This window comes from Dyella sp. SG609, from assembly GCF_012275375.1.
GTDB classification, from domain to species: Bacteria; Pseudomonadota; Gammaproteobacteria; order Xanthomonadales; family Rhodanobacteraceae; genus Dyella_D; species Dyella_D marensis.
On sequence record NZ_JAAZQJ010000014.1, the window covers coordinates 55187 to 108683 of the forward strand.

The following is a 53497-nucleotide window of genomic DNA, read 5'->3' on the forward strand; positions in this document are numbered from 1 at the left end:
CGGCACGCCGTCAAGGCGCTCGGCGAGCGCCAGCGTTGCAGGAAGTTTCACGTCGTAGCGCGGATCGTCCAGCGACAGGCCATGCCTGCGGCGCACATGGCTGATCCACAGCGCGCCATCGGCGCAGGCCACGCAAACGGCATCGTCGCGCCTGCCCAGCAACTGGCCCGGCGTGCCGCGCAGTTTCGCTTCGGGCTGGGCGCCGAACACGCGCAGCTTGACGCCAGCCATCGTCACCAGCAGCCCCGGCGCACTGTCCGCCGAACGGATATGCCGCAGCAGCCGTTCCGCCGGCGCATCCCAGCCGAGCTGGCGATCGGACTGGCGGCAAGGCGGACGTTCGTGGCCCCGCGTGTCGATGCGCTCGCCGAACGGCGGACGCTGGCCGCGCTGGTAGCGCTCCAGCGCCTCGCGGATCGCGGCCATCGCCGCGTCGGTGGTTTCGCGGCGGTAGATCGCGCTCTTGCTCGCCACGCGCAGAGGAAAGGAGCGATGCGCCCACACCGGGCCGCCATCCAGTTCGTCGCGCGCTTCCAGCACGGTGACGCCCCACTGCGGCGCATCTTCCAGCAAGGCCCAGTCCAGCGCGGAAGGGCCACGGTCGCCGGGAATGCCGGGGTGCACGATCAGGCAGGTATGGCGCTGCCACACGCTGGCGGGGATCGCCGACTTCAGCATCGGCGCCAAAATCAGGTCGGGGCGGAAACGCTGCGCCGCGGCTTCCATCTGCGCGCCGCTGGCGACTTCGGCGATATCCAGGTGATGCCCCAGTTCTTCCAGTTCGACCTGCGCGCGCTGGGACAGTCCATTGTGCTTGGTGGACAGGAACAGGATCCGCATAGCCCCCTCTCCTTGAAGTGCGCTCCTCGCACTTGAGTGGGCGATGCTGCCAGCGCGCGATGGCGGCTTAAGTTGATGCAACGCACAGCTTCAAAAAAATCGAAAACGATGCAAGGCGCGCGAACTTTTTTCACGCGGTATCGACGCAGGCCATGATCGCCGCGCCGCCGCCGGCACTTACCGGCAGGCGTCGATCGCCTGCGCGAGACGCTCCACGCCGATCACTTCCATCTCGCCCACCTTGCCCTTCTTCGGCGCATTCGCCTTCGGCACGATCGCGCGCTGGAAGCCGTGATGCGCGGCTTCCTTCAGGCGCTCCTCGCCATTGGGCACCGGACGGATCTCGCCCGACAGGCCCACTTCGCCGAAGGCGATCGTCTTCTCCGGCAAGGGCCGGTCGCGCAGGCTGGACAGCACCGCCAGCAGCACCGGCAGATCGGCCGCGGTTTCCTGCACGCGGATGCCGCCGACCACGTTGACGAACACGTCCTGGTCGTACGCCGCCACGCCGCCGTGGCGATGCAGCACCGCCAGCAGCATGGCCAGGCGGTTCTGCTCCAGGCCCAGCGCCACGCGGCGCGGATTGCCCAGCGAGGACTGATCCACCAGCGCCTGCACTTCCACCAGCAGCGGCCGCGTGCCTTCGCGCGTGACCATCACCGCGCTGCCCGAGGTGGGACCGGCATGCGCGGAGAGAAAGATCGCCGATGGATTGGGCACTTCGCGCAGGCCCTTCTCCGACATGGCGAACACGCCCAGCTCGTTCACCGCGCCGAAGCGGTTCTTGAACGCGCGCAGCACGCGGAAGCGGCTGCCGGATTCGCCTTCGAAGTACAGCACCGCGTCCACCATGTGCTCGAGCACGCGCGGGCCGGCGATGCCACCTTCCTTGGTGACGTGGCCGACCAGGAAGACCGAGGTGCCGGTTTCCTTGGCGAAGCGGGTGAGCTTGGCCGCGGATTCGCGCACCTGGCTGACCGAGCCCGGCGCAGCGGTGAGCAGTTCCGTCCAGATGGTCTGGATCGAGTCGATCACCAGCACGCGCGGCCGCGTCGCCACGGCCTGTTCCAGGATGCGTTCGATGCAGGTCTCGGCCAGCGCATGCAATGGACCCAGCGGCAGGTCCAGCCGCTGCGCACGCGCCGCGACCTGGCCCAGTGATTCCTCGCCGGTGACGTAGACGCTGGCCAGCTGCTCGCCGAGCTTGCCGAGCATCTGCAGCAGCAAGGTGGACTTGCCGATGCCGGGATCGCCGCCGATCAGCACCACCGAGCCATCCACCAGGCCGCCGCCGAGCACGCGATCGAGTTCGCCGATGCCGGTGAGCGAGCGCGTCTCGGCGGTCAGCGCCACCGAGGTGAGCGGCGTCACCTTCGGTGCGCCCGCCGCGGCGCCGGCATAGCCGGAGCTGCGCGCGGCGCCGGCCGACTTCACCGCCGGCTGCACCACGAATTCGCTCAGCGTGTTCCAGGCACCGCATTCGATGCACTGGCCCTGCCACTTGGAATGCTCCGCCCCGCAATCGGCGCAGACGTAGGCGGTCTTGGCCTTGGCCATGGATTCGAACTCTGCAAAAACGAAAGGCGAGCTTAGCCCGCCTTGATCGCAATCGGCGAGACGGCGGATGCCGGCGTCAGCTGTCGTCCTCGACGAACAGCACGCGTCGGGTCATGCCGCAGGTGAGGTCGTAGGAGATCGTGCCGGCTTGTGCGGCGATCTGCTCCACGGGCAGTTCCTCGCCCCACAGGGTGACGCGGTCGCCGACTTTCGCCTGCGGCGCTTCGCGCAGGTCCAAGGTGATCAGGTCCATCGACACGCGTCCGACCAGGGGCACGCGCCGGTCGCCCACCAGCACCGGCGTGCCGCTGGCGGCGCTGCGCGGATAGCCGTCGCCGTAGCCGACCGCGGCGACGCCGACCGGCATGTCTTCCGGGCAGGTCCAGGTGCCGTTGTAGCCGACGCGTTCGCCGCGGCGGATCCAGTTCACCGCGATCAGCCGCGTGGCCAGGGTCATGGCCGGGCGGAAGCCGAAGTCCGCGCCGCTCTTGCCCGGCACCACCGACAAGCCATACAGCAGGCCGCCGGTGCGCACCCAGTCGCCGCGCGCCTCCGGCCAGCCCAGCACGCCGGCGGAATTGGACAGCGCGCGCGGTCCGCTGAGGTCTTTCACCGCCTCGTTGAAGCGGCGGATCTGCGCACGCGTTTCGTCGCCTTCGAATTCCTCCGATTCGGAGAAATGCGTGAGCAGGCCGACCTCGGGATCGATGCCGGGCATCGCCGACAGCCGCGCGTGGATTTCGGCCACACGCTCCGGCGGAAAACCCAGGCGGTGCATGCCGGTGTCGACCTTCAGCCACACGCGCAGCGGACCGCGCGACGACGAGGCGCCGTCCAGCCAGGCGAGCTGGGATTCGTGATGGATCGCGGCATCCAGCTGCAGGCGCTGCATCTCGGCGATATCGCTGGCGCGGTCCGGGCCGGACAGCACCACGATGCGTTGCCGGTGCCCCGCCGCGCGCAGGCGCAGGCCGTCGCCCTGCGCCGCCACTGCGAAGGCGTCGGCGGCGCCGTCCAGCGCGCGCGCCACGCGTTCCAGGCCATGCCCATAGGCGTCGGCCTTGACCACCGCCATGACCTTGGCCGGCGCGGCCATCGCCTTGATGCGGGCGAGATTGTGACGCAGAGCGCCGAGGTGGATGGTGGCGACGGTGGTACGGCTCATGATTCCTTGGCGCCGCGCGCGGAAGGCGGCGGCTGTATGGCGGCGGGCGTGATCGCGGAAAAGCTTAGCAGGCCGGGTCTGCGGGAGCCGGGGCTGGCCCGGGGAAATTCCGGGACAAGCGCGCGTAGGTTGGGGTGAGCCAAAGGCGAACCCCAACAGGCCTGGCCAGGTGGCCGCAACGTTGGGGTTCGCTGCGCTCACCCCAACCTACGCCGCGCGCAGCACCAGCACGCCGCCCACGATCAGCACGATCCCCGCGATCCGCCCCAACGTCAGCGCCTCGCCGAAGCACGCCGCGCCGAGCAGGGCCGTGCCAGCCGCGCCCAGCCCGGTCCAGACCGCATAGGCGCTGCCCACCGGCAGCACCGACAGCGCCCGCCCCAGCAGCCAGACGAAGGCCGCCAGCGCGGCCAGCGACAAGGCCGTCCAGCCCGGGCGCGTATAGCCCTGGGCGAACTTCATCGACAGCGCCCACAGCACGTCGAGCCCGCCGGCGGCCAGCAGCATCAGCCATGCGGTCGAGGTCTTCATCGCAGCCGCTCGGCCTGCAGCGCGGCCTGCACGGTGGGCCGGGCGGCCACGCGTTCCAGCCATGCCTGCAGATGCGCGAAAGCATCCAGCGGCACCTTGCACAGCTTCGCCCAGCTCACGATGGCGAACAGGTACGCATCGGCCACGGTGAAGGCCTGGCCGAGCAGGTAGTCGCGTCCGTCGAGTTGCCGCTCGACCAGCTCCAGCCGCTTGGCGATCTTGCCGCGCGCCACCTCGGCGGCCTGTTCGCCGTATTCCGGATGGAACAGCCAGGGGCTGAACATCTTGTGCAGCTCGGAGCTGATGTAGACCAGCCAGCGCATGGATTCGTAGCGCTGCAGCGGCGTCGCCGCCGGCAGCAGGCCGGCTTCGGGGTGCAGGTCGGCCAGGTATTGCAGGATCGCCACGCCTTCGGTCAGCAGGCTGCCGTCGTCCAGTTCCAGCAACGGCACGTAGCCGTTGGGATTGAGCGCGCGGTAGTCGTCCTGCGTCGCGGCGATCACCGGCGGGGTGCCCAGGCGCACGCGCACCAGTTCGGCCTCGAGGCCGAGTTCGCGCAGCACGATGTGCGGAGCGAGGGAACAGGTACCGGGGGTGAAGTAGAGTTTCATGCGAGCCTCCGTTGGGGAGGCGGCAGCATCCCGCCACGGGCACGCCGGCACCATCTGTCGCCGGCACAAGGAAAGCTTGCGCATGAAGTCAGGCGATTGGTCACTCGACGATCTGGCCCTGGTGCGCGCCATCGCGGCGCACGGCAGCCTGGCCGGCGCGGCGCGCGAACTGGGCGTGGATCACTCCAACGCGTTCCGCCGCCTCGGCGCGCTGGAAGCGCGCACCGGCGTTACGCTGTTCCGCCGCAGCCGCCGCGGCTACGAAGCCACCGATGCGGGCGAACTGGCCGCGGCCGCCGGCGAGCGCGTGCTGGCCGAGACCGCACTGCTGGCGCGCGAACTGCAGGGACACGACCAGCGCGTGCAGGGGCTGCTGCGCATCACCGCGCCGGACACCCTGGTGCGCCACGTGGTGGAACTGTGCAACGCGTTCGAGGCGCAGCACCCGTCGGTGCGCTTCGAGCTGGTGATCAACAACGCCTTCCTGACCTTGCAGAAGCGCGATGCGGATGTCGCGCTGCGACCGGCGCGCACGTCGCCCACCGGGCTTTCCGTGCGCAAGCTGGCGCCGATCGCCACCGCCGTGTACCAGGCCAAGGGCAGGCGCGGGACGGCGAACAAGGAGCGCTGGATCGGCCTGGGCGATGCGCTCGCCCATCTCGATGCCGCGCAGTGGCTGCATGCGCATGTCGACCCGTCGCAGATCGCCATCGTGGTCGACACCCTGCCCGCCGCGCTCGCCGCCTGCGAGGCCGGCATGGGGCGTGCGCTGCTGCCGTGCTTCCATGCCGAAGCGTCGTCCAAGCTGCGCCGCCTCGGCGCGCCGCTGGCGGAGGTGCAATCGCAGCTGTGGTTCGTCACGCATCCGGATCTGCGCCGCTCGACCCGCGTGCGGCTGTTCCGCGATTTCACCCAGGGCTGGGTGCAGCGGCACGCGGCGGATTTCTGGCCGGCTGCCTGAGCCGGCGCCGCGCTTACTCGAACGCCCCGACGAAGGAATCCGGCGCGTAGTTCATGAACTTGGTGTAGTGGCCCAGGAAGGTCAGCTTCACCGTGTCGGTGGGGCCGTTACGCTGCTTGCCGATGATGATCTCGGCCAGGCCCTTATCCGGCGATTCCTTGTTGTAGTAGTCGTCGCGGTAAATGAACATGATCACGTCCGCGTCCTGCTCGATAGCGCCGGATTCGCGCAGGTCCGACATCATCGGACGCTTGTCGGCGCGCTGTTCCAGCGAGCGGTTGAGCTGCGACAGCGCGATCACCGGACAGTTGAGTTCCTTGGCCAGGCCCTTCAGCGAGCGCGAGATCTCGGAGATCTCGGTGGCGCGGTTTTCCTTGTTGCCGGGCACCTGCATCAGCTGCAGGTAGTCGATCACGATCAGGCCCAGGCCGCCGTGTTCGCGGTGCAGGCGGCGCGAGCGCGAGCGCATTTCCACCGGCGAGAGGCCGGGCGTGTCGTCGATGAAGATCTTGGCTTCGGACAGCAGCGCGATCGCATTGGTGACGCGCGGCCAGTCCTCTTCGGCCAGGTCGCCGTTGCGCAGGTGCTGCGCATGGATGCGGCCGACCGAGGAAATCATGCGGAAGGCCAGCTGCGAGGCCGACATTTCCATCGAGAAGATCGCCACGGCCTTCTTGGCGCCCAGCGCGGCAGCCTCGGCGATGTTCACCGAGAACGCGGTCTTGCCCATCGAGGGGCGCGCCGCGACGATGATCAGGTCCGACGGCTGCAGGCCCGAGGTGAGTTCGTCCAGGTCGGTGAAGCCGGTGGAAATGCCGGTGAGCTGCCCGCGGTTTTCGTAGCGCTCGGACAGGATGCGGAAGGCGTCCTTCACCGCCTCGCGCATCGACACGGTGTCCTTCTTGCCGCGTGCGCCGGACTCGGCGATCTTGAACACGCGCTGCTCGGCGCTTTCCAGCACCTCCTGCACGCTGCGGCCTTCGGGCTGGTAGCCGTCCTCGGTGGTTTCGGTGCCGGCGTCGATCAGCTGCCGCAGGATCGACTTCTCGCGCACGATGTCGGCATAGGCGCCGATATTGGCCGCGCTCGGCGTGGCATTGGCCAGTTCCACCAGATACGTGGCGCCGCCGACCAGCTCGGCCAGGCCGTTGGCCTCGAACCAGTCGCCCAGGGTCACTGCGTCGCAGGGCATGCCCTTGTTGGCCAGCTCGGTGATGGCGCGCCAGATCAGGCGGTGGTCCTTGCGGTAGAAATCGCGCTCGCCGAGGCGGTCGGCCACCTTGTCCAGCGAATCGGGCGACAGCATCAGGCCGCCCAGCACGGCCTGCTCGGCGTCGATGGAATGCGGCGGCACGCGCAGCGCCTCGATGGCGGAGTTGCCGTGCTTGCGATCGGGGGCAAAGGACATCGAGTCTCCTCGCGAGTTGCCGGGCGAGTCCGACCAACGCGGATCGTCGCCATCAGAGGATACGCGGCGTTTTCTCATGCGACGAGACCATAACTCTGTGGATAACTTGTGGGAAAGCTGGGAATAGAGAATGGGGAATAGGGAATCGGACCACCAAGGCGACGCAGCCTCGATGATCTGTTACCCATTCCCTATTCCCCGCCCCAAGAAAAAGGGCGCCGCAAGGCGCCCTTTTTCTTGGGGCTCAGGGGACCGGCTTACTTCTCGCCGATCACCGTCACCTTGACGGTCGACTGCACGTCGGCGTGCAGCGCGACGATCACTTCGAACTCACCGGTGGTGCGGATCGGGCCTTCGCCCTGGATCACTTCGTTCTTGTGGACGTCGTGGCCGGCGGCCTGCAGGGCGTCGGCGATCTCGCGCGGACCGACCGAGCCGTACAGCTTGCCTTCCGGGCTGGCATTGACGGTGATGGTCACCGCCACGTCGGCCAGCTTGGCCTGGCGCGCGGTGGCGTCGGACAGCTGCTTGTTGGCCTTCGCTTCGTACTCGGCGCGGCGCTTCTCGAAGCTTTCGAGGTTGGCGGCGGTGGCCGGCGCGGCCTTGCCCTGCGGCAGCAGGTAGTTACGGCCGTAGCCCGGCTTCACCTTGACCTTGTCGCCCAGGTTGCCGAGGCCGCGGACTTTCTCGAGGAGGATCAGATCCATGGTTTATTCCTTTTCGTTAGCGCCGGAGAGTGGCCCGGCGCAGCCGTGGACGGGTGTCCGAAATGTCTGGGAATAGGGAATGGAGAGTCGGGAATCGGAGAGCGGCGCCGCGAACCGGCGAACCTGTTCTCTATTCCCTACTCCCTATTCTCCGCCACGCTCAGACGTCGTGGTTGTCGGTGTACGGCAGCAGCGCCAGGAAGCGCGCGCGCTTGACCGCGGTGGCCAGCTGGCGCTGGTAGCGCGCCTTGGTGCCGGTGATGCGGCTCGGCACGATCTTGCCGTTCTCGGTGATGTACTGGCGCAGCGTGTTGAGATCCTTGTAGTCGATCTCCTTCACGTTTTCGGCCGTGAAGCGGCAGAACTTGCGGCGGCGGAAGAACTTGGACATGGCTGTGCTCCTGATCAGTCGTCGCTGTCGCGATCGTTGTCGTTGCGGCTGCTGCGACGGTCGTCGCTGCCTTCACCGTCGCTGTCGTCGTCGCGGCGGCGCGAGGACTTGGCGTCATCCTTTTCCTTGGACTTCAGGATGAAGGACGGCTCGGTGTCGGCGGCGTCGCGCTTGATCACCAGGTGGCGCAGCACGGCGTCGTTGAAGCGGAAGCCCGACTCCAGCTCGTTCAGCGCGTTCTGGCCGACTTCGATGTTGAGCATGACGTAGTGAGCCTTGGCCAGGTTCACGATCGGGTAGGCCAGCTGGCGGCGGCCCCAGTCTTCCAGGCGGTGGATCTTGCCGCCGTCGGTCTCGATCAGCGCCTTGTAGCGCTCGATCATGGCCGGGACCTGCTCGCTCTGGTCAGGGTGGACCAGGAACACAACTTCGTAATGACGGAGAGTCGTCATTGGTAGGTAACTCCTTGCGGATGCGGCCCTTTCGGGGCCTGGCAGCCTCCCGCCGGATGCGGTGAGGCAAGGGCCTGCCCGGACCTTTTTCGCCTGGGCAGAAGCGGAATTGTAAACAACTGCGGGGATTTACCGCAAGCAGGGCGACTGGAGTGTATGAAAGCCCCCAGATGAGAGCCTTCCTCCCGCCGGGAAAAGGTGGCGGCAGCCGGATGAGGGTACGGGCGGAGCGGTGCACATCACTCTTGCGCTCCGGCCGTACCCTCACCCCAACCCCTCTCCCAGAGGGAGAGGGGCTCTAAATTCAGGAGACGGTGAAACTCTCGCCGCAGCCGCACTCGCCGGTGGCGTTGGGGTTGTGGAACACGAAGGCCGCGTTGAGGCCCTGGCGCTGGAAGTCGATCACGGTGCCGTCCACCAGGGGCAGGCTCTTGGCATCGACGATCAGGCGCACGCCGTCCACGTCCAGCGCCTGATCCTCGGCGGAGACGCTGGCGGCCAGGTCCACCACGTAGGCGAAGCCCGAGCAGCCGGTGCGCTTGACGCCGAAGCGGATGCCGGCGGCACCCGGCGTGGTGGCCAGGAAGTGGCGCATGCGTTCGCTGGCGGCGGGGGTGATGCTGATGCTCATGGCGGGAACTGATGGCACGAAATGGGGATCGGAACGTCGCGGTCCGGACGAAGCCTACATTATGATGCAGGTTTGCCCCCGGCGCTGCGATGCGGCGGGGCATCCAGGCCCGGTCCTACAACGATTACATGTGCCAGATGCGGCACCCCAGCAGGAGTTTCAATCCATGACGGTGGTCAGTGTCAAACAGGCCCTCTCCGGCAAGCTCGAGGCCGGCAGCAAGGTGACGGTCCGGGGCTGGGTGCGTACCCGGCGCGACTCCAAGGCCGGCCTGTCCTTCGTCAATATCACCGACGGCTCCTGCTTCGCCCCGATCCAGGCCGTGGTGCCGGCCACCCTGGCCAACTACGAAACCGAGGTGAAGCACCTCACCGCCGGCGCCGGCCTGATCGCCAGCGGCACCCTGGTGCCCTCGCAGGGCCAGGGCCAGAGCTTCGAGCTGCAGGCGGACCGGATCGAGGTCACCGGCTTCGTCGACGACCCCGAAACCTATCCGATCCAGCCCAAGCAGCACTCCATGGAGTTCCTGCGCGAGGTCGCCCACCTGCGTCCGCGCACCAACCTGTTCGGCGCGGTCACCCGCGTGCGCCACACGATGATGACGGCGATCCACCGCCACCTCACCGAGCAGGGCTTCTTCTGGATCAACACGCCGATCATCACCACCTCCGATGCCGAAGGCGCCGGCGACATGTTCCGCCTGTCCACCCTGGACCTGGCCAACCTGCCGCGCACGCCCGACGGCAAGATCGATTTCCGCAAGGACTTCTTCGGGCGCGAGGCCTTCCTCACCGTGTCCGGCCAGCTCAACGTCGAGGCGTACGCGCTGGCGATGAGCAAGGTCTACACCTTCGGGCCCACCTTCCGCGCCGAGAACTCCAACACGCCGCGCCACCTGGCCGAGTTCTGGATGGTCGAGCCGGAGATCGCCTTCGCCGACCTCGCCGCCGACGCCGACTGCGCCGAGGCCTTCCTCAAGGCCATCTTCAAGGCCGTGCTGGACGAGCGCGCGGACGACATGGCGTTCTTCGCCGAGCGCGTGCTGCCGGAAGCGGTCACGCGCCTGGAGAACTTCATCGCCCAGCCGTTCGAGCGCATCGACTACACCGACGCGGTGGAGATCCTGAAGAACTGCGGCCAGAAGTTCGAATTCCCGGTGGCCTGGGGCATCGACCTGCAGACCGAGCACGAGCGCTACCTCGCCGAGAAGCACGTCGGCCGCCCGGTGGTGGTGATGAACTACCCGGAACAGATCAAGGCCTTCTACATGCGCCTCAACGACGACGAGAAAACCGTCGCCGCAATGGACGTGCTGGCCCCCGGCATCGGCGAGATCATCGGCGGCAGCCAGCGCGAGGAACGCCTGGACTACCTCGACCGCCGCATGGCCAAGTTCGGTCTCGATGCCGCCACCTACGGCTGGTACCGCGACCTGCGCCGCTACGGCAGCGTGCCGCATGCGGGCTTCGGGCTGGGCTTCGAGCGCCTGCTGGTTTACGTTTGCGGTCTTGCCAACATCCGCGACGCCATCCCCTACCCGCGCGCCGCGGGCACCGCCGAGTTCTGATCTCGAAGATGCGCTCCAGCCGACTGCTTCTCGCTCCGTTGCTTGCCCTGGGCCTGCTGGCCCTCGGCGCCTGCCACCAGGTCAAGAAGCTGGTGCCGCCGAACTTCCGGCCGCCGGAAGACAGCAGCACCGCGCTTGAGCAGGCCAAGGCCACGCTGCAGCAGGCCACGCCCTGCTGCAGCAGCTATGCCGACTTCTCGTTCCAGACCCTGCTGCCGTGGGAACCCAAGCGCTTCGAGCTGGGCCCGGGCAGCCTGGTCGCCAGCATCAACGGCGAGCGCAGCTACTTCATCAGCTTCCGCCTGCCGCCGGACAGCAAGCTGCCGTACCGCATCGCGATCAAGTCCGAATTGAACGGCCGCTGGCTGCGCGCCAGCTATCTGTTCGGCCCCACCGTCACCTTGCTCGACGAAGCCTTCCAGCCGATCAGCAGTGAAGACGTCACGCTGTGCGAGCACATGGGCTGGACCAGCGAGACCACCGGCGCGTTCGGCAGCGTCAAGGTCACCAGCAAGCAGGCGCGTTACCTGGTGCTGTACAGCTCGGCCAAGCAGCAGGCCGGAAGCACGTATTGGGAGCAGTCGCCGGCGGCGTTCTCCGCCGAGGCGCCGGTGAAGATGGCCGCCGCGGGCAGCTTCACCATTCCGCATGGGCCGGACGGCTCGGTGTGGGTCGGCCTGATGAACAGCACCTTCGCCGATGCGGTGGACAGCGCCATCTGCGGCAAGGCGGCGAAGGGCGACGGCGTGCTCAACACGCTGCGCACCGCGCTGCCGGTGCCGCTGTGGCCCGGCGCGGATGCGGCAGCCAAGCCCGGCACGATCAATACGCCGGCGGCCGACACCCCGGCCAAGTCCGACGACACCGCCAAGCCGCACTGATCGTCCGCGCCGACGCTTACGCATACCCCCGGAATCACCCGCATGCTCACGCTCTATCTCTCGCTTCTGCTCGCCGGCGTGGTGTTCTTCCTGCTGCATTTCTTCGCGCAGCTGCGCATCGCCAAGCGGCTGCGCGATCACCATCCATCGCAGTGGAAGATCATCGCCGAGACGGAAACCGGCCGCGCCGGCCTGTTCGGCATCTGGATGCGGCTGCAGCTCGCGCTGCGTTCGCCGATCCTGCCCGCGCTGGAAGATGCCACCGTCACCCGCTGGCGACGGGTGTGGCGCTACGCTTCGTGGGGCGCATGGCTATGCTGGTTCGCCGCGCTGGCCCTGCAGTGGATGGCGCGCTGATTCGCCGATCGCCATCCGATCACCGCTGGCAACCGGGCCGGCTATAGGCCGATAACAGGGCCGATAACAGGAGAGCGTCGTCATGCAGCTGGATCTGAGCGGGCGCCACGCCCTGGTGTGCGGAGCCTCGCAAGGCATCGGCCGCGCCGCCGCCGTCGAACTGGCCGCCCTCGGCGCCAATGTCACCCTGCTGGCGCGTTCCGCCGAAGCGCTCAAGGCGCTGGCCGCCGAACTTCCGCGCACGCATGCCGCGCAACTGCACCGCTGGCAGGCGGCCGACATGCTCGATACCGCCAAGCTGCTTACCGCCGCCACCGACACCGTCGCGGCGGAACCCGTGCAGATCCTGATCAACAACACCGGCGGCCCGCCGGGTGGCACGGCATACACCGCCGAAGGCGCGGCGTTCGAGGCGGCGTTCCGCCAGCATCTGCTGGCCGGCCAGGCGCTGGTGCAGTCGGTGCTGCCGGGCATGCGCGACAGCGGCTACGGCCGCATCGTCAACGTGATTTCCACCTCGGTGAAAGAACCGATCCCGGGCCTGGGCGTGTCCAACACCATCCGCGCCGCCGTCGCCGCCTGGGCCAAGACCCTGGCCGGCGAACTGGCCGCCGACGGCATCACCGTCAACAACGTGCTGCCGGGCTATACCCGCACCGCGCGCCTGGACGGCCTGCTGGATACGCAGGTCGCCAGCAGCGGCCGCAGCCGCGAGGAACTGGAGCGCGGCATGCTGGCCACGGTGCCGGCGCGCCGCTTCGGCGAGCCGGAGGAAATCGCCTCGGTCATCGCCTTCCTGTGCACGCCCGCGGCGGCTTACGTCAACGGCGTGAGCATCGCGGTCGATGGCGGCCGCACGCGCGCGTTGGCGTGAAGAGCGGGGAATGGGGAACGGGGAATAGGGAACGGGGAAATGAAGAGCCCGGTTCTCGCATTGCTCGCACGTTCCCCGTTCCCTGTTCCCCGCTCCACCCCAAGCCATACCCCAGCGTCCGGTGCATTGAGGAGCCTCAAGGATTAAGCTTCCCAGGATGCCCAGCCTGCGCCTCGCCAACCTGATCGACGGTCGCCTGCAGGCGCCGCGCCAGGATCGCTGGCTCGATGTGTTCGAGCCGGCCAGCGGCGAGGTTTTCGCGCATTGCCCCGATTCCAGCGCCGACGATGTCGAGGCCGCGGTTGCCGCCGCGCACGCCGCCGCACCCGCCTGGGCCGCCACGCCGAGCGAACAGCGCGCCCGCCTGCTGCAACGCCTGGCGGATCTGGTCGAAGCACGCCTGGACGCATTCGCCGCGCTGGAATCGCGCGACAGCGGCAAGCCGCTGAGCCTGGCGCGCAGCCTCGACATCCCGCGCGCGGTCAGCAACCTGCGCTACTTCGCCGCGGCGATCGTGCCGTGGAGCAGCGAGTCGCACGCGATGGAGCTGGGCGCGATCAACTACACGCTGCGCCAGCCGCTCGGCGTGGTGGGCTGCATCAGCCCGTGGAACCTGCCGCTGTACCTGTTCACCTGGAAGATCGCGCCCGCGCTGGCCGCCGGCAATGCGGTGGTGGCCAAGCCGTCGGAGATCACGCCCTGCACCGCCGCCCTGCTCGGCGAGCTGAGCATCGAGGCCGGCTTTCCGCCGGGCGTGCTGAACATCGTGCAGGGCCGCGGCCCCAGCGTGGGGCAGGCGCTGGTCGAGCATGCGCAGGTGAAGGCGATTTCCTTCACCGGCAGCACGCGCACCGGCGCGCAGATCGCCGCCGCGGCCGCGCCGCGCTTCAAGAAGCTGTCGCTGGAACTGGGCGGCAAGAATCCGGCGATCGTGTTCGCCGATGCGGACTTGAGCGAGGCCAACCTCGACACCATCGTGCGCTCCGGTTTCGCCAACCAGGGCGAGATCTGCCTGTGCGGTTCGCGCCTGCTGGTGCAGCGTTCGATCTACGACGATTTCCGCGCACGCTATCTGGCCAGGGTGCGCGCGCTGCGCGTCGGCGATCCGCGCGACGCATCCAGCGATCTCGGCGCGCTGGTCTCGCGCGAGCATTTCGAGAAAGTCATGGGCTGCATCGAGCAGGCCCGCGCGGAGGGCGGCCAGGTGCTGTGCGGCGGCGAGTCGCTCGCCCTGCCCGGCCCGCTCGCCGGCGGCTGGTACGTGGCGCCCACGGTCGTCGAAGGCCTGGCGCCGGAAGCGGCCACCAACCAGCACGAGATCTTCGGCCCCGTGGTCAGCCTGATCCCGTTCGACGACGAAGACGAGGCGCTGGCGATCGCCAACGGCACCGGCTACGGCCTGGCCGCCTCGCTGTGGACCGCCGACCTCTCGCGCGCGCACCGCTTCGGTGCGCGGCTGGACGTCGGCATCGTCTGGATCAACTGCTGGCTGCTGCGCGACCTGCGCACGCCATTCGGCGGCACCCGGCAATCCGGGGTCGGCCGCGAAGGCGGCGTCGAGGCGCTGCGTTTCTTTACCGAACCCAAGAACATCTGCATCCGCTACTGAAGAGGCCTCGCCTTGAACAGCCCCCTGCAAGACCTGCTCGACAGCAACCGCCGCTGGTCCGCCGCCGTACGCGGCGAGGACCCGCACTTCTTCGAACGCCTCGCCCAGCAGCAGGCGCCGAAGTACCTGTGGATCGGCTGCTCCGATTCGCGCGTGCCGGCCACGCAGATCGTCGACCTGCCGCCGGGCGACATCTTCGTGCAGCGCAACGTCGCCAACGTGGTGTCGCATACCGACCTCAACTGCCTGAGCACGATCCAGTTCGCGGTGGACGTGCTGAAGGTCGAACACATCCTGGTGGTCGGCCACTACGGCTGCGGCGGCGTGCAGGCGGTGCTGGACGACCGCCGCCTGGGCCTGGTCGACAACTGGCTGCGCCACGTGGCCGACGTCGCGCAGAAGCACACCGGCATGCTCGCCTCGCTGGACCTGATGCAGCTGCGCAATACGCGCCTGTGTGAACTCAACGCGATCGAGCAGGTGGTCAACGTCTGCCACACCACCATGGTGATGGACGCGTGGGAGCGCGGGCAGAAGCTGTCCGTGCACGCCTGGTGCTACAGCCTGTTCGACGGGCACATCAACGACCTCGGTCTACACGTGAGTTCGCGCGAGCAGTTGTATCCGGCCTACCAGGATGCGCTGCGGCGCCTGACCACCGGCCCGGCCCTGCCGCGATGAACGACGGCGTCGTCCGCACCGACCGCGCGCCCGCCCCGGTGGGCGCGTATCCGCACGCGCGGCGCGTGGGCAACCTGCTGTTTCTCTCCGGCGTGGGTCCGCGCATGCCGGGCAGCAACGGCATTCCCGGCAATGTCACCGATGCCGACGGACGCCTGCTCAGCTACGACATCGAGGCGCAGTGCCGGCAGGTGTTCGCCAACGTGCGCCACGTGCTGGAAGCCAGCGGCGCGCGCTGGGAAGACCTGGTCGACGTCACCGTCTTCCTCACCGACATGGCGCGCGACTTTCCGATCTACAACCGCCTCTACGCGGAATACTTCGCCGGCGTCGACGCCTGCCGCACCACGGTGGGCATCACCGACCTGCCGACGCCGATCGCGATCGAGCTGAAGTGCATCGCGGCGTTGTCCTCGAAATAGTTGAATGTGGGTCCTTCTCCCTCCGGGAGAAGGTGGCGGCAGCCGGATGAGGGTTCGGCCGGAGCGGCGCACATCACTCTTGCTACTCCGCCCGTACCCTCACCCCTCTCTCCCACGGGGACTACCTTCGGGTCGCCGGGGGGAGAGGGGCTTCAAGCGCGCAAAGAAAAGCCCCGGCGGCCTGAGCCCCGGGGCTTCGATCCACCGACCTGCGCTCAGGGCGTGGTGGTGGTGGCCGGCATGGCGCTCTTCTTGGAGCTCTTGGAGCCCTTCGCGGCCTTGTGGCCCTTGCTCTTGGAATGCTTGGCGTGATGCGTCGCCGACTTGGTCGTGCCCGTCTGCGGCGCGGCCGCGCCATCCTGGGCGAACGCCGATCCGGTAAGAGCCATACCCGCGATCAGCAGAGAAACGATGGCCAGTTTGCGCATGGGGAAAACCTCGAAAGCTTTTTAAGTCGCCGCGGGCCCGGCCGGAACCCGGCGTCGCGGGTGGCGCGGCGGGTTTACCTTGGCACGTTCCGCGCCGCGCTGGAACCGGAAAATCAGCGCGCGCCGTGCATGCAAACACCGCGCGCTTATTGACTTTCCGCTGGCGCGTTACCGGTCGAAATTCCTTGCGCTTACGCCACGCACAGGCGCAGCAGCGAGAGGATCAGCGGCTGCAGCCGCGTGGCCTTCGCCTCGTCGTAGGCGAAGCTTTCCTCGTCCATGTAATTGAGCTGGGCCAGCTCCAGCTGCACGGTCTGCACGCCCTGCTCCGGCCGCGCGTAGTGCCGCGTGATGTAGCCGCCCTTGAAGCGGCCGTTGACCACGCAGACGTAGTCGGACTGCGCCTTCAGGCAGGCCGCCAGCTGCGCCTGCAGCGCGGGCGTGCAGCTGGCGCCGTCGGCGGTGCCGAGATTGAGGTCGGGCAGCCGGCCTTCGAACAGCATCGGTACGCGGCTGCGGATCGAATGGCCTTCCCACACCACCACGCGGCCGTGCGCCGCCAGCAGCCGCGCAATTTCCTGCGCGAGCGCCTGGTGATACGGACGCCAATAATCGTTTACCCGCTGTTGAACTTCCGCCGCATCGGGCTCCTGTCCGTCCAGATACAGCGGCTCGCCGTCGAAGCCGATGGTGGAGACCAGGCCCGTCTCGCGCTGTCCCGGATACAGCGCATGCCCGTCGGCCGGGCGATTGAGGTCGACCACATAGCGCGACGCCTGCGGACGGATCACGCTCGCGCCGAGCAGTTCGGCCAGCGGCTGGTACAGGCGGCCGACGTGCCAGTCGGTGTCCGGCGCGCGGCGCGCATGCGGATGCAGGCGCGCCGCGATCGGCTCGGGAATGAAGCTGCCGTCGTGCGGCAGGCTGATCAGCAGCGGAGCGCTGCCTCGATGCAGGGTGTAGGTATCCATCGGCGCAGTGTACCGGCGGCACCGCCGTAGGTTGGAGTGAGCGCAGCGAACTCCAACAGACCGCGCATGGGGAATGCCACGTCGGGGTTCGCTGCGCTCGCCCCAACCTACGACATCAGCACCAGCTCTTCGCCGGAGCTGGGATGGATCGCCACCGTGGCGTCGAGGTCGCGCTTGCATGCGCCCATCTTCACCGCCACCGCGAAGCCCTGCAGCATCTCGTCCGCGCCCGGCCCCAGCACGTGCACGCCGGCCACGCGCTCGTCCGCGCCGACGCAGACCAGTTTCATCAGGGTCTGCCCGTGCAAGCCGGCCAGCGACCACTGCATCGGCGTGAAGCGGCTGCGGTAGACGCGCACGCTGTCGCCGAACTTCGCGCGCGCCTGCGCCTCGGTCAGGCCCACCGCGCCCAGCGGCGGCTCGGAGAACACCACGCTGGGCACGTCGTCGTAGTCGAGCTTCGCCTCGTTCATGCCGCCGAACCAGCGGTCGGCCAGGCGCCGCGCCGCGGCCACCGCCACCGGCGTGAGCGCGAGGCGGCCGGTGACGTCGCCGAGCGCGGCGATGCCGGGCACGTTGGTGTTCTGCCAGGGGTCGGTGAGCACGTGGCCGAGGCCGTCGCAGCGCACGCCGGCGGCGTCGAGATCGAGCCGCTCGGTATTCGGCACGCGGCCCAGCGCCCACAGCACGGCGTCGTAAGGACCGCGTTCGCCGCAGCTGGCGTCGTCCAGCACGATCGCGTCGCCGTCGCGGCGCGCACCGGCGATGCGCGCGCCATCGGCGAAGGTGATGCCCTGGGTGCGCATGTGCTCTTCCAGCGAAGCGACCACCTCGTCGTCGAAGCTGCGCAGCATGCGATCGCGCACATGCAGGGTCACCTCGCTGCCCAGCGCGCGCAGCAGGCCGGCGAATTCCACCGCGATATAGCCGCCGCCGACGACAGCCATGCGCCGCGGCAGTTCGCGCAGCCCGAACATGTCGTCGGACACCAGCCCCAGCTCGAAGCCCGGCAGCGGCGGGCGCTGCGCGCGCGCGCCGGTGGCGATCACGATCTGCGGCGCGCGCAGCTCGGCGCCGCTGTCGGTGGCGATGGTGTCCGGCGCCACGAAGCGCCCGGCTTCACGCAACCAGTGCACGCCGGCGGCGGCGAGGCGCTCTTCGTAGCGCAGCTTGATGCCGTCGATATAAGCCAGCCGCCGCTGCCGGAAATGTTCCCAGTCGAACCGGCCCGGCCCGCCTTCGAAACCGTAGGGACCCGCCAGTTGCATCGCATGCGCGAGCTGGGCGGCGAACCACAGGGATTTTTTCGGCACGCAGCCGACATTGACGCAGGTGCCGCCCAGCGCGCCGGGATCCAGCAGCGCCACGCGCGCGCCGTGCCGCGCCGAGCGGAAGGCCATGGCCAGTCCGCCGGAGCCGGCGCCGAGCACGATCAGGTCGTAGGTGTCGGCCATGCGTCGAGGTTCCTCGCCATCAAGCTGCGGTACGAAACGGGGCAAGCTAACGGCCGCTGCTGTAAGTCCACGTCAAGGACTCACAGGCCGAAGCGTGCCGGGGCATACGGCGCCGGATCGATCGCCGGCGCGCCGCGCCCGGCCAGCGCGGCGACCAGTTCGCCGGTGGCCGCCGACATGCTCACGCCGAGCATGCCGTGCGCAGTGGCCAGCAACAGGTTCGACCAGCGCGTGCTCGGGCCGATCAGCGGCACCTCGTCCATGCTCATCGGCCGCCAGCCCCACCATTCTTCCACCACCTCCGGGCCTTCCGGCTCGCGCAGCGCGGCGGCCGCGCCGCGGCGCAGCGCATCCAGGCGCGTGCGGTTCAGGCCTTCGGCATAGCCGGAGAATTCCATGGTGCTGCCCAGGCGATAGCCGCTGCCCCAGGTGGTGACGCACACCGCCGCCTCGCGCAGCACCAGCGCATGGCGCGGCGCCCGTTCCGGACGGGTGTAGGTGATCGAATAGCCCTTGCCCGGCTGCATCGGCAGGCGCAGGTCCAGCAGCTTGCCCAGCAGCGGCGACCAGGCGCCCAGCGCCATCACCACCTGCTCGCCATGGAACACGCCGCGGGTGGTGCGCACGTGCGAGATGCGGCCGCCCTGCAGGCCGAACTGGTCGATGCGCGCGCCGCTCTCGATCACGCCGCCGAGCTCGCGCACGCGGCGCGCCAGTTCAGCCGCGTAGCGGTTGGGCCGCAGCTGCGCATCGCCCGGGTGGAACAGGCCACCCGCCACGCCGGGCAGCAGGGCCGGCTCCAGGGCTTCCACCGCGTCGCCGCGCAGGCGTTCCACTTCGATGCCAAGGCGGTCCAGCACCTGGGCGTGATGGCGCTCGTCGGCCTCCATCTGCGCGCGGCCGCGGTAGACATAGAGCTCGCCGCCGGGCACGAATTCGCAGTCCAGCGCCTCGTCGCGCACCAGCGCTTCGAGCAGCCCGCGCGAGCGCTGCAGGATCGCCGAGCGGGCCCGCGTGGCGCGTTCGAAATCGCGCCAGTTGCAGCGCCGCGCGAAGCCCAGCAGCCAGCGCAGCCGCTCCGGGTCGGGCCGGGGGTTGAGATAGAGCGGCGCGTCGGCGCGGAACATCGAGCGCAGCGCCACCCCGACCATGCCCGGCATCGCCAGCGGCGCCGCGTGGCTGGGCGTGATGGTGCCGCAGTTGCCGTGCGAACTGCCGCAGCCGGGCGTCCCCTGCTCCAGCACGCGGACCGAGGCGCCGGCCCGCAACAGGTAATAGGCACTGGCGAGGCCGATCACGCCGCCGCCGAGGATCAGAACATCACTGCGCGAAGCATCCATACGGGCTATTGTAGCGGCGCGAGGCTGCTCCCCCGCCGGCCTCGTATCCGGGGGTAGGCATGGACATGCAGCTGGGCGTGGCGCGCCGGTACCTGCGGCTGGGCCTCGCCATGGGATTGGGCTTATGCAGTGCCGGCTTCGCCGCGGCCGCCGGCCACCCGGCGCAGGCGCGCGACCTGTACGCCGAGCTGCAGCCACTGAAGTCCGACCTGCAGCGCTACCAGCACTTGGCCGACGCCATCCCGCGCCTGGAACACGACGACCGCATCATGCCGCTGCAGCTGCTGGCCGCGGTCGAGGACGAGCTGGGGCTGTACGACGAAGCGATCCGCGACTTCCCGTTCGACAACCGCGTGAGCTACGAAGGCGAGCTGCCGCAGCCGGAGCAATGGCGCGCGGACGATGCCGCCGAGGTCATCGCGAAGCTCGCCGCGGACCGGCGCATCGTGATGATCAACGAGGCCCACCACGACGGCCACACCCGCGCGCTCACCCTGGCCCTGCTGCCGCGCCTGCGCGCCGCGGGCTTCACTCATTTCGCCGCCGAGGCGCTGCACGACGGCGATCCCGAGCTGGCCAGGCGCGGTTACCCGATTCCCGCCAGCGGCAGCCAGTACCTGCACGAACCGCTGTACGGCGAGATCGTGCGGCAGGCGCTGAAGCTGGGCTTCGTGGTGGTGTCCTACGAGTCGGACGCCAACACCGCGGGCGAACGCGAAAGCGGCCAGGCGCGCCAGCTGTATCGCAAGGTATTCGCGGCCGACCCCAAGGCCAGGCTGTTCATCCATGCCGGCTACGCGCATATCGACAAGGCGCCCGGCAATCTCGGCGCCGGCGTGCAGCCGATGGCGATGCAGCTGAAGCAGCTGACCGGCTTCGATCCGCTCAGCATCGACCAGACCCGCTGGCGCGATATCGGCGTGAAGCTGGACAACGATCCGTATCGCCAGCTGCTCGCGCTCTACAGACCCGAGCGCGCGGTGGTGCTGGTGCGCCGCGACGACGGCAGCGCCTGGAGCGCCGACCGCACGCGCCACGACGTCGACGTGATCCTGCCGCCGCCCGGCCACCAGCGCCGGCCGCGCTGGCTCACCCTGGACGGCAAGCGCAGTTCGCGCCTGATCACCACCGACCTGTGCGCGGGGCATATCCCCTGCGTGGTGGAAGCGCGCCATGCGGACGAGAACGACGACGCGATCCCCGCCGACCGTTTCGCCTTCCTCGCCGCGGACGGGATGAGTTCGCTTTATCTGTATCCGGGCAAGTACGTGCTGCGCGCCGCGGATGCGCAGGGCCGCACGCTGGCGGAGCGCAGGCTGGAGGTCGCTCCCTGACAGGGTTTGTTGCAGTGCTTTTGCATTTTTCGTTTCGGTGCAACTAGCTTTCACGCATCAAGGGGGAACGGATTCATGCCATCGAGTCACCGGGTTTCGCGCATGGCCGCGGCCATCTGCTGTGCGTTCGGACTGCTGTACGGCGGCGCGGCGCGCGCCAGCGACATCGACCCTTCCACGCTCGCCTTGCTGCGCGAGCTCAAGCCGCTCACCGACGACCTGGCGCGCTACCGCTATCTGCTGGTGGCCATGCACAAGCTGCCGCTGAACCAGCGCCTGGTGGCCAAGCAGCTGCTGGCCACCACCGAAAGCGAGCTGGGCCTGTACAGCCAGGCGCTGCGCGATTTCCCCATCGACAGCCGCAAGGTCTACAGCGATCCGCTGCCCGCGATCGGCGACTGGCAGGCGGTGGATGCCGCCACGGCGATCACCCGCCTCGCCACGGGGCGCCGGCTGGTGCTGATCAACGAGGCGCACCACGATCCGCACACGCGCGAGCTCACCCTGGCCCTGCTGCCGCGCCTGAAGGCCGCCGGCTTCACCCACTTCGCGGTGGAGGCGCTGGGCGACGACGACACCGGACTGGCCAGGCGCGGCTATCCGCTGACGAACAGCGGCAGCGAATACCTGCACGAGCCGCTGTACGGCGAGCTGGTACGCCGCGCGCTGCAACTGGGCTTCGTGGTGGTGCCGTACGAATCGGACAACTCCTCCACCGCCGGGCGCGAAACCGGCCAGGCCAAGAACCTCTACAAGCGCGTGCTCGCCGACCATCCGCAGGCGCGCCTGTTCGTGCATGCCGGCTACGCGCATATCGACAAGGCCAAGGGCCGGCTGGGCTGGGCCGCGCCGATGGCGGCCGAGCTGGCGCGCTTGAGCGGCATCGAGCCGCTGTCGATCGACCAGACGCAGTTCCGCGAAGCCAATCCGCGCGTGCCGCATGCGGCTTATGACCAGCTGGTGGCGGCCTTCCATCCCACCGTGCCGATCGTGCTGGAGCGCAAGCCCGAAGCCGGCGCGACCGGCGCGGCGGCCTGGAGTTCGGATCCGACGCTGCACGACGTGTCGGTGATCCTGCCGCCCGACGGCAACGCCCCGAAGGACGCCAAGGCCGTGCCCGGCTGGTACACGCTGGACGGTGCGCTGATTCCCGCCAAGCCCCCGGGTGAAGACGAGAAGCGCCCCGACTGGCTGGGGCTGGGCGGGCAGCGGCTGCCGCTGGCCGTCGACGGCGGCCTGTGCAAGGAGAAATTCCCCTGCCTGGTGGAGGCGTTCTACGCGAAAGAAGCCGACACGGCCGTGGCCGCGGACCGCTTCGCCTTCCTGGACGCCGACGCGCAGAGCGCGCTCTACCTGTTCCCCGGCGACTACCGGGTGCGCGTACGCGATGCGGACGGCAAGGTGCTGGAGGAGCGGGCCGTCACCGTCGCCAGAACGCCGGTGAAGTGAGCGGCGATCTCAATCGCTGTCGAGCCTCAGATCAACCCTCAAGACTTCCATCCAACTTATTGATTTGCTAGCCTCGCGCCGTCGCTCGCCAGGGAATTCCGATGCGCCAGGCCAACGCCGCCCCGACCACCTGCCCGCCGCTCGCGCTGCGGCATGCGGCGCTGGCCATGGTGCTGCTGGCGCTGGCGGCCTGCTCCAGCGCGCCGCGACGGCCGCAGCCCACCTATAAGGAATCGCGCTCCGCGCTGGCCAATCTGCCGGCGCGCGCGCCGGACGGCGCCGCGGGCACGGCCAACGACGTGCTGTTCCGCGCCATCGCCCTGGTCGGCACGCCGTACCGCTGGGGCGGCAATACGCCGGACGGTGGCTTCGACTGCAGCGGCCTGGTCGACTACATCTATCGCCAGGCGGCCGGCCTGCAGCTGCCGCGCACCTCGCGCGAGATGTCGGCCATGAGCGGCCACCGGGTCGGCACCATGACCGACCTGATGAGCGGCGACCTGGTGTTCTTCGGCAGCGGCAGCGGCATCAGCCATGTCGGCGTCTACGTCGGCAAGGGGCGCTTCGTGCATGCGCCCAACAGCGGCGGCACGGTGCGGCTGGACGATATCGACGGTCCGTACTGGAAGGACCATTTCGCCTTCGGCAAACGGCTGCTGGATTGAAGCGGGGAACGGGGAACGGGGAACAGGGAATTTATGGAGTGATACGAGGCTGAAGGCCGCGCTCTCCCTCATGCTCCTCGCTCCTCGCTCCTCGCTCCTCGCTCCTCGCTCCTCGCTCCTCGCTCCTCGCTCCTCGCTCCTCGCTCCTCGCTCCTCGCTCCTCGCTCCCCGTTCCCCGTTCCCCGTTCCCCGTTCCCCGTTCCCCGTTCCCCGCTCCCCGCTCCCCCGTCCCGACTATCGCTCCGATTGAAAAATTCAATTGTACACAATTGAATTTTGCGCCTAAGGTTCGTCCCCATGAAGACCGCCAAGCCCTCCACCAGCCCGGACATCCTGCTGCTCGACCAGCAGCTCTGCTTCGCGCTCTACGCCGCCTCGCGCGCCGTGACCGCGGCGTACCGCCCGCTGCTGGAGTCGCTGGACCTCACCTATCCGCAGTACCTGACCATGCTGGTGCTGTGGGAGCAGGACGGCGTGACGGTGCGCGAACTGGGCCGCCGCCTGCAACTGGACTCCGGCACGCTCACCCCGCTGCTCAAGCGCCTGCAGCAGGCCGGCCTGGTCTCGCGCGAGCGCCGCAGCAGCGACGAGCGCGAAGTGGAAATCCGCCTGACCCCGGCCGGCCGCGAGCTGCGCGCGTCGGCCGAATCGATCCCCGCCTGTCTGGCGGCCCGGCTCTGCATGGAGCCCGACGACATGCGCCGCCTGCGCGACGAGTTGCGAGAACTCGCCGCGCGGGTACTGAGCACCGACGCCTGACCTTACCCATCACCCACCCCGCACCACATCACACCCACCGAGGAAACGATCATGAGCAACGGCACTGTCAGCAAGATCCTCTACACCGCCACCGCCACCGCCCACGGCGGCCGCGAAGGCCACATCAAGAGCAGCGATGGCGTGCTCGATTTCGACCTGAAGGTGCCGAAGGAACTCGGCGGCCCGGGCGGCCACGGCAGCAACCCGGAACAGCTGTTCGCCGCCGGCTATGCGGCCTGCTTCGAAGGCGCGGTGCGCTACGTGGCGCGCGAGCAGAAGGTGGCGCTGAAGGATGCCTCGGTCACCGCCCAGGTCGGCATCGGCCCGCGCGAGCCGACCGGCTTCGGCATCGCAGTGAAGCTGGAAGTGAGCCTGCCGGGCATCGACCGCGAGGTGGCGCAGAAGCTGATCGATACCGCGCACAGCGACATCTGCCCCTACTCGCACGCCACCCGCGGCAATGTGGACGTACAGATCACCCTGGCCGCCTGATCGGCCCACCGCCAGGCGAAAAAAAAACGGCGCCCCAGGGCGCCGTTTTTCATGCCGTCGCGAACGCAGCGCTCAGTGCGCCTCGGCGCCCGGCGGATGCGCGTGGCCGTGCTGGATTTCTTCCTCGCTGCCATCGCGCACTTCGTTGACGGTGACGTCGAAGTGCAGCGTCTTGCCGGCCATCGGATGGTTGAGGTCCACGTCGACCGCGCTCATGCCCACCTTGTGCACCACCACCACGCGGTGGCCGCCCTGCTTCAGCGCCAGCACGGTGGTGTCGCCGGCCTTCAGCTTCTGGCCGTTCTGGAAATACTTCTTGGGCACGCGCTGGATCTGGCCTTCCTGGCGCACGCCGTAGCCTTCCTCCGGCGCCACTTCCACCTGCAGCTGGGCGCCGGCCTCGTGGCCGTCGAGCGCCTTCTCCAGGCCGGGGATCAGCTGGCCATGGCCCAGCAGCACCCACAGCGGCTCGTTGCGATCGAGCGAGCTTTCCACTTTCTCGCCGTCCACCGTCAAGGTGTAGTGGAGCGAGATGACCTTGTCCTTGCCAGCCTTCATTGCCTGTCTCGTGATGTGCGAAAAGACGACATTCTAGCAGAGGCCTTGAACCCCTCTCCCTCTGGGAGAGGGGTTGGGGTGAGGGTACGGGCGGAGCGCAAGGGTGGAGCACACCGCTCCGGCCGAACCCTCATCCGGCTGCCGCCACCTTCCTCGCTCCTCAAAGCAGAGCACATCCATGTGCTCTCCCCGCGTGCTCCCGAGGGGAGAAGGATTCCTCCGTCAGCGTTCGCCGAAGCCCACGCCCTGCTTTTCGGGCCCCAGCCACACCAGCAAAGCCAGGATCAGCGCAATCCCGGCGATCCACGCGCCCATGGCGAAGGCCAGGTCGCCGCCGCGCCACTCGGAGATCAGGTTCTGCGCATTGGCCGTATAAGCCGCCAGCAGGTTGCCCAGCTGGTAAGCCACCCCGGGCAGGGTGCCGCGCACGGCGTCGGGCGACAGCTCGTTCAGATGGGTGGGCACCACGCCCCAGGCACCCTGCACCATCACCTGGATCAGGAAGGCGCCGACCGACAGCCACAGCATCGAGCCGCCGTGCATCCATAGCGGAATCACCGGAATGGCCAGCAATGCCGCGGTCATCATGGTGCGCCGCCGCCCGTAGCGTTCCGACAGGCCGCCGAAGAACAGGCCGCCGAACATGGCGCCGAGATTGAGCATGGCCACCAGCAGGAAGGCCGCGCCGGAGCCGGTCGGCAGGTGCAGCACCTCTTCCTCGAAGGTGTGGTACAGGTCCTGCGAGCCATGGCTGAACATGTTGAACGCGGCCATCAGCAGGGTGAGGTAGAAGGCCAGCTTCCAGTGGCCGCGCATCTGCTCGAACAGGCCGCGCCTGGCGCGCTCCCCGCGTCCCGCTTCCCACACCGGCGATTCCGGCACGCTGGCGCGGATGTACACCACCAGCAGCGCCGGCGCGGCGCCGACGATGAACAGTCCGCGCCAGCCGATGTGATCCACCAGCAGCCAGTTCACCAGCGCGCCGAGAAAGAAGCCGCATGGATACCCGCTCTGCAGCAGCCCCGAGACCAGCCCGCGCGTACGCGCCGGAATGCTCTCCATCGCCAGCGACGCGCCCAGGCCCCATTCGCCGCCCATCGCCACGCCGAACAGAAAGCGCAGCGCCAGGAATACGGTGAGCGTGGGCGCGAACGCGGTGGCCAGTTCGAACAGCGAGAACAGCACCACGTCGATCATCAGCACCGGCCGCCGTCCGTAGCGGTCGGCCAGCCGTCCGAACAGGAAGGCGCCGAGCGGCCGCGCCGCCAGGGTGAGGAACAGGCCGTACAGCACCTGCGCCTTGTCGGCGTGGAATTCCTTGGAGACCGCCACGATCACGAAGGTCAGCAGGAAGTAGTCGAACGCATCCAGCGTCCAGCCCAGGAAACTCGCCAGCACGGTGTGGCGCTGCGTGGAATTCAGTTCGCGCAAGGGCTCGAACAGGCGCATGGAAGCTCCATCGATGGCGGCGAGTGGCGCCACAAGACACCAATGCGCTCCCCGGTGCAAGACCGCTCCCGCCCGGTACGGAACATTCACGCCATGCCAATGGAATCGCTGCAGGGCGGAGGCTAGTCTGCGGGACCCGGAATTTTTTGCGGACCGATGGCTTCCCTCTCGCACCGAGACATCGCCGCCTGCTACGACAGCCGTTTCCAGCGCGGCTACGTGCGCGGCAAGCTCGCTTCCGATCCGGTCTATGCGGCCACCGCGCAGGCCATCGGCGGCAGTGCCCTGCCCCTGCTCGACATCGGCTGCGGCATCGGCCTGCTCGGCCTGTACCTGCATGCGCGCGGCATGCTGCCGCGCTACCTGGGCCTGGACCGCGACGAGCGCAAGATCGCCGAAGGCCGCGCCGCGGTACGCCGCGCGGGGCTGCAGAACGCGATCGAGCTGCGGACCTCGGACGCCGCTGCGCTGCCCGAACTGCGCGGCCACGTGGCGCTGCTGGACATGCTGCATTACCTGCCGCGCGAGGCGCAGGCCGCGCTGCTGCAGGCGGCGATCGGCCGGCTCGCTCTCGGCGGCGCGCTGGTCATCCGCAGCGTGCTGCGCGACCGCAGCTGGCGGTTCCACGCCACGCGGGCCGAGGAACTGTGGTTGCGCGTAAGCGGGCTGATCCGCGGTGGTGCCCAGCACTATCCCTCCTCAGAGGAGCTGCGCGGGCCGCTGGAAGCCGCCGGGCTGGCGGTTTCCGTGAGTCCCCTGTTCGGCTACACCCCGTTCAACAGCTACCTGCTGGTGGCCCGCCGGCCCGGTCAGGCAGCGGCGTAACAATTCGGTTATACTCGGCGGCGCGGCAACCGCCGCCCTCCCCTACTGAACACTGCAACGCGGTTCGCAAGACGCTCCGGGTTGCGCCTCTGGAGCATCCATACATGTCTTTCGAATCGCTGGGCCTCGCGCCCGCGTTGCTGCGTGCGCTTGCCGAACAAGGCTACGCCAACCCCACCCCCATCCAGGCCGGCGCCATTCCGGTGGTGCTGGAAGGCCACGACCTGCTCGCCGCCGCGCAGACCGGCACCGGCAAGACCGCCGCGTTCGCGCTGCCGCTGCTGCACAAGCTGTCCTCGGCCCGCCCGGCCGCCACGCGCCGTCCGCATGCGCTGGTGCTCACCCCCACCCGCGAGCTGGCCGCCCAGGTCAACGACAACCTGCGCGACTACGGCCGCCACCTGCGCGTGAGCAGCACCACCATCTTCGGCGGCGTCAGCATGGGCCCGCAGATGCAGGCGCTGCGCCGCGGCGTCGACGTGGTGATCGCCACGCCGGGCCGCCTGATCGACCACATGCAGCAGCGCAGCGTCGACCTGTCCGGCATCGACACGCTGATCCTGGACGAAGCCGACCGCATGCTCGACATGGGCTTCCTGCCGGCGCTCAAGCGCATCCTCGCGGCGCTGCCCAGGCAGCGCCAGACCCTGCTGTTCTCGGCCACCTTCGCGCCGCCGATCAAGGCGCTGGCGATGCAGTTCATGCACGAGCCGCGCGAGGTGTCGGTGACGCCGCCCAATACCGTGGCCACCACGGTAAGCCACCACGTGCATCCGGTGGACGCCGCGCGCAAGCGCGACCTGCTGCTGCACGTGCTGGCCCAGGACAGCCGCCGCCAGACCCTGGTGTTCAGCCGCACCAAGCACGGCGCCGACAAGCTGGTGCGCTACCTGGAAGCCGCCGGCCTGCGCGCCGCCGCCATCCACGGCAACAAGAGCCAGAACGCGCGCACCCGCGCGCTCAGCGATTTCAAGACCGGCCGCATCACCGTGCTGGTGGCCACCGATATCGCCGCGCGCGGCATCGACATCGACCAGCTGCCGATCGTGATCAACTTCGACCTGCCGATGGTGGCCGAGGACTACGTGCATCGCATCGGCCGCACCGGCCGCGCGGGCGCCGACGGCCTGGCCGTGTCGCTGGTGAGCCACGACGAATCCGGCCTGCTGCGCGACATCCGCCGCCTGCTCAAGCAGGAAATCGCCATCACCGACGTGGCCGGCTTCGAACCCTCGCAGCCGCTGCGCCTGGATGCCGGCGCGCCGCGCCCGGTGCAGGGCCAGCGCCAGCCGCAGGGCCAGCGCCAGCAGCGTCCGTCGCGGCCGGCGCCGTCGCATCGTCCGCACGGACATGCGCAGCAGGGCAGCGCCGAGCGCGCCAGCGACGGCAACCACAAGCGCCGCCGCCGTCGTCCCGCCGCTAAGGCCTGAACAACGCGAAAGCACGAAGTAGGTTGGGGTGAGCCGCAGGCGAACCCCAACACGACCACGCTCCTGCGTTTCGCGCTGTTGGGGTTCGCCTGCGGCTCACCCTAACCTACCCTCTGGGATGGATCAGCGAAGTGAGCACGTGGTCCTCCCACTCGCCGCCGATGCACAGATAGCGCTTCGCATAACCCTCGCGCTCGAAGCCCAGCCGCTCCAGCAGGCGCCCGCTGCGTTCGTTGCGCGGCATGTAGTTCGCCATCACGCGATGCAGCCCCAGCGGACCGAACGCCCAGGCCAGCCCGCTCTCCAGCGCTTCGCGCATCAGGCCCTGCCCCTGCCAGCGCTGCGCCACGGCGTAGCCGAGATGGCAGGCCTGGAACACGCCGCGCACCAGGTTGGCGAGATTGAACGTGCCGATCACTTCGCGCTCGTCGTGGCCGAGCACCAGGAAGGCGTAGCCGCGGTCGAGCCGGATCGCTTCGCGCCAGTCCGCGATGGTCTGCGCGCTATGGCCCAGCGTGTAGTAGCGCTCCTCGCGCAGCGGTTCCCACGGCGCCAGATGCGCGCGGTTCTCCATGCGGAAACGCCACAGCGCGGCCGCATCCGCTTCGCTGGCGTGGCGGATGCGCGTGCGCGGCGTCAGCAGGATGGTCATGCCTCCAGCGCCCGCGCGTGGTGGCGCAGGTGGTCCTCGATCAGGCTGGCGATGAACCAGTAACTGTGGTCGTAGCCGGCGTGGCGGCGCAGCTGCAGCGCCTGGCCGGATTCGGCGCAGGCCTGGTCGAACAGTTCCGGGCGCAATTGCTCGGCCAGGAATTTATCCGCCTCGCCCTGGTCGATCAGGATCTCGCCGCCGAACGTGCGCTCGCGCACCAGCTCGCAGGCGTCGTACGCCGCCCACGCGGCGGGGTCTGCGCCGAGATAGCGCGGCAGCGCCTTGCGCCCCCACGGCACCTGGGTGGGCGCGACGATCGGCGCGAACGCCGACACCGAGCGATAGCGCTCGGGATGCTTCAGTGCGATGGTCAGCGCGCCATGCCCGCCCATCGAATGGCCGCAGATGCCGCTGCGTTCCAGCTCCACCGGAAAGTGCCGCGCCAGCAGCGCGGGCAGTTCGTCCGCCACATAGCTGTGCATGCGGAAGCGCGAGGACCACGGCGCCTGCGTGGCATCCACGTAGAAGCCTGCGCCTTCGCCGAACTCCCAGTCGCCGGTGGCGCCTTCGATGCCGGTATCGCGCGGGCTGGTATCCGGCATCACCAGCACCAGGCCCAGCTCCGCCGCGACGCGCTGCGCGCCGGCCTTGATGGTGGCGGTCTCCTCGGTGCAGGTCAGGCCGGCCAGGAAGTACAGCACCGGGCAGGCGCGCAAAGCGGCCTGCGGCGGCTGGTATACCGCGAAGCGCATCGGGCCGCCGCAGCTTGCCGACGAGTGGCGGTAGAAGCCCTGTATGCCGTTGAAGCTGCGGTGTTCGGTAACGGTTTCGATCTCGGACATACGTCTTCCTTCATCCATCGCGTCGCGGCCACGCATGATAAGCAGAAGCCGCTCTCCCACCGGCCTGATCAGAGTCGAATCTCAGCCGGGCGTCCCAGGCTCGTCATTCCGGCGCAGGCTGCAATGACGGGAAAAAACGGTACGGCGGAGTGCGGCGCCCCGCTCCGCCCGCACCCTCATCCGCCTGCCGGCACCTTCTCCCAATGGGAGAAGGGTTAGCCCCTGGGGCCTGAGGGCGGGGATTTCGGCGCCAAATCTGCACGGAATGGGCTTTTTGACCCTACATCCCGCAGCTCAGGCCAGCCAGGCTGCTACAATGCCTGCATTCTCACGCACGCGCGCCGCGCCTGCCCTGTCGAGGTTCCCCATGTCCTCCCCGTCCTCCGAATCCCAGCCGGCGGCCGCCGGCTTCGCTGCGCTCGCGCTCAAGCCGGAAGTGCTCAAGGCGCTGTCCGACGTCGGCTACGAGTCGCCGTCGCCGATCCAGGCCGCCACCATTCCGCCGCTGCTGGAAGGCCGCGACGTGCTGGGCCAGGCGCAGACCGGCACCGGCAAGACCGCCGCATTCGCGCTGCCGATCCTGTCGCGCATCGAACTCAAGCCCGGCAAGCCGCAGGCGCTGGTGCTGGCGCCCACGCGCGAGCTGGCCATCCAGGTGGCCGAAGCGTTCCAGCGCTATGCCGCGCACATGCCCGGCCTGCAGGTGCTGCCGATCTACGGCGGCCAGAGCTACGGCCCGCAGCTGCACGCGCTCAAGCGCGGCGTGCAGGTCGTGGTGGGCACGCCCGGCCGCGTCATCGACCATCTGGAACGCGGCACGCTGGACCTCTCCGAGCTCAGCTATCTGGTGCTGGACGAAGCCGACGAAATGCTGCGCATGGGCTTCATCGACGACGTCGAGAAGGTGCTCGAAGCCACCCCGCCGGAGCGCCGCGTGGCACTGTTCTCGGCGACCATGCCGCCGCCGATCCGCAAGATCGCGCAGCGCCACCTGAAGGACCCGGTCGAGGTCACCATCAAGGCGGCCACCACCACCAATACCAATATCCGCCAGCGCTACTGGTTCGTCAGCGGCCTGCACAAGCTGGACGCGATGACGCGCATCCTCGAGGCCGAGCCGTTCGACGCGATGATCATCTTCGCGCGCACCAAGCAGGCCACCGAGGAACTGGCCGAGAAGCTGCAGGCGCGCGGTTTCGCCGCCGCCGCCATCAACGGCGACATCGCCCAGGCGCAGCGCGAGCGCGTGATCCAGCAGCTGAAGGAAGGCAAGCTCGACGTGCTCGTCGCCACCGACGTGGCCGCGCGCGGCCTGGACGTGGAGCGCATCAGCCACGTGCTGAACTACGACATCCCGTACGACACCGAAAGCTACGTGCACCGCGTCGGCCGCACCGGCCGCGCCGGGCGCAGCGGCGAGGCGATCCTGTTCGTCACGCCGCGCGAGAAGGGCATGCTGCGCGCGATCGAGCGCGCCACGCGCCAGCCGATCGAGGAAATGCGCCTGCCCACCGTCGAGGCGGTGAACGACGTGCGCATCGCCAAGTTCAAGCAGCGCATCAGCGACACGCTGGCGGTGGGCGAGCTGGGCATGTTCCAGCAGCTGATCGAGCAGTACGAGCAGGAGCACAACATCCCCGCGATCGAGATCGCCGCCGCGCTGGCGCGCATCGCCCAGGGCGACCAGCCGCTGCTGCTCAGCCCGCCGCCGAAGCGCGAGCAGGCGCCGCGCGAACAGGGCTTTCGCGAGCAGGCGCCGCGCGAGCAGCGTGAACACCGCGAGGACCGCCACGGCGGCGAGCGCGAGCGCGCACCGCGCCAGCAGCGCGAACGCGACGGCGCGCCGCGCGAATTCGGCACGCGCCCCGTGCGCGCGCACCAGACCGAGCAGGGCAAGCGCACCTACCGCGTGGAAGTCGGCCACGAGCACGGCGTGAAGCCGGGCAACATCATCGGCGCCATCGCCAACGAGGCGGGCCTGGAAAGCCAGCACATCGGCCGCCTCAGCATCCGCAGCGAATACAGCCTGATCGACCTGCCCGACGGCATGCCCAAGGAAGTGTTCGAGCACCTGAAGAAGGTGTGGGTGGCGCAGCAGCAGCTGCGCATCCGCGAATGGGACGGCGACGACAGCGGCGCGGGCGAGGCCCCGCCGCGCCGTGCCGGCGGCGGTGGCGGCTATCGTCCGGGCGGCTTCAAGGGCGGTCCCGGCGGCAAGCGCCCGGGCGGCGGCAAGCCGTTCAAGAAGCGCTGACTCTTCGGGCATTGCCCATCGTTTCGCATGGGCAACCTTGGTTGCCCATGATTTAGCTCGAACAGCCTTGGCTGCCCATCGTTTCACTTGAGCAACGCTTAGTCCGAATCGGCACGGCTACCGCCTGCCGACAGCGCCCATACTCTAGGACGGTCCCCCAGAGACCGTCCCCATGACCGCCCTCCCCAGCCTCTACATCTCCCACGGCTCGCCGATGACCGCCCTGCATCCGGGCCAGGTCGGCGAGCGCCTGGCCGAGCTGGCCCAGGCCATGCCGCGCCCGCGCGCCATCGTGATCGCCTCCGCCCACTGGCTGGCGCGCCAGCCTACCGTGGGGGGCGCGGCGCGGCCGGAAACCGTGCACGACTTCCATGGCTTCCCGCGCGAACTGTACGAACTGCGCTACCCCGCGCCGGGCGATCCGGCGCTGGCCGCGCGCGCGGTGGAGCTGCTGGACCGCGCCGGCCTGCCCTCCATGCTCGACCCGCGCGAGGGCCTGGACCACGGCGCCTGGGTGCCGCTGCGCCTGCTCTATCCGAAGGCCGATATCCCGGTGGTGCCGCTGTCGATCCAGCCGCAGCTGGGGCCGCGCCACCAGTACGAGGTCGGCCGCGCGCTGGCGCCGCTGCGCGAAGAAGGCGTGCTGGTGATCGGCTCCGGCAGCATCACCCACAACCTGCACGATTTCCGCGCCGGTTTCAGCGAAGACAACGAAGCGCCTTACGTGCGCCCGTTCATCGGCTGGATCGAAGAAAAGCTCGCCACCGGCGACGTCGACGCCCTGCTCGACTACCGCCGCCAGGCACCGTTCGCCGAACGCGCGCATCCCACCGACGAACACCTGCAGCCGCTGTTCCTGGCGCTCGGCGCCGCCGGTGCCGATGCCCGCGCCGAACGCATCGACGCGGGTATCGACCTGGGCTTCCTGGCGATGGATATCTACCGCTTCAGCGCACGATGATGGTGCCCACCATGTGCGGGTGGATCGAGCAGAAGTAGGCGTAGGTGCCGGGCTTGTCGAACACCGTCGCATAGGTCTCGTCGGTATCCATTGCCTTCGACGAGGCGAAGCGGTTGCCGGCGCTGACCACGATGTGCGGCTCGTCGTCGCGGTTGGTCCACACCACGCGCGTGCCCGCGCTCACCGTCAGCGCCTCCGGCACGAAGGCGAAATGCTTGATCTCGACCTTGGCCTGTGCCGGCTTGCCGGCGGCAGCCGCGGAACCCGCGCCCAGCGCCGCCACGCCCAATGCCAGGGCCCGCCACCATGCGCGCGCGCCGCTCATGCCAGCACCTCCTCGGTCACCGCCAGCGCCTGCTTGCCGCGCACGTGGCTCACCTCGCGCACGCCCAGGTATGTCTGCAGCGAGCCGGGCGCGATGTCTTTCAACGGCCCCGGTGCGTCGGCCTTGCCCGGCGCCGGTTGCGGATACGCGGTGGAGCGCGCGGTGTAGAAGGTGATCTTGCCTTCCACCTTCTGCTGGATCTGGTGGATGTGCCCGTTGAGCACGCTGACCGAACCGAAGCGGCGCAGGTAAGTCATGGCTTCGGCGCTGTCGTCGGTGCCCCAGCCCCATTGCGGATACACCGTCCACATCGGCATGTGCGCGAACACCACCACCGGCGTTTCCGCCGACAGCCCGGCCAGGTCTTGCTTCAGCCATGCCAGCTGGTCCGCGCCCAGCGAACCGAAGCCGCCGGCCTTGAGGTTCAGCACATTGATCAGCCCGACGAAATGCACACCGCGGTGGTCGAAGCTGTACCAGCCGCCGGACTGCTGGTGCTGGCCGAAGCGGCGGAAGAATTCCGCGCCGTTGTCGCCGATCACGTCGTGCTCGCCGGGCACGTAGAAGGTGTGCGGCGCCTTCGCTTCCTGCATCAGGCCGGACAGCGTGTCGAATTCCTCCGGCTTGGACAGGTGGGTGAGGTCGCCGGTATGCAGCAGGAAATCCGGCTTGGTCGAGCGTGCGTTGATCTTGGCCAGCGAGGCGCGCAGCGTGGCGGCCACGTCGGGGTTCGGTTCCTTGTGGAAGCCGATATGCGAATCGCTGATCTGCACGAAGCTGAAGCTGGCATCGGCCGCCTCGCCGCCGGCCAGGCCGTCCAGGGCATGCGCCTGCAGCACCCCGCCCTTCATCAGCCACAAGGTGCCGGCCCCGGCCCAGGCCATGCATTGCAGGAACTGGCGGCGGCCGTGCACCGCCTGGTCGTCTTGTTTGTCGTCGTGATCTTGCATGGTGCGCTCCGAATGGACGGCCGGCTGGCCTGGTGGCCGGCATCGACACGACCCCGGCGATTCGCAATACCGGCGGCACGGGCGGCCTATTCCCGCTTTTCCGCGACGGGAATAAAGTCGCGCGCAGCCAGGTATAAGCCCCCATGACCACCGATGCGCCCCTGCCGCCGCACCGCGCCGAAGCCGCCGCCAACGCGCGCTTCCAGGCCCTGGTGCTGCCGTACCTGGACGCCGCCTACAACCTCGCCCACTGGCTGACCCGCAACGACGCCGATGCGCAAGACGTGGTGCAGGAAGCGATGGTGCGGGCGCTGCGCTATTTCGGCAGCTTCCACGGCACCGATGCGCGGGTGTGGCTGCTGGCGATCGTGCGCAACACCTTCTACACGCTGCGCGCCAGGCACGCGCCGGAGCTGGCGCGCGATCCGCTGGACGACGACCACCATCCGCTGGTCGACCCCGGCCCGTCGCCGGAAAGCGTGGCCCTGCTGGCGGTGGACGTGGGCGCCCTGCAGGAAGCGCTGGCGCGCCTGCCGGAAACCTGGCGCGAGGTGCTGGTGCTGCGGGAGTTGGAAGAGTGTTCGTACAAGGAAATCGCCGCCATCACCGGCCACAAGATGGGCACGGTGATGTCGCGGCTGGCGCGGGCGCGCGAGAAACTGCGCGAAGAACTCACGCATCGACCGAAAGAGGGGCGCCGCCATGACCTGCGATGAGTCGCGCCTGCTGCTGCACGCTTATCTCGACGACGAACTGGACGCCGCGCAAAGCGTCGACATGGAACGCCACGTCGCCGCCTGCCCCGCCTGTGCAGCCGCGCAGCGCGAGCACGAGCGCCTGCGCAAGGCGCTGGCCCAGCCCGAGCTGTACCGCCGCGCGCCGGAGGCGCTGCGGCGCCAGTGGGAGGCGCCGCCCGCCGTTGCCGCCACGCCGCGCCGCCGCCGCCCGCTGGCCCTGGCTGCCGCGGCCGGCTTTGCCGGCGCCCTGCTGCTGTCGGCGCCGACCTGGCTGTGGCTGGCGCGGCCCGGTGCGGCGCCGGCCGCGCTGGTCGACGAGGCGATCTCCGGCCATCTGCGCTCGCTGCAGCCGCAGCACCTGATGGACGTGGTCTCCACCGACCAGCACACGGTCAAGCCCTGGTTCGAGGGCAAGCTGGATTTCGCGCCGCGGGTGAAGGAACTGGCCGGTGAAGGCTTCCCGCTGGCCGGCGGACGGCTGGATGCGATCGGCGGACGCAGCGTGGCGGCCCTGGTGTATCGCCGCCGCATGCACGCGATCAACCTGTACCAGTGGCCGGCGGACGGCGCGGATACGCCGCAGTCGATCGCGCAGCGGCACGGCTATACGGTGATCGACTGGCGCCAGGGCGGCATGCGCTTCCTGGCGGTGTCGGACCTCAACGAAGGTGAGCTGAAGCAATTCGCGCTGGCGTTCGATAACACGGCGCATTGAATCGTCAGTGCACCGCGCCGGCTCAGGCCGTCCGCGGCTCCGCCCAGTCCGCCAGCGTCAGCGGCGCCAGCCCATACGCCGCCCGTGCCTTGTCGCACTGCGCGCTGGGCGTGCCGAACTCCCAAGCCGGAATCACCTCCCGGCACACCGACGGCCGCTGCGTGTAGATACCGCAATGCACCGCTTCGCCCACCGCGCCCTGCAGCGCCACGCAATGCGGCTGGCGCGCCTGGGTGCCGCGCATGGCCAGGCGGTGCGGGTCGATCTGCTCGGTCAGTTCGGACGGCACCGCGCCGCCCATGAAGGACTCGGCCTCGGACCAGTGGAAAGCCACGCGGAAGTGGGCACAGCAGGCGCCGCAGCGCTGGCACGGATGGCTCATCGCGGTTGACCGAAGCGCACCCCCTGGCGCGCGGCGGCGGGATTGTGCACGGGCCTGCTGGCCCGGGGGAATATGACGTAGGTTGGGGTGAGCGCCAGCGAACCCCAACGCTGCGATCGCCTGCGGGGTCTGTTGGGGTTCGCCTTCGGCTCACCCCAACCTACGGCTCGCTCCCAGCCCTCAGGGCTCGCCGGCGAAGGTGTTGCAGGCGCCGACCTTGCCGCTCTCGAAACCGGTGCGGAACCACTTCACGCGCTGGGCCGAGGTGCCGTGGGTGAAGGAGTCCGGCACCACGCGGCCGCGCGCCTGCTGCTGCAGGGCGTCGTCGCCGATCTTGCTGGCCGCGTTGAGCGCCGATTCGATATCGCCCGCCTGCAGCCAGTGCAGGCGTTCCTGGCTGTGATACGCCCACACGCCGGCGAAGCAGTCGGCCTGCAGTTCCTGGCGCACCGACAGGCCGTCCGCGCCTTCCATGCGCGCGCCCTGCCGGCGCGCCTGCTCGGCGCGGTCGAACACGCCCAGCAGGTTCTGCACGTGGTGGCCGACTTCGTGCGCGATCACATAGGCGCGGGCGAAGTCGCCGGCGGCGTGGAAGCGGTCCTGCAGTTCCTGGAAGAAGGCCAGGTCCAGGTACACCTTCTGGTCGCCGGGGCAGTAGAACGGGCCCACCGCGGTGGATGCCGCGCCGCAGGCGGTGTTCACGCCGCCGTTGAACAGCACCAGCCGCGGCTGCTTGTACTGCTTGCCGTTGGCGGCGAAGATGTCGCCCCAGGTCTTCTCGGTGGAACCGAGGATCGCGCTGACGAAGTCCTTCTGCTGCGGATCCACCTGCGCCGGCTGCCCGCTGGGCGCGGCGACCTGGCCGCCGCCCTGGTCCACCTGGCTGAGCAGGGCGGTGGGGTCCTTGAAGAACACCATGCCGAGGATGGCCAGGATCACGATGCCGCCTATACCCAAGCCACGCCCGCCGCCGAAGCGCGGGCCGCCGCCGCTGTCGACGTCGACGTTCTGACTGCGTTCGCCTTTCTGCCAATCCATGTGAGTGCCTTGTCTGCCGTGGGCTCGCCGCGGACGATAACCCCATGGGCGCGCCCACGCCACGTAGGTTGGGGTGATAACCCCAACAACCGGTGCGGTCAGCGGTGATGTGATGTTGGGGTTCGCTATGCTCACCCCAACCTGCGCCGAGCCTTTTCGAGGAATCCATGTTCCAGCACCTCCCTGCCGTGGTCGTCCTGCTTACCGTGCTGCTCCAGTGCGGCACCGCCTACGCCGTGGGCCGCGCCCGCGCGCTGTACGGCGTGAAGGCGCCCGCCACCAGCGGGCATCCGCTGTTCGAGCGCGCCTTCCGCGTGCAGATGAATACGCTGGAATCGACCCTGATGTTCCTGCCCGCGCTGTGGCTGGCCGCCACCTACGGCGCGCCGCTGTGGAGCGGCATCGCCGGGCTGGTGTGGGTGCTCGGGCGCGTGTGGTATGCGGTGGGTTATCTGCGCGACCCGGCCAGGCGCGAAGGCGGCTTCATCGTGGCGGCGGTCGGCCTGCTGGCCGTGCTGGGAATGGGCGCGATCGGCCTGGGCAAGGCGCTGCTGCTGGGCTGAGCCTCAGTCCGCAGGCGTCACGCGCAACCGCTCGATGCGCGCGCCGTCCATCGCCACCACGTCGAAACGCAGCCCCTCGCTGTCCAGGCTGTCGCCTTCGCGCGGCAGCCGGCCCAGCTGCTGCAGCACGTAGCCGGCCAGGGTGGAGAAGCTGCCGTCGCCGCTCAGCGTGCGGTCCAGCAGATGCTCGGCGCGGCGCAGGTCCAGGCTGCCGTCCAGCAGCCAGGCGCCGCTGGTTTCCTGCATGGCGGAAGGGTCGCCGCTGTCCCCGCCGGGGAATTCGCCGGCGATGGTTTCCAGCACGTCGGTGGGCGTGACCAGGCCGAGCACGCTGCCGTATTCGTCCACCACCAGGGCCACCTGCAGCGGCGAGTGGCGGAAGGCGTCGATCAGGCGCAGCACGCTGAGCGACTCCAGCACCGTGAGCGGCTTGCGCACCACCTGTTCGGCCTCGATGCGGCCATGTTCCAGCAGGCTTGCCAGCAGGTCGCGCGCGGAGGCCACGCCGACCAGCTGGTCGAGGTCGTCGCCCGCCACCGGCAGCCACGCATGCGAGGACGCGGTCAGTTCCGCGCGCAGCGTCTCGGCGCTTTCGCGCGGATCGACCCAGTTGATCTCGGTGCGCGGGGTCATGATCGAGCGCACCGGACGGTGCGCCAGGTCGAGCACGCCGCGCACCATCGCCAGCTCGTCCTTGCCGAACACGCCCATGCCCGCGTCGGCGGCCGCATCGGCGGCCTTGGGCACGTCTTCCTCTTCCTCGCCGCCGGCGCCGAGCAGGCGCAGCACCGCGCGCGCGGTGCGGTCGCGCAGCTTGCGCGGGCTGCTGAACAGCGCGCGCCGGCGGTTGCGCCGCATGGTCTGGTTGAACACCTCGATCATGATCGAGAAGCCGATCGCGGCGTACAGATAGCCCTTCGGAATGTGGAAGCCCAAGCCTTCCGCGACCAGGCTGAAGCCGATCATCAGCAGGAAGGACAGGCACAGGATCACCACCGTCGGCCGCGCGTTGACGAAGGCGGTGAGCGGCTTGCTGGCGCTGATCATCAGGATCATCGCCACGATCACCGCGATCATCATCACCGACAGCTGGTCGACCATGCCGACCGCGGTAATCACCGAGTCCAGCGAGAACACCGCGTCCAGCACCACGATCTGCGTCACCACCAGCCAGAAGCGGGCATGCGCGCGGTTGCCGCCTTCGTGGCCTTCGCCGCCCTCGAGGCGCTCGTGCAATTCCAGCGTGGCCTTGAACAGCAGGAACAGGCCGCCGACCAGCAGGATGATGTCGCGCCACGACAGCGTGAAGCTCTGCCAGGAGACGATCGGCTCGGTCAGCTTGACCAGCCAGGACATCGCGCCCAGCAGCACCAGCCGCATCGCCAGCGCCAGGCCCAGGCCCATCAGGCGCGCCCGGTCGCGCTGCTGCGGCGGCAGCTTGTCGGCCAGGATCGCGATGAACACGAGGTTGTCGATACCCAGCACGATCTCCAGCACCACCAGGGTGAGGAGACCGGCCCAGGCAGTGGGGTCGGCCAGCCAATCGAATGCGAACATGGGTCGGCGCCTGGACGCCTGCTTCCTCCGTATGAACCTCGCCACTATACAGGCCGTATCCGCAGCGACCATGACGAAGGGCAGGATTGCGCGGCCGCGGCGGCGGCGATTAGCGTGGGCGCGTCGGCAACGGTCAGGGAGATGGGGAAGGGCCAGGCCTGGACTTCGGGCTTGCAGCCACGCCACCCGCACAGGATGAACCCGATGGAAGCTCCCCGCCTCGACTCCGCCTTCACGCCCGCCGCAACGCCGGCCGCGCCCAGCCTGTGGGCCGCGCTGGGCCTGATCGCGCTGTACTTCCTGCTGCAATACCTGGTGGGCGCGGTGGTGGGGCTGCTGGTCGGGCTGACTGTCGGCCTGCTGCACGGCTTCCGCCATGGCGAGGCGCTGGCGCAAATCCAGCAGTGGCTGGTGCAGCCGGACGTCAACGCGCTGATGGTGATCCTCACCCTGCTGATCACCGCCAGCGTGACCCTGCTGCTGGCGCGCCGCCGCTGGCCCGCGCTATGGCCGCTGCCGGCGCCGCCCGGCTTCGGCTTCGCCGCGCCCGCGCAGCCCGGCTACTACGCGCTGGCCTTCGCGCTCGGCCTGATGCTGCCGTTTCTCGGCGGCCTGCTCACGCAGTGGTTCGCGCAGGGCCACGAAGTGAGCCAGGACATCAAGCAGCTCGGTGCCGCCGCCTCGCCCCTGCTGCGCTTTCCGCTGGCCCTGCTGGTGGTGACGGTGGGTCCGCTGGTGGAAGAACTGCTGTTCCGCGGCGTGCTGTTTTCGTCAGCGCTGCGCTACGCGCCGCCGGGCGTGGCGATGTTCATCACCGCCGCGCTGTTCGCCTGCGTGCACCTGCCGGACCTCGGCTTCCTCTGGTACGCCCTGCCCAACCTGCTGGTGCTCGGCATGGTGCTGGCGTGGCTGCGGCTGGCCTCGGGTTCGGTGTGGCCGGCGGTGCTGGCGCATGGCGTCAACAATGCGCTGGCGGTGGTGTCGTGGTTCCTGGTGACCGGGTCGTAAATCGTAGGTTGGGGTGAGCCGCAGGCGAACCCCAACCTGCGCCGCTACGCCACGCCGAAACGCCGCAGCAGGCGCGCGGTTTCGAACACCGGCAGGCCCATCACGCCGGTGTAGCTGCCTTCCAGATGTTCGATCAGCGTGGCGCCCAGGCCCTGGATCGCATACGCGCCGGCGCGGCCGAACGGTTCGCCGCTGGCGACGTAGGCGGCGATGTCTTCGTCGCTGAGCGCGGCGAAGCGCACGCGGGAAATGCTGGTGGCGCTTTCCGCGCGTTCGCCCTGCACGGCCCACACCACCGAGATGGTTTCGTGCGTGCGGCCGGACAGGCGGCGCAGCATGGCGCCGGCGTCGGCGGCGTCGGCGGGCTTGCCGAAGACTTCGTCGTCGAGCACCACTTCGGTGTCCGCGCTCAGTACCAGCGCATCCTGCGGCAGCCCCGCGCGGCCCGCCTGCGCCTTGTCGCGCGCGACGCGGCTGACGTAGTCCAGCGGCGATTCGCCGGGGGCGCGGCGTTCCGGCACGTCCACATCCACCGGCGTGAAGGCCACGCCGATCTGCTCCAGCAACTGGCGGCGGCGTGGCGATTGCGAAGCGAGATAGAGCATCGAGTTTCCTTACAGTCAGGGTGACAAACCCCCAAGTTGGAATCCTTCTCCCCCCGGGAGAAGGTGGCGGCAGCCGGATGAGGGTTCGGCCGGAGCGATGCACCTCACTCTTGCGCTTCGCCCGTACCCTCACCCCAACCCCTCTCCCGAAGGGAGAGGGGCTCACGTCGCCGCTAGAACGTGAGGTTGTACTCACGAAAGCCGGTCTCCAGCTCCCAGCCCATCGATTCGTACAAGCGCTGCGCCGCCACATTGTCGTTGGCGGTGGACAGCGACATGCCGGACACGCCCATCGCGCGCGCATGCGCGGTGGCCGCGTGCAGCAGCGCGGCGGCCACGCCGAAGCGGCGCCTGGCGGGCGTGACGAACAGATCGTTGAGCAGATAGCGGCGCGTGGCGCGCACCGAGGAAAACAGCGGATAGAGCTGGGTAAAGCCCACGCCCTCGCCGTCCGCTTCATTCAAGGCCAGCAGGATCACCGACTCCGCATGCTGGAAACGCTCGGCCAGGAAGCGGCGCGACAGCGCGGGATCGGCCGGCTGCGCATAGAACTGGCGATACGCGTCGAACAGCGGCGCGACAACGTCGAGATCATGGATGGTGGCCTGCCGCACGATGATGGACATGGAATGACCCGCCGCGGGAAAAGTGCGGCGAGCATAGCAAGGCCGCACGCTCGAACAGCACGGTCAGGCGCGGTGGTAGGGATGCCCAGCCAGCAAGGTGGTGGCGCGATACAGCTGCTCCGCCAGCACCAGCCGCACCAGCATGTGCGGCAAGGTGAGCGGACCGAGCGACCAGCTCTGGTCCGCACGCGCCAGCACCTCCGGCGCATGGCCGTCCGGCCCGCCGATCAGGAACGCGAGATCGCGGCCGGACATGCGCCACTTCGCCAGCTGGGCGGCGAGTTCCTCGCTGGACCAGGTCTTGCCGCGCCCGTCCAGCGCAATCACGTGGATGTCGCGCGGCAGCGCCGCGAGGATGGCGGCGCCTTCGTCCTGGATCGCGCGCGCGTCGTCGCGCCCCTTGCCGCGCACACCGGGCTTGAGCTCGACCAGCTCCAGCGGCAGCTCGTGCGAAAGGCGCTTGCGGTATTCGGCGAAGCCCTCGGCGACCCAGGCGGGCATGCGTTCGCCGACGGCGATCAGGCGGGCGCGCATAAGCGGAAGACCATCGGGAAAAAAGAGGTGACGAAGCTATGGCGCGCACCGTCGCCGGTGCCGCGCGGAGCCAACCTGGCGCGGGCGCTCAGCCCGCGCCGACGGCCTGGCTGTCCTGCTCGCGGTCGCCCACGGTCCACAGCCGCTCGAGGCCGTAGAACTCGCGGATGCGCGGCAGCATCACGTGGACGATCACGTCGCCCAGGTCCACCAGGACCCATTCGGCTTCCTGCTCGCCTTCCACGCCGATCGGCATCACGCCCGCCTTCTTGGCGAACTTGACCACTTCGTCGGCAATGGATTTGACGTGGCGCGCGGAAGTGCCGGAGGCGATGACCAGCAGGTCGGCGATGGAGGTTTTGCCGCGGACGTCGATTTCGCGGATGTCCTTGGCTTTCAGTTCTTCAAGCGCGTCGATGACGTGCTTGCGGAGGGTGGCGGTGTCGGCCGCCTTGTTGCGCTGGGAAGTCTGACTCAAGTGGGCGTGCCCTCGATGCGGATCGGCGCGCCCCACGCATTGGGCGGAGGCGCGGGCGCAGTATACCGCTCCGCCCGGGAAGCCGCGTCAAGCCTGGGGTTTGCCCTAGTCGAAGGCACGCCGCGCCTGGGCGTACTCGTCCATCAGCACGGCGACCAGTTCCGCGGCCGGCATGGCGCGCGACAGCCCGGCACCCTGCCCGCACCATTCGTTGGTGAGGTCGGCGCGCCCCGCGGCGACCGCCGCCTTGCGCAGCGGCGAGGTCAGCGCGTTGGTCACCGGATAAGCCGGCAGGCCGGCCGCGATGCCTGCCATGGCCTTTACGTACGTGTTGCGCAGACCGCGCGCGGCGCGGCCGGAAAAGGTGGTGACGGTGGTGACCTCGTGCTCGGCCGAGGCCGGCAGGTCGCGCTTCCAGCCCTCCGCCGCGCCGCATTCCGGGCAGGCCAGGAAGGCGGTGCCGAGCTGGCTGGCGGCGGCACCCAGCACTTCGGCGGCGAGCATGCCGCGCCCGTCCATGATGCCGCCCGCGGCGATCAGCGGGATCTTCACCGCGCGCCGGGTCAGCGGCAGCAGGGCGAACAGGCCGATCATGCCGTCCTGCGCGTCGTGCAGGAACGTGCCGCGATGGCCGCCGGCTTCCGCGCTCTGCAGGCTCACCGCGTCGGCGCCGCGTTCTTCCCAGGCGCGCGCCTCGTCCACCGTGGTGGCGGTGCCCACCACCACGATGCCGAGCTGCTTGAGTTGGCGCACCTGCGCCACGCTGAGCAGGTCGAAGGCGAAGCTGGCCACCGCGGGGCGCGCCTCGCACAGCGCGGCGAACTGGTCGTGGAAGGACGGCGCCCAGCGCGCGGGAATCGCGGTGCGCACAGCCAGGCCTTCGCGCTCCATCAAGGCGTCGAGCGCGCGGCGCGCATGATCGACCGCCGCCATGTCCACCTCGAAGCTTTCCGGCAACACGAACAGGTTGAGCCCGAACGGCTTGTCGCTGAGCGTGCGCACTTCGTCAGCCTGGTCGAGGATGGCCTGCGGTTCCAGATAACCCGCGCCCAGCGAACCCAGCGCGCCCGCATTGGACACCGCGGCGGCCAGGGCCGGCGTGGTGGAGCCGGACATCGGCGCCTGGATCAGCGGATGCTCGATGCCGAGCCGCGCGACGAAGGAGGGAGCCATGGCGTTTCTCCGCAAAGCGAAACCCGCGTATTACACCATGGAAAACACGACGGCCCCCGCTGTTGCCAGCGGAGGCCGTGGTTGAAGACGCTGCGGTTCGATCAGTGCGAACGATTTATCAATGCGAGCTGCTGGCCGCAGCCGGCTCGGCCGCTTTTTTATGGCCTTTCTTGTGATGCGGCTTGGCCGCGGCGTCGGACTTCATCGAATCGCCGGAGCTCATCGAGTCGTTGGACTTCATGTCGTTGGACTTCATGGAGTCTTTCTTCATATGCGTGTCGGACTTCATCGCCGAGGACGAAGACGACGCGGGGGTGGTTTCCTGCGCGCTGGCCTGGCCGATGCCGACAGCGAGTGCGAGAGAAAGACCGAGGACGGCGTAACGGGAAACTTTCATGGATGCGTACTCCTTAAGTCGGTGAATGTCGTGCGGCGCAAACCGCGCTTCCCCAAAACTTTTGAAGATGTCGCTCAACTCAACTGCTGTCGAAAGAGCCGGGGCGGCCCCCTCCCGGGCCGCCCCGGCGGTACCGCTGCCGGCATCGACCGGCGGCGGGCTCGCTGCGTCTACTGGCGGGTCGGTGCACAACGGCCCCGCGCGAGACGCCGCGGCAGCGCCCCCTCCAGCGCCGCCGACGCGGGCTAGCCTAGCTCGACGGCTCACACGAGCTTCGCGAAAAAAAACCGCGCTGTTCAGCGTCAATACCGTCTCGCGGCGTGTCTGCGCACGGCGTGTTGCGATGCGCAGAGCGGGGCTCGATCCGGGGCAAAGCAACATGGCCGCGACAGTCACCGGCGCGAACACCGCTGCGATGGGCTTTCGCGTTCTGCTCGCCCCGATGCGGCGGAACGGCGGCCGAACGCCTGGCGCATTCAGCGTTGCGACGCACCAGAGAAACGAAAGTTTCTGCGTCTTTCGCGAACCTGACGATCCGCGTGAAGAAAAACTCAGCGCGAACGCAGCAGGCGTCCGCCCATCGCCGCATTGACGGCGATCACCGCCACCACGGCCAGCGCATGGGTGAGCAGATCCGAGGCCGCCGCGTCGAACTCGTGGCAGATCTCCAGCAGGCTGGCGGAGGCCGCCGCGCTGGCCAGCCCGATCAGTACGGCGGTGAGCACCGGCCGCAGCGGGCAGGCGCGGCGCAGCAGCCAGATCAGCAGCGCCGACAGCGGCACCGAGAAGGCGATGATGAATTGCAGGCAGCCGATCGGCTGGTGCGGCCCGGCCACCACGGTGCCCGGCGCGATCCAGTCGCGCAGGCAGCCCAGTCCGCTGGCCCCCACCCACAGCAGCGCCGGCGCCACCGGCAGCCAGGCCCAGCGCGCGCTGCGCCCCGGCACGCCGAGCGCGAACGCGGCCCAGGCGGCGGTGGCCGCGGTGAGCACCGCGCCGACGCCGGCCCAGGCCAGATCCGGCGCGCCCGCCCAGCGGCGCAGCATGCCGCCGCTGCCGTAGTGCACGAACAGCACCGCCGCGATGGCCGCCACTACCAGCAGCCACCCGGCCGCGCGCCGCCACGGCGGCGGCAGGCGGCGCACCGGCACCAGCTCGGCGCCGAGCGCGTCGATCAGGCGATGGTGGTTGCTCGGTTCGGACATGGCGCTCAGGAGTCTCCGTGGAAGCGGTTGCGCAGCGCCTTCAGCGCGCGATGCAGGTTGACCTTCAGCGCGCCGGCGTTGCGGCCGGTGTGCTCGGCCGCCTCGGCCAGCGAGCGTTCGCGCAGGGCCAGCTGTTCCACCGCCTCGCGCTGGCCCGGCGGCAAGGTGGCGATGGCCGCGCGCAGGCGCCGTGCCTCCTGCTCGCGTTCGGTGTCGCGCGCGGCGTCGGCGTGGTCGGTCTGCATGTCGAGCACCTGCTCGTCGTGCAGCTCGCGGCGGTCGCGGCGGCCGTGGCTGCGCAGCGCATCGATGGCGCGGCGCGAGGCGATGGCGGTGATCCACGCGTCGTACGAACGCGACGGATCGTAGGTGTGGCGCACCCGGTGCACGGTGAGCAGGGTTTCCTGCACCACGTCGTCGATGTTGTCGGTGGCCACGCCCTGCCGCCGCGCGGCGGCGCGGATCAGCGGCAGCGAATCGGCCAGCACGCGCTCGTAGGCGCGGCGGTCGCCGGCCTGCGCGGCCGCCATCCACGCGGCGCGGCGCTGGTCGGCTTCCTGCTGGGCGCTGGCGGGGGTAGCGGACAAGGCGGCGCGTGGATCCGGACGGCGGAATACGCCATCTAGACCCAAGGCGCCGTCCGCGGTCAAGCTCGCATGCATGGCCGGCTCGCGGCTGGGGGTTCGGCCGTTATTCGCGCGAAGCCTGCGCAGGGTTACCCGCAGTGAAAAATCTCCCTGCGAGGTAACTCCCCCGCGTTCCATTCCGAATAGCCCATCAACCTGCTTGCGGACTTCCTTCCATGCTCGTGCTCATCCTGGCCTATCTCGGCGGCGTGCTGACCATCCTCAGCCCGTGCATCCTGCCGGTGCTGCCCTTCGTGTTCGCCCGCGCCGACCGGCCGTTCCTGCGCAACGGCCTGCCGATGCTGCTGGGCATGGCGCTGACCTTCGCCCTGGTCGCCACGCTGGCCGCGGTCGGCGGCGGCTGGGCGGTGCGCGCCAACCAGTACGGGCGCTGGGTGGCCCTGGTGGTGCTGGCGGTGCTGGGCCTCACCTTGCTGTCGCCGCGCGTGGCCGAATGGATCGCGCGCCCGTTCGTGGCGCTGGGCAATCGCCTGACGCAGCGCGCGGACCGCGACGAAGGCTCGGCGCTGTCCGCCGCCGGCCTGGGCGTCGCCACCGGCCTGCTGTGGGCGCCGTGCGCCGGTCCGATCCTGGGCCTGCTGCTCACCGGCGCCGCGCTCAACGGCGCCAGCGTACAGACCACCCTGCTGCTGCTCACCTATTCGGCCGGCGCGGCCACGTCGCTGGCGCTGGCGCTGCTGGTCGGCGGCAAGGTGTTCGCGCTGATGAAGCGCTCGCTCGGCGCCGGCGAATGGGTGCGGCGCGTGCTCGGCGTGCTGGTGCTGGCCGGCGTGGCGGCGATCGGGCTGGGGCTGGATACCGGCGTGCTTACCCGCGTGTCGCTGGCGAGCACCGGCGGCATCGAGCAGAAGCTGGTCGACGCCGTGACGCCGCCGCCCGCGCCGCAGCCGGAACGCAAGGCCGGCGAAGCGCTGCCGGTGGAAGGCGAACTGCCTTCGCTGGCCGGCGCCACCGCCTGGATCAACAGCGCGCCGCTCACCACGGCCTCGCTGCGCGGCAAGGTGGTGCTGGTGGATTTCTGGACCTACTCCTGCATCAACTGCATCCGCGCCCTGCCCTACGTGCGCGCCTGGGCCGACAAGTACAAGGACCACGGCCTGGTGATACTCGGCGTGCACGCGCCGGAGTTCGCCTTCGAGAAAGACCTGGGCAATGTGCAGCGCGCGGTGAAGGACCTGGGCGTGGATTATCCGGTCGCGCTGGATAACGACTACGCGATCTGGCAGGGCTTCAACAACCGCTACTGGCCCGCGCATTACTTCATCGACACGCAGGGCCGTATCCGCCACCACCATTTCGGCGAAGGCGGCTATGCGCAGAGCGAGGACGTGATCCGCCAGCTGCTTACCGAAGCGGGCCAGAAAGACTTGCCCACCGGCTATGTGCAGCCCGATGCCAAGGGCGCCGAAGCCGCCGATTCGAAAGCCGCCGACCGCTCGCCGGAAACCTACGTGGGCTATGCGCGCGCGCAGAACTTCGTCGGCGGCCCGCTGATCCGCAACAACCGCGAGACCTACCGCGTGCCCGCCACGCTGCGCGCCAATCAATGGTCGTTCGGCGGCGACTGGACCGTAGCCTCCGAAGACGCGCAGCTCGCCGCGGCCGGCGGCCGCATCGTCTACCGCTTCCGCGGCCGCGACCTGCACCTGGTGCTGGGCCCCGGCGCCGACGGCAAGCCCGTGCGCTTCCGCGTGCGCATCGACGGCCAGGCCCCCGGCGCCGACCACGGCATGGACACCGACGCCGGCGGCAACGGCACCGTCACCACGCAGCGCCTGTACCAGCTGGTGCGCCAGGCACAAGGCACCGGCGAGCGCCAGTTCGAGATCGAGTTCCTCGATCCGAACGTACGCGCCTACGCCTTCACTTTCGGTTGATCGCTTCGATCCCCCCGTCGAGGTTCCCCATGAGCACCCGCACGATCCGCCAACTGCAAAACGACCAGCGCCGCTCCTTCCTCCGCCTCCTGGCGCTCGGCGGCGGCGCCGCCGCCCTCGGCACCCTGCTCTGGCCCCGCGGCCCCTCTCCGATCGCCACCGCCTCCGCCGCGCCCACCGCCACCGGCAAAGACCTCCTGCTCGAATGCTTCGCCGACACCGACGGCCGCCACCTCGGCCCCTGCCACGTGCAGAAGCTGGTGCTCACCGACACGCAATGGCGCCAACGCCTCTCCGCCGACGCCTTCGACGTGATGCGCCGCGAAGCCACCGAACGTCCCTTCAGCGGCCAATACTGGAACCTGCACGCCAAGGGCCTGTTCCGCTGCCCCGGCTGCGACACGGCATTGTTCGACGCCTCCACCAAGTTCGACTCCGGCACCGGCTGGCCAAGCTTCTGGCAACCGATCGCCAAGGCGAACATCATCGAGAGCAACGACTACAGCCTCGGCATGGTACGCACCAAGGTGAATTGCGCCGGATGCGATAGCCATCTCGGCCATGTGTTTACAGATGGGCCGCGCCCAACCGGCCTTCGTTACTGCATGAATTCGGTGGCGCTGAGGTTTGTGCCGCGCGGTGCCTGAGGTTATTCGAGCGTCTCGCTCCGCCCGGCCCCTCACCCTGCCCTCTCCCCGGAGGGGAGAGGGGTGAAGTCGTGAGGTATGCAGGAACGAAGAGCAAAAGCTGGCCGCGGTTCTTGAACGTCCTCTCGGCGACGGCACGTTGAAGAGCGCGTCACGTAAACGCACTCCGGCTCGTGTCGACTCTGGTTAATCCGGTTACCGCGGCCGCCACTGCTCGTTCTAGTCGCGTCGCGAGCCTTGGCTCTCAGGCCATTTCTTTTGGGTTACTTTTTCTTTGGGCCAGCAAAGAAAAAGTGACTCGGGCGCCGGCAGGCGCACGAAATGCCCGCTGCATAAGCGGCCCATTCGCGATCACGCGAAAACCAGGCGATACCGTTACTGGATCCCGGCCTACGCCGGGATGACGAGCAGGAGGGGCCTACGCCGGGATGACGATCAAGCGCGATACGGCGCCAACAACGCCGGATCCTCGAACAGCCCACAGGGCAACAAATAACGCGGATCCCGCCCCCCCGCCAACAACTCCCGAATCCGAGTCGCAGAAATCTCAATCGGCGTCACCGCCAACTCAATCACCCGCCCCGCAGGCCGCACATGCAACTCAGAAACGTCGTCGGTACGACGCCCCCCCATCTCCGCCCACAACGCATGCGGCAACTCCGGCTCAACACCCGGCCGACTCAACACCCCAAGATGCGCCACATCGAACAGTTCGCGCCAGCGATGCCACCCAGGCAACCCCGCAAACGCGTCAACGCCCAGTAACAACACCAGCGGCCGCGCGCCAACCTCAGCGCGCAACTCACACAACGTGTCATAGGTATAAGACGGCCCATCGCGCCGCAACTCGCGCGCATCCACCGCCAGGCGATCCTGCCCCCGCAACGCGGCATCCAGCATCGCCACCCGCTGCTCCGCACTCGCCAACGGCGCTGCCTTATGCGGCGGCACATTCGCCGGCATCAGCCGCACCTCGGCATCGAGCAGCTCCGCAGCCTCCCAGGCCACGCTCAGATGCCCCAGATGTACCGGATCGAAAGTGCCGCCGAACAGCGCCAGGGGCTTCATGCGAGCGCGCTGGCAGCCCGCGGCTCGGCGATCGCGGCGATCAGGCGCTCGGCCTCCAGCCAGGCATCGCCCGCCTCGCGCCCCTTGGCGATGCGGTCGATCCGCGCCGCCCTTGCCAGGCACTGCAGCCAATGCTCGCGCGGCGCGCGCCGCAGCGCCTTGCGGAACAGCTGCTCGCGCGCCGGCCACAGCCGCTCCGCACGCGCCTGCGCGGCGAAATCGCGTGCATTGGCCAGGCGCAGCGCCAGCTGCAATTGATTCACCAGCCAGCCCATCAGCGCGATCAGCTCGTCGCCTTCGGCGCGCAGGCCGGCCAGGATGTGCAGCGCGCGCCCGCCGTCGCCGGCGAACGCCGCATCGGTGAGCTTGAACGCGTCGTAGCGCGCGCTGTCGGCCACCAGATGCTCCATCTCGGTGGCATCGATGCGCGCACCGCCGCCCTCGCCGCGCAGCACGGCGAGCTTGTCGATCTCCTGCGCGGCGGCCAGCAGGTTGCCTTCCACGCGCTCGGCCAGCAGCGCGGCAGCGTCGGGCGTGGCGCTGAGGCCGCGCGAGGACAGCCGCGCGCCGACCCAGGCCGCCCATTCGTGCGGCTTGGGCGCGTTGAACACCACCAGCGCACCGGCGGCGTCCAGGTTCCTGGTCCAGGCGCCTTCGTGCTTGCTGCTCCACTCGGTGGCGGTAATCAGCAGGGTCACATCCGGCGGCGGCTTGGCGCAGAACTCGTTGATGGCCTTGGCGCCCTCGGTGCCGGGACGGCCGGTGGGCAGGCGCAGGTCGAGCAGGCGGCGGGTGGCGAACAGCGACATGCCGGCGGCGGAACGTGCGAGGTCGTCCCAGTCGAAATGATTACCGACGTCGAGCACTTCGCGCTCGGCATAGCCCAGGCGGCGCGCCTGCGCGCGCAGCGCGTCGGCGGCTTCCAGTACCAGCAGCTCCTCGCCCGCCAGCAGGTACACCGGCCGCAGGCTGTCGCCCGCCAGCGCCTTCTGCCACTGGGCGGCATTCAGCGGCATCGGATTACGGCGCGGACGAGGCGGACGCCGGCGCGACCGTGCCGCCGCCGTGCTTCTGCAGCGCCTGCAGGCGGAACAGGATGGCCTGCACCATGTCGTCGTTGAGGCTGCGCTGGATCTCTTCCACCTGCGCCGTGGTGCCCACGGTATTGGTGGCGTCGTAGCTGAATTCGCGCGACATGCTGATGTTCTGCGCCGGCAGCAGCACCTGGCCGGTACCGTCGTTCAACTGGAACTGCACCTGGTAGCGCACGGCGTATTCGGTGACGCGCGCATAGCCGCTGACGGTCAGCGTCTCGGTGCTGAAGGTGGCCAACGGCACGCGCAGTTCGGCGATGCCGGCGCCCGGCTTGTCTTCCACCGTGGCGCCGGAGGCCTCCAGCGCACGGGCCAGGTCGCGCTGCAGGTCGAGGCCGCCGTTCACCGTCAGGTGCACGCGCTGCATCGCGGACGGCAGCGCGGCGCTCTGGCGGAGATGAAAGCCGCACGCCGACAGCGCGAGGGCGGACACCAGCAACAGCGAGGCTTTCAAGATGCGGCTCATGGATTTCATCCTGCGACGATGTTGACGATCTTGCCCGGGACCACGATGACCTTGCGCACGCTCTGGCCTTCCATGAACGCGAGCACGTTCGGATGCGCCAGGGCCAGCTTTTCCGCTTCTTCCTTCGAGGCGCCGGCGGCGACCTCGATGGTACCGCGCAACTTGCCGTTGACCTGCACCGCCAGGGTGAGCGAATCGCGCACCAGCGCGGCTTCGTCCGCCTTCGGCCAGGGCTGGTCTTCCAGCACCTCGGCCGGGTGGCCCAGCACCTGCCACAGCGCGTGGCTGACGTGCGGCACCACCGGGTTGAGCAGCAGCACCATCGCTTCCAGCGCCTCGTGGCGCACGGCGCGGCCCTGCTCGCTCTGGTCGTCGAACTTGCCCAGCGCGTTCAGCAGCTCCATCAGCGCGGCGATGGCGGTGTTGAAGGAGTGGCGGCGGCCGACATCGTCGCCCACCTTCTGGATGGTCTCGTGCAGCTGGCGGCGCAGCGCCTTCTGGCCGGCGTCCAGCGCGGCCGGGTCGACCACGGCGTGGTCGGGGCCGGCGGCATGCGTGGCCACTTCGCGCCAGAAGCGGCGCAGGAAGCGCGCCATGCCTTCCACGCCGGCCTCGCTCCATTCCAGCGACTGCTCCGGCGGCGCGGCGAACATGGAGAACAGGCGCACCGTGTCGGCGCCGAACTTCTCCACCATCGCCTGCGGGTCGATGCCGTTGTTCTTGGACTTGGACATCTTCTCGGTGCCGCCGATGCTCACCGGCTGCCCGTCGCTCTTCAGCACCGCGCCGATCACGCGCGCCTTTTCGTCGCGCTGGATTTCCACGTCGGCGGGATTGATCCAGTCCTTCGAGCCGTCGGCGTTGTCGCGGTAGAAGGTCTCGGCGATCACCATGCCCTGGCACAGCAGGTTGGTGGCCGGTTCGTCGGTGCGCACCAGGCCCGCGTCGCGCATCAGCTTGTGATAGAAGCGGAAGTACAGCAGATGCAGGATGGCGTGCTCGATGCCGCCGATGTACTGGTCCACCGGCAGCCAGTAATTGGCGCGCGCGTCGACCTGCTCGTTGGCGCCGGGGCTGGTGTAGCGCGCGTAGTACCAGCTCGACTCCATGAAGGTGTCGAAGGTGTCGGTCTCGCGCTCGGCCGGGCCGCCGCACTGCGGGCAGGTGGTCTTGCGCCACTCGGGATCGGCCTTGATCGGCGACTGCACGCCGGAGAACGCAACGTCTTCCGGCAGTACGACGGGCAGCTGGTCTTCCGGCACCGGCACCGCATCGCACTTCGGGCAGTAGATGACCGGGATCGGGCAGCCCCAGTAGCGCTGGCGGCTGACGCCCCAGTCGCGCAGGCGCCAGTTCACGCGGCGCTGGCCCTTGCCCTCGCCTTCCAGCGTGGCGGCCAGATACTCGAAGGCTTCGCGGTAGTTCTTGCCGTCCAGCGCGCCGGAGTGCACCACGCGCATGTCGGCGCGGGTCTTGTCGGAGTACCACTCCTGCCACTTGTCCGGGTCGTAGCTTTCGTCGCTGGCGGCGATCACCTGCTTGATCGGCAGGCCGTACTTGTGCGCGAACTCGAAGTCGCGCTCGTCATGGCCGGGCACCGCCATCACCGCGCCGGTGCCGTAGCCCATCAGCACGAAGTTGGCGACCCACACCGGCACCTTGGCGCCGGTGACCGGGTGGATGGCGAACAGGCCGGTGGCCATGCCGCGCTTTTCCTGCGTTTCCAGCTCCGCCTCGGACACGCCGCCGTGGCGCAGTTCGTCGAGGAAGGAAGCCAGTTCGCCATTACCCTGCGCGGCCTTCAGCGCCAGCGGATGCTCGCCGGCGATCGACACGAAGGTCACGCCCATCAGCGTGTCGGGGCGCGTGGTGAACACGGTCAGCGGCTCGGCCTCGC

Annotated in this window: 58 protein-coding genes (2 of these 58 cut by a window edge); 23 read left to right on the forward strand and 35 right to left on the reverse strand. The window is 69.1% G+C overall.

Annotation, left to right across the window (positions count from 1 at the left end; translation table 11 throughout):
* From FHW85_RS19865 to gstA, 5 genes are all read right to left on the reverse strand, one after another.
* On the reverse strand, positions 1-840 hold the 5' portion of the coding sequence (locus FHW85_RS19865; protein WP_168649425.1) for an enoyl-CoA hydratase-related protein. Its footprint begins 849 nt before the window's first position; 840 of the gene's 1689 nt are visible here — the first part of the coding sequence; it begins with the start codon at positions 838-840; its stop codon lies off the left edge, out of view.
* A 177-nt stretch (positions 841-1017) separates the two neighbouring features.
* Positions 1018-2397, reverse strand: coding sequence for a DNA repair protein RadA (gene radA / locus FHW85_RS19870; RefSeq protein WP_168649426.1), 1380 nt, complete (start codon positions 2395-2397; stop codon positions 1018-1020).
* 76 nt (positions 2398-2473) lie between these two features.
* Entirely contained in the window at positions 2474-3562 is a 1089-nt protein-coding gene (gene alr / locus FHW85_RS19875) for an alanine racemase (protein WP_168649427.1), read from the reverse strand.
* A 207-nt stretch (positions 3563-3769) separates the two neighbouring features.
* On the reverse strand, positions 3770-4093 hold the full coding sequence (locus tag FHW85_RS19880) for an SMR family transporter (protein WP_168649428.1): 324 nt from the start codon (positions 4091-4093) through the stop codon (positions 3770-3772).
* The gene (gene gstA, locus FHW85_RS19885) at positions 4090-4704 is read right to left on the reverse strand and encodes a glutathione transferase GstA (protein WP_168649429.1); all 615 of its coding nucleotides are present in this window, start codon (positions 4702-4704) and stop codon (positions 4090-4092) included. The genes FHW85_RS19880 and gstA overlap by 4 nt, the downstream gene beginning before the upstream one ends.
* An 82-nt stretch (positions 4705-4786) precedes the next feature.
* On the opposite strand from gstA, the gene FHW85_RS19890 reads away from it, so the two are divergent.
* Positions 4787-5665: a LysR family transcriptional regulator gene (locus FHW85_RS19890; protein ID WP_167258050.1), complete on the forward strand. Its 879-nt coding sequence runs from the start codon at positions 4787-4789 to the stop codon at positions 5663-5665.
* A gap of 13 nt (positions 5666-5678) precedes the next feature.
* On the opposite strand, the gene FHW85_RS19895 is transcribed toward FHW85_RS19890, so the two are convergent.
* The 5 genes from FHW85_RS19895 to FHW85_RS19915 form a co-directional block, all read right to left on the reverse strand.
* Positions 5679-7073, reverse strand: a complete 1395-nt coding sequence (locus tag FHW85_RS19895; RefSeq protein WP_167258048.1) for a replicative DNA helicase — start codon at positions 7071-7073, stop codon at positions 5679-5681.
* 257 nt (positions 7074-7330) lie between these two features.
* Positions 7331-7780 carry a 50S ribosomal protein L9 gene (rplI, locus tag FHW85_RS19900; RefSeq protein ID WP_168649430.1) on the reverse strand — a complete coding sequence of 150 codons (450 nt, stop codon included), beginning with the start codon at positions 7778-7780 and terminating at the stop codon, positions 7331-7333.
* A 160-nt stretch (positions 7781-7940) separates the two neighbouring features.
* Positions 7941-8171: a 30S ribosomal protein S18 gene (gene rpsR / locus FHW85_RS19905; RefSeq protein ID WP_131150740.1), complete on the reverse strand. Its 231-nt coding sequence runs from the start codon at positions 8169-8171 to the stop codon at positions 7941-7943.
* A gap of 14 nt (positions 8172-8185) precedes the next feature.
* Positions 8186-8623, reverse strand: a complete 438-nt coding sequence (rpsF, locus tag FHW85_RS19910) for a 30S ribosomal protein S6 (protein ID WP_167258044.1) — start codon at positions 8621-8623, stop codon at positions 8186-8188.
* Positions 8624-8927: 304 nt separating this feature from the next.
* A complete protein-coding gene (locus FHW85_RS19915; RefSeq protein ID WP_168649431.1) occupies positions 8928-9254 on the reverse strand; it encodes an iron-sulfur cluster assembly accessory protein in 327 nt (108 codons plus the stop codon).
* Between the two features lie 166 nt (positions 9255-9420).
* Here FHW85_RS19915 and asnS point away from each other — a divergent pair, with 166 nt between their 5' ends.
* From asnS to FHW85_RS19950, 7 genes are all read left to right on the forward strand, one after another.
* The gene (gene asnS, locus FHW85_RS19920; RefSeq protein WP_167258040.1) at positions 9421-10821 is read left to right on the forward strand and encodes an asparagine--tRNA ligase; all 1401 of its coding nucleotides are present in this window, start codon (positions 9421-9423) and stop codon (positions 10819-10821) included.
* Positions 10822-10829: 8 nt separating this feature from the next.
* Positions 10830-11702 (forward strand): MalM family protein, encoded by an 873-nt coding sequence (locus FHW85_RS19925; RefSeq protein ID WP_167258038.1) that lies wholly within the window; start codon positions 10830-10832, stop codon positions 11700-11702.
* A gap of 42 nt (positions 11703-11744) precedes the next feature.
* Positions 11745-12059 (forward strand): hypothetical protein, encoded by a 315-nt coding sequence (locus FHW85_RS19930; RefSeq protein WP_167258036.1) that lies wholly within the window; start codon positions 11745-11747, stop codon positions 12057-12059.
* 82 nt (positions 12060-12141) lie between these two features.
* The gene (locus FHW85_RS19935; RefSeq protein ID WP_167258034.1) at positions 12142-12933 is read left to right on the forward strand and encodes an SDR family oxidoreductase; all 792 of its coding nucleotides are present in this window, start codon (positions 12142-12144) and stop codon (positions 12931-12933) included.
* A 157-nt stretch (positions 12934-13090) separates the two neighbouring features.
* A complete protein-coding gene (locus FHW85_RS19940) occupies positions 13091-14542 on the forward strand; it encodes an aldehyde dehydrogenase (RefSeq protein ID WP_168649432.1) in 1452 nt (483 codons plus the stop codon).
* Positions 14543-14554: 12 nt separating this feature from the next.
* On the forward strand, positions 14555-15223 hold the full coding sequence (gene can / locus FHW85_RS19945) for a carbonate dehydratase (RefSeq protein ID WP_167258030.1): 669 nt from the start codon (positions 14555-14557) through the stop codon (positions 15221-15223).
* On the forward strand, positions 15220-15645 hold the full coding sequence (locus FHW85_RS19950; protein WP_168649433.1) for a Rid family hydrolase: 426 nt from the start codon (positions 15220-15222) through the stop codon (positions 15643-15645). Before can ends, FHW85_RS19950 begins: the two co-directional genes overlap by 4 nt.
* A gap of 215 nt (positions 15646-15860) precedes the next feature.
* On the opposite strand, the gene FHW85_RS19955 is transcribed toward FHW85_RS19950, so the two are convergent.
* From FHW85_RS19955 to FHW85_RS19970, 4 genes are all read right to left on the reverse strand, one after another.
* Entirely contained in the window at positions 15861-16073 is a 213-nt protein-coding gene (locus FHW85_RS19955; RefSeq protein WP_167258026.1) for a hypothetical protein, read from the reverse strand.
* A gap of 191 nt (positions 16074-16264) precedes the next feature.
* Positions 16265-17044 (reverse strand): N-formylglutamate deformylase, encoded by a 780-nt coding sequence (hutG, locus tag FHW85_RS19960; RefSeq protein WP_168649434.1) that lies wholly within the window; start codon positions 17042-17044, stop codon positions 16265-16267.
* Positions 17045-17151: 107 nt separating this feature from the next.
* Entirely contained in the window at positions 17152-18498 is a 1347-nt protein-coding gene (gorA, locus tag FHW85_RS19965; RefSeq protein ID WP_168649435.1) for a glutathione-disulfide reductase, read from the reverse strand.
* Between the two features lie 80 nt (positions 18499-18578).
* On the reverse strand, positions 18579-19838 hold the full coding sequence (locus FHW85_RS19970; protein ID WP_167258020.1) for an FAD-dependent oxidoreductase: 1260 nt from the start codon (positions 19836-19838) through the stop codon (positions 18579-18581).
* Positions 19839-19897: 59 nt separating this feature from the next.
* Between FHW85_RS19970 and FHW85_RS19975 the strand changes: the two genes are divergently transcribed.
* The 5 genes from FHW85_RS19975 (at position 19898) to FHW85_RS19995 (ending at position 24537) form a co-directional block, all read left to right on the forward strand.
* Entirely contained in the window at positions 19898-21172 is a 1275-nt protein-coding gene (locus FHW85_RS19975) for a hypothetical protein (protein ID WP_246866829.1), read from the forward strand.
* 75 nt (positions 21173-21247) lie between these two features.
* On the forward strand, positions 21248-22621 hold the full coding sequence (locus FHW85_RS19980) for a hypothetical protein (RefSeq protein WP_246866830.1): 1374 nt from the start codon (positions 21248-21250) through the stop codon (positions 22619-22621).
* A gap of 167 nt (positions 22622-22788) precedes the next feature.
* Positions 22789-23286: a C40 family peptidase gene (locus FHW85_RS19985; protein WP_168649474.1), complete on the forward strand. Its 498-nt coding sequence runs from the start codon at positions 22789-22791 to the stop codon at positions 23284-23286.
* A gap of 297 nt (positions 23287-23583) precedes the next feature.
* Positions 23584-24045, forward strand: a complete 462-nt coding sequence (locus FHW85_RS19990) for a MarR family transcriptional regulator (RefSeq protein WP_168649436.1) — start codon at positions 23584-23586, stop codon at positions 24043-24045.
* Positions 24046-24096: 51 nt separating this feature from the next.
* On the forward strand, positions 24097-24537 hold the full coding sequence (locus FHW85_RS19995; RefSeq protein WP_167258014.1) for an organic hydroperoxide resistance protein: 441 nt from the start codon (positions 24097-24099) through the stop codon (positions 24535-24537).
* A 72-nt stretch (positions 24538-24609) separates the two neighbouring features.
* On the opposite strand, the gene FHW85_RS20000 is transcribed toward FHW85_RS19995, so the two are convergent.
* Together FHW85_RS20000 and FHW85_RS20005 are read right to left on the reverse strand one after the other, a co-directional pair.
* Positions 24610-25095, reverse strand: a complete 486-nt coding sequence (locus FHW85_RS20000; RefSeq protein WP_167258012.1) for a peptidylprolyl isomerase — start codon at positions 25093-25095, stop codon at positions 24610-24612.
* Positions 25096-25317: 222 nt separating this feature from the next.
* Positions 25318-26544 carry an MFS transporter gene (locus FHW85_RS20005; RefSeq protein ID WP_168649437.1) on the reverse strand — a complete coding sequence of 409 codons (1227 nt, stop codon included), beginning with the start codon at positions 26542-26544 and terminating at the stop codon, positions 25318-25320.
* A 156-nt stretch (positions 26545-26700) separates the two neighbouring features.
* Between FHW85_RS20005 and FHW85_RS20010 the strand changes: the two genes are divergently transcribed.
* The gene (locus FHW85_RS20010) at positions 26701-27369 is read left to right on the forward strand and encodes a class I SAM-dependent methyltransferase (RefSeq protein WP_168649438.1); all 669 of its coding nucleotides are present in this window, start codon (positions 26701-26703) and stop codon (positions 27367-27369) included.
* Positions 27370-27473: 104 nt separating this feature from the next.
* Complete coding sequence (locus FHW85_RS20015) at positions 27474-28799, forward strand: DEAD/DEAH box helicase (RefSeq protein WP_168649439.1); 1326 nt, start codon at positions 27474-27476, stop codon at positions 28797-28799.
* 106 nt (positions 28800-28905) lie between these two features.
* Here FHW85_RS20015 and rimJ read toward each other — a convergent pair whose 3' ends face one another.
* Positions 28906-29451, reverse strand: coding sequence for a ribosomal protein S5-alanine N-acetyltransferase (rimJ, locus tag FHW85_RS20020; protein ID WP_168649440.1), 546 nt, complete (start codon positions 29449-29451; stop codon positions 28906-28908).
* Entirely contained in the window at positions 29448-30293 is an 846-nt protein-coding gene (gene fghA, locus FHW85_RS20025; protein WP_168649441.1) for an S-formylglutathione hydrolase, read from the reverse strand. The genes rimJ and fghA overlap by 4 nt, the downstream gene beginning before the upstream one ends.
* A 367-nt stretch (positions 30294-30660) precedes the next feature.
* On the opposite strand from fghA, the gene FHW85_RS20030 reads away from it, so the two are divergent.
* Together FHW85_RS20030 and FHW85_RS20035 are read left to right on the forward strand one after the other, a co-directional pair.
* On the forward strand, positions 30661-32547 hold the full coding sequence (locus tag FHW85_RS20030) for a DEAD/DEAH box helicase (RefSeq protein ID WP_168649442.1): 1887 nt from the start codon (positions 30661-30663) through the stop codon (positions 32545-32547).
* Between the two features lie 172 nt (positions 32548-32719).
* The gene (locus FHW85_RS20035) at positions 32720-33508 is read left to right on the forward strand and encodes a class III extradiol ring-cleavage dioxygenase (RefSeq protein ID WP_167257998.1); all 789 of its coding nucleotides are present in this window, start codon (positions 32720-32722) and stop codon (positions 33506-33508) included.
* Here FHW85_RS20035 and FHW85_RS20040 read toward each other — a convergent pair.
* Both FHW85_RS20040 and FHW85_RS20045 read right to left on the reverse strand, forming a co-directional pair.
* On the reverse strand, positions 33495-33833 hold the full coding sequence (locus FHW85_RS20040; protein ID WP_167257996.1) for a cupredoxin domain-containing protein: 339 nt from the start codon (positions 33831-33833) through the stop codon (positions 33495-33497). The genes FHW85_RS20035 and FHW85_RS20040 overlap by 14 nt on opposite strands.
* Entirely contained in the window at positions 33830-34783 is a 954-nt protein-coding gene (locus FHW85_RS20045; protein WP_168649443.1) for a metallophosphoesterase, read from the reverse strand. Before FHW85_RS20045 ends, FHW85_RS20040 begins: the two co-directional genes overlap by 4 nt.
* Positions 34784-34926: 143 nt before the next feature.
* Between FHW85_RS20045 and FHW85_RS20050 the strand changes: the two genes are divergently transcribed.
* Complete coding sequence (locus FHW85_RS20050; protein WP_167257992.1) at positions 34927-35499, forward strand: sigma-70 family RNA polymerase sigma factor; 573 nt, start codon at positions 34927-34929, stop codon at positions 35497-35499.
* Positions 35486-36235, forward strand: coding sequence for a zf-HC2 domain-containing protein (locus FHW85_RS20055; protein WP_168649444.1), 750 nt, complete (start codon positions 35486-35488; stop codon positions 36233-36235). The genes FHW85_RS20050 and FHW85_RS20055 overlap by 14 nt, the downstream gene beginning before the upstream one ends.
* A 22-nt stretch (positions 36236-36257) precedes the next feature.
* On the opposite strand, the gene FHW85_RS20060 is transcribed toward FHW85_RS20055, so the two are convergent.
* Together FHW85_RS20060 and FHW85_RS20065 are read right to left on the reverse strand one after the other, a co-directional pair.
* Positions 36258-36617, reverse strand: coding sequence for a YkgJ family cysteine cluster protein (locus FHW85_RS20060; RefSeq protein WP_167257988.1), 360 nt, complete (start codon positions 36615-36617; stop codon positions 36258-36260).
* Positions 36618-36797: 180 nt separating this feature from the next.
* Positions 36798-37655: a neutral zinc metallopeptidase gene (locus tag FHW85_RS20065; protein ID WP_168649445.1), complete on the reverse strand. Its 858-nt coding sequence runs from the start codon at positions 37653-37655 to the stop codon at positions 36798-36800.
* 167 nt (positions 37656-37822) lie between these two features.
* Between FHW85_RS20065 and FHW85_RS20070 the strand changes: the two genes are divergently transcribed.
* Entirely contained in the window at positions 37823-38218 is a 396-nt protein-coding gene (locus tag FHW85_RS20070; protein ID WP_167257985.1) for an MAPEG family protein, read from the forward strand.
* Positions 38219-38221: 3 nt separating this feature from the next.
* On the opposite strand, the gene FHW85_RS20075 is transcribed toward FHW85_RS20070, so the two are convergent.
* Entirely contained in the window at positions 38222-39775 is a 1554-nt protein-coding gene (locus tag FHW85_RS20075; RefSeq protein ID WP_167257983.1) for a TerC family protein, read from the reverse strand.
* Between the two features lie 204 nt (positions 39776-39979).
* Between FHW85_RS20075 and FHW85_RS20080 the strand changes: the two genes are divergently transcribed.
* On the forward strand, positions 39980-40783 hold the full coding sequence (locus tag FHW85_RS20080) for a type II CAAX endopeptidase family protein (protein WP_243868225.1): 804 nt from the start codon (positions 39980-39982) through the stop codon (positions 40781-40783).
* A gap of 44 nt (positions 40784-40827) precedes the next feature.
* Here FHW85_RS20080 and FHW85_RS20085 read toward each other — a convergent pair whose 3' ends face one another.
* From FHW85_RS20085 to FHW85_RS20120, 8 genes are all read right to left on the reverse strand, one after another.
* Positions 40828-41388: a Maf family protein gene (locus tag FHW85_RS20085; protein WP_168649446.1), complete on the reverse strand. Its 561-nt coding sequence runs from the start codon at positions 41386-41388 to the stop codon at positions 40828-40830.
* A 173-nt stretch (positions 41389-41561) separates the two neighbouring features.
* Positions 41562-42014 carry a GNAT family N-acetyltransferase gene (locus FHW85_RS20090; protein ID WP_168649447.1) on the reverse strand — a complete coding sequence of 151 codons (453 nt, stop codon included), beginning with the start codon at positions 42012-42014 and terminating at the stop codon, positions 41562-41564.
* 63 nt (positions 42015-42077) lie between these two features.
* Positions 42078-42548: a 23S rRNA (pseudouridine(1915)-N(3))-methyltransferase RlmH gene (gene rlmH / locus FHW85_RS20095; protein ID WP_167257975.1), complete on the reverse strand. Its 471-nt coding sequence runs from the start codon at positions 42546-42548 to the stop codon at positions 42078-42080.
* A gap of 88 nt (positions 42549-42636) precedes the next feature.
* On the reverse strand, positions 42637-43026 hold the full coding sequence (gene rsfS, locus FHW85_RS20100; protein WP_167257973.1) for a ribosome silencing factor: 390 nt from the start codon (positions 43024-43026) through the stop codon (positions 42637-42639).
* A gap of 105 nt (positions 43027-43131) precedes the next feature.
* Positions 43132-44199 (reverse strand): nitronate monooxygenase, encoded by a 1068-nt coding sequence (locus FHW85_RS20105; RefSeq protein WP_168649448.1) that lies wholly within the window; start codon positions 44197-44199, stop codon positions 43132-43134.
* A 118-nt stretch (positions 44200-44317) separates the two neighbouring features.
* Complete coding sequence (locus tag FHW85_RS20110) at positions 44318-44596, reverse strand: hypothetical protein (RefSeq protein ID WP_168649449.1); 279 nt, start codon at positions 44594-44596, stop codon at positions 44318-44320.
* Positions 44597-45147: 551 nt separating this feature from the next.
* Positions 45148-45801, reverse strand: coding sequence for an NrsF family protein (locus FHW85_RS20115; RefSeq protein ID WP_168649450.1), 654 nt, complete (start codon positions 45799-45801; stop codon positions 45148-45150).
* Positions 45802-45806: 5 nt separating this feature from the next.
* Positions 45807-46331 (reverse strand): sigma-70 family RNA polymerase sigma factor, encoded by a 525-nt coding sequence (locus tag FHW85_RS20120; RefSeq protein WP_246866831.1) that lies wholly within the window; start codon positions 46329-46331, stop codon positions 45807-45809.
* A gap of 272 nt (positions 46332-46603) precedes the next feature.
* Between FHW85_RS20120 and FHW85_RS20125 the strand changes: the two genes are divergently transcribed.
* Positions 46604-48325, forward strand: coding sequence for a cytochrome c biogenesis protein DipZ (locus FHW85_RS20125; protein ID WP_168649452.1), 1722 nt, complete (start codon positions 46604-46606; stop codon positions 48323-48325).
* Positions 48326-48354: 29 nt separating this feature from the next.
* Positions 48355-48972 carry a peptide-methionine (R)-S-oxide reductase MsrB gene (msrB, locus tag FHW85_RS20130; protein WP_167257961.1) on the forward strand — a complete coding sequence of 206 codons (618 nt, stop codon included), beginning with the start codon at positions 48355-48357 and terminating at the stop codon, positions 48970-48972.
* 435 nt (positions 48973-49407) lie between these two features.
* Here the strand turns inward: msrB and nadD are convergent, their stop codons facing one another.
* The 4 genes in view from nadD to leuS are tightly spaced (at most 5 nt apart) and all read right to left on the reverse strand, a layout consistent with a single transcriptional unit that may run on beyond the window.
* Positions 49408-50040: a nicotinate-nucleotide adenylyltransferase gene (gene nadD, locus FHW85_RS20135; RefSeq protein WP_168649453.1), complete on the reverse strand. Its 633-nt coding sequence runs from the start codon at positions 50038-50040 to the stop codon at positions 49408-49410.
* The gene (holA, locus tag FHW85_RS20140; protein WP_168649454.1) at positions 50037-51056 is read right to left on the reverse strand and encodes a DNA polymerase III subunit delta; all 1020 of its coding nucleotides are present in this window, start codon (positions 51054-51056) and stop codon (positions 50037-50039) included. Before holA ends, nadD begins: the two co-directional genes overlap by 4 nt.
* A 4-nt stretch (positions 51057-51060) precedes the next feature.
* Positions 51061-51600: an LPS assembly lipoprotein LptE gene (gene lptE / locus FHW85_RS20145; RefSeq protein ID WP_167258741.1), complete on the reverse strand. Its 540-nt coding sequence runs from the start codon at positions 51598-51600 to the stop codon at positions 51061-51063.
* Positions 51601-51605: 5 nt separating this feature from the next.
* On the reverse strand, positions 51606-53497 hold the 3' portion of the coding sequence (leuS, locus tag FHW85_RS20150; RefSeq protein ID WP_168649455.1) for a leucine--tRNA ligase. Its footprint extends 751 nt past the window's final position; only the last 1892 of its 2643 coding nucleotides appear in the window; the start codon falls outside the window, past its right edge — the gene reads right to left on this strand; its stop codon occupies positions 51606-51608.

What these genes read in the sequence shown, in the direction of transcription:
- FHW85_RS20005 (WP_168649437.1), bottom strand. Translation starts at nt 26,544, where the DNA reads ATGCGCCTGTTCGAGCCCTTGCGCGAACTGAATTCCACGCAGCGCCAC.
- FHW85_RS20125 (WP_168649452.1), top strand. Translation starts at nt 46,604, where the DNA reads ATGCTCGTGCTCATCCTGGCCTATCTCGGCGGCGTGCTGACCATCCTC.
- FHW85_RS20055 (WP_168649444.1), top strand. Translation starts at nt 35,486, where the DNA reads ATGACCTGCGATGAGTCGCGCCTGCTGCTGCACGCTTATCTCGACGAC.
- FHW85_RS20115 (WP_168649450.1), bottom strand. Translation starts at nt 45,801, where the DNA reads ATGTCCGAACCGAGCAACCACCATCGCCTGATCGACGCGCTCGGCGCC.
- FHW85_RS19890 (WP_167258050.1), top strand. Translation starts at nt 4,787, where the DNA reads ATGAAGTCAGGCGATTGGTCACTCGACGATCTGGCCCTGGTGCGCGCC.
- rpsR (WP_131150740.1), bottom strand. Translation starts at nt 8,171, where the DNA reads ATGTCCAAGTTCTTCCGCCGCCGCAAGTTCTGCCGCTTCACGGCCGAA.
- FHW85_RS19985 (WP_168649474.1), top strand. Translation starts at nt 22,789, where the DNA reads ATGGTGCTGCTGGCGCTGGCGGCCTGCTCCAGCGCGCCGCGACGGCCG.
- FHW85_RS19880 (WP_168649428.1), bottom strand. Translation starts at nt 4,093, where the DNA reads ATGAAGACCTCGACCGCATGGCTGATGCTGCTGGCCGCCGGCGGGCTC.
- FHW85_RS19925 (WP_167258038.1), top strand. Translation starts at nt 10,830, where the DNA reads ATGCGCTCCAGCCGACTGCTTCTCGCTCCGTTGCTTGCCCTGGGCCTG.
- holA (WP_168649454.1), bottom strand. Translation starts at nt 51,056, where the DNA reads ATGCCGCTGAATGCCGCCCAGTGGCAGAAGGCGCTGGCGGGCGACAGC.
- nadD (WP_168649453.1), bottom strand. Translation starts at nt 50,040, where the DNA reads ATGAAGCCCCTGGCGCTGTTCGGCGGCACTTTCGATCCGGTACATCTG.
- FHW85_RS20000 (WP_167258012.1), bottom strand. Translation starts at nt 25,095, where the DNA reads ATGAAGGCTGGCAAGGACAAGGTCATCTCGCTCCACTACACCTTGACG.
- rpsF (WP_167258044.1), bottom strand. Translation starts at nt 8,623, where the DNA reads ATGACGACTCTCCGTCATTACGAAGTTGTGTTCCTGGTCCACCCTGAC.
- FHW85_RS19980 (WP_246866830.1), top strand. Translation starts at nt 21,248, where the DNA reads ATGCCATCGAGTCACCGGGTTTCGCGCATGGCCGCGGCCATCTGCTGT.
- rplI (WP_168649430.1), bottom strand. Translation starts at nt 7,780, where the DNA reads ATGGATCTGATCCTCCTCGAGAAAGTCCGCGGCCTCGGCAACCTGGGC.
- FHW85_RS19955 (WP_167258026.1), bottom strand. Translation starts at nt 16,073, where the DNA reads ATGCGCAAACTGGCCATCGTTTCTCTGCTGATCGCGGGTATGGCTCTT.
- gorA (WP_168649435.1), bottom strand. Translation starts at nt 18,498, where the DNA reads ATGGCCGACACCTACGACCTGATCGTGCTCGGCGCCGGCTCCGGCGGA.
- FHW85_RS20065 (WP_168649445.1), bottom strand. Translation starts at nt 37,655, where the DNA reads ATGGATTGGCAGAAAGGCGAACGCAGTCAGAACGTCGACGTCGACAGC.
- FHW85_RS20085 (WP_168649446.1), bottom strand. Translation starts at nt 41,388, where the DNA reads ATGCTCTATCTCGCTTCGCAATCGCCACGCCGCCGCCAGTTGCTGGAG.
- fghA (WP_168649441.1), bottom strand. Translation starts at nt 30,293, where the DNA reads ATGTCCGAGATCGAAACCGTTACCGAACACCGCAGCTTCAACGGCATA.
- hutG (WP_168649434.1), bottom strand. Translation starts at nt 17,044, where the DNA reads ATGGATACCTACACCCTGCATCGAGGCAGCGCTCCGCTGCTGATCAGC.
- FHW85_RS20035 (WP_167257998.1), top strand. Translation starts at nt 32,720, where the DNA reads ATGACCGCCCTCCCCAGCCTCTACATCTCCCACGGCTCGCCGATGACC.
- FHW85_RS20075 (WP_167257983.1), bottom strand. Translation starts at nt 39,775, where the DNA reads ATGTTCGCATTCGATTGGCTGGCCGACCCCACTGCCTGGGCCGGTCTC.
- FHW85_RS20040 (WP_167257996.1), bottom strand. Translation starts at nt 33,833, where the DNA reads ATGAGCGGCGCGCGCGCATGGTGGCGGGCCCTGGCATTGGGCGTGGCG.
- radA (WP_168649426.1), bottom strand. Translation starts at nt 2,397, where the DNA reads ATGGCCAAGGCCAAGACCGCCTACGTCTGCGCCGATTGCGGGGCGGAG.
- FHW85_RS19995 (WP_167258014.1), top strand. Translation starts at nt 24,097, where the DNA reads ATGAGCAACGGCACTGTCAGCAAGATCCTCTACACCGCCACCGCCACC.
- FHW85_RS20090 (WP_168649447.1), bottom strand. Translation starts at nt 42,014, where the DNA reads ATGTCCATCATCGTGCGGCAGGCCACCATCCATGATCTCGACGTTGTC.
- FHW85_RS19895 (WP_167258048.1), bottom strand. Translation starts at nt 7,073, where the DNA reads ATGTCCTTTGCCCCCGATCGCAAGCACGGCAACTCCGCCATCGAGGCG.
- rlmH (WP_167257975.1), bottom strand. Translation starts at nt 42,548, where the DNA reads ATGCGCGCCCGCCTGATCGCCGTCGGCGAACGCATGCCCGCCTGGGTC.
- FHW85_RS19950 (WP_168649433.1), top strand. Translation starts at nt 15,220, where the DNA reads ATGAACGACGGCGTCGTCCGCACCGACCGCGCGCCCGCCCCGGTGGGC.
- FHW85_RS20050 (WP_167257992.1), top strand. Translation starts at nt 34,927, where the DNA reads ATGACCACCGATGCGCCCCTGCCGCCGCACCGCGCCGAAGCCGCCGCC.
- FHW85_RS20015 (WP_168649439.1), top strand. Translation starts at nt 27,474, where the DNA reads ATGTCTTTCGAATCGCTGGGCCTCGCGCCCGCGTTGCTGCGTGCGCTT.
- alr (WP_168649427.1), bottom strand. Translation starts at nt 3,562, where the DNA reads ATGAGCCGTACCACCGTCGCCACCATCCACCTCGGCGCTCTGCGTCAC.
- msrB (WP_167257961.1), top strand. Translation starts at nt 48,355, where the DNA reads ATGAGCACCCGCACGATCCGCCAACTGCAAAACGACCAGCGCCGCTCC.
- FHW85_RS20110 (WP_168649449.1), bottom strand. Translation starts at nt 44,596, where the DNA reads ATGAAAGTTTCCCGTTACGCCGTCCTCGGTCTTTCTCTCGCACTCGCT.
- FHW85_RS20120 (WP_246866831.1), bottom strand. Translation starts at nt 46,331, where the DNA reads ATGGCGGCCGCGCAGGCCGGCGACCGCCGCGCCTACGAGCGCGTGCTG.
- FHW85_RS19940 (WP_168649432.1), top strand. Translation starts at nt 13,091, where the DNA reads ATGCCCAGCCTGCGCCTCGCCAACCTGATCGACGGTCGCCTGCAGGCG.
- FHW85_RS20105 (WP_168649448.1), bottom strand. Translation starts at nt 44,199, where the DNA reads ATGGCTCCCTCCTTCGTCGCGCGGCTCGGCATCGAGCATCCGCTGATC.
- asnS (WP_167258040.1), top strand. Translation starts at nt 9,421, where the DNA reads ATGACGGTGGTCAGTGTCAAACAGGCCCTCTCCGGCAAGCTCGAGGCC.
- gstA (WP_168649429.1), bottom strand. Translation starts at nt 4,704, where the DNA reads ATGAAACTCTACTTCACCCCCGGTACCTGTTCCCTCGCTCCGCACATC.
- FHW85_RS20030 (WP_168649442.1), top strand. Translation starts at nt 30,661, where the DNA reads ATGTCCTCCCCGTCCTCCGAATCCCAGCCGGCGGCCGCCGGCTTCGCT.
- FHW85_RS19975 (WP_246866829.1), top strand. Translation starts at nt 19,898, where the DNA reads ATGGACATGCAGCTGGGCGTGGCGCGCCGGTACCTGCGGCTGGGCCTC.
- FHW85_RS19935 (WP_167258034.1), top strand. Translation starts at nt 12,142, where the DNA reads ATGCAGCTGGATCTGAGCGGGCGCCACGCCCTGGTGTGCGGAGCCTCG.
- FHW85_RS20070 (WP_167257985.1), top strand. Translation starts at nt 37,823, where the DNA reads ATGTTCCAGCACCTCCCTGCCGTGGTCGTCCTGCTTACCGTGCTGCTC.
- FHW85_RS19970 (WP_167258020.1), bottom strand. Translation starts at nt 19,838, where the DNA reads ATGGATGCTTCGCGCAGTGATGTTCTGATCCTCGGCGGCGGCGTGATC.
- FHW85_RS19915 (WP_168649431.1), bottom strand. Translation starts at nt 9,254, where the DNA reads ATGAGCATCAGCATCACCCCCGCCGCCAGCGAACGCATGCGCCACTTC.
- FHW85_RS20080 (WP_243868225.1), top strand. Translation starts at nt 39,980, where the DNA reads ATGGAAGCTCCCCGCCTCGACTCCGCCTTCACGCCCGCCGCAACGCCG.
- FHW85_RS20045 (WP_168649443.1), bottom strand. Translation starts at nt 34,783, where the DNA reads ATGCAAGATCACGACGACAAACAAGACGACCAGGCGGTGCACGGCCGC.
- FHW85_RS20010 (WP_168649438.1), top strand. Translation starts at nt 26,701, where the DNA reads ATGGCTTCCCTCTCGCACCGAGACATCGCCGCCTGCTACGACAGCCGT.
- FHW85_RS19990 (WP_168649436.1), top strand. Translation starts at nt 23,584, where the DNA reads ATGAAGACCGCCAAGCCCTCCACCAGCCCGGACATCCTGCTGCTCGAC.
- FHW85_RS20060 (WP_167257988.1), bottom strand. Translation starts at nt 36,617, where the DNA reads ATGAGCCATCCGTGCCAGCGCTGCGGCGCCTGCTGTGCCCACTTCCGC.
- rimJ (WP_168649440.1), bottom strand. Translation starts at nt 29,451, where the DNA reads ATGACCATCCTGCTGACGCCGCGCACGCGCATCCGCCACGCCAGCGAA.
- FHW85_RS19930 (WP_167258036.1), top strand. Translation starts at nt 11,745, where the DNA reads ATGCTCACGCTCTATCTCTCGCTTCTGCTCGCCGGCGTGGTGTTCTTC.
- lptE (WP_167258741.1), bottom strand. Translation starts at nt 51,600, where the DNA reads ATGAGCCGCATCTTGAAAGCCTCGCTGTTGCTGGTGTCCGCCCTCGCG.